Below are 57364 nucleotides of genomic sequence, written 5' to 3' on the forward strand. Positions count from 1 at the left end.
TCCCGAATATTCCGTCGCACGCGACATCACCGGCACCCGGCAGACGCGATCTGCCGGGTGCCGGTTCGTCTCTGCTGTTGGTGATCCGCCGCTCAGCCTGGGAACGCGCGCCTGCCACGGACGGCGACCACCAGTCCTGCCACGACGAATGCCGTGCCGACACACGCCAGGTACAGCGTCGCCGAACCGGTCGGAAGCATCACGCCGCCGAGCAATGCGCCCAGGGCGATACCGACATTCGATGTCGAGTTGATCCATGCACCGGCGACCTCGGGGGCATCGGACAGGGCCCGTACCGCCGCGGACTGATACATGGACGGCACCCCGCCGAACAGTCCGTTCCACAGTACGACGGCAATCACCAGCACGATGAGCCACTGCTGGGTCAGTCCCACCGCCAGGATCGCGCCGGCGAGAAGGGCGAGAACAGTGAGAACCGTTGCGCGGGGACGACGATCGATCGTCCGCCCGACGCAGGCCAGACCGATCAGGCCGCATACACCGCACAGCAGCAGCAGCGGCCCGATCCACGACTCCTGCGCACCCGACGCCAACAGCACGACGCTGATGTAGGTGTACACGGTGTACTGACCGACGAACGTCATTGTGTTGGACACAACGACAATGCCGAGATCGGTACGTGCACCGGACTTCTCGATTCGGCGGCCCGCCCGGAACCCCGCTGACCGCCGGGAGGAACCGGAGGATCAGCACCAGGGCCACCACGGCGATACCGGCGAGCACGGCAAACGCGTTCCGCCATCCGAGCGCCGAACCGAGCGCCGTCGAGAGCGGAACCCCCAGCACGAAGCCCGCGGTCGTACCGCCCGCGACGACCGCGAGGCCGCGTCCGACCTGTCCGTGCTCGACGAGCCGCGGGACATAACCGATGCACACCGAGAAGAACAGCGCATGTGACAGCCCGCCGACCACGCGCCCGGCGGCGACGACCGCGAAGCTCGGGGCGACCGCGATCATGACATTGCTGATCAGATAGCCGACCACCGTCACGAGGATCAGTCGCTTGCGCGCGATCCGCTTGGTGGCGATGGTCAGCGGCACCGCGAACACCGCGACCATCACGGCGAAGACCGTGATGAGCAGCCCGGTGACCGAGTCCGCCACGCCGAACGCGCCCCCGATGGCCGGGAGCAGACCGACGGGGAGCATCTCGGTCGTCACCGCGAGAAAGCCGGCGATCGCCAAGGTGAGGAGCGCGGGTGCGTTCTGCCGAACCCCCTGTCGCGTGTCGGTGACATCGATGCTGGTCGTGGGCATTCCAAGAATATACTCGTGAACCGAGTTTATTGGAAATGCAACAATGCCGTGGTGTCCATCCCGTCCGCCGGCCCGAGCGCCGGGCGCTGGTTGACGGCTGCGCGACTGATCGAGATCGTGCGCGCGCAACCCGGCATCACCCGTGCCGCAGCCGCGCACGACCTGGGTATCCGCAGTGGCGCGGCGACGGAGTTGTTGGCCCGCATGCGGCGGGTCGAGCTGCTCGACGAGAGTCCCGCCCCGGCGCAGGGCCGTGGTCGCCCGACGACCGTCCTGCACGCCCACCCGGCCGGCCCACTGATCGTCGCCGTCGAGTTGAGTCTGACGGGATGGCGTGTGGCGACGGCGGCCGTCGACGCCGTTCCCCGGATCGAGTACGCCGGCGCATCGCTGAGTCCTCGCCCTGGTCCCGTCCTCGCCGAGATCTCCGGTGTCGTCGACGACATCTGTCGACGCGAGGGCGACCGCGTCCGGGCCGTGTCCGTCTCGGTCGCCGGTGCTGTCCGCGACGACCGCCTGGTCCAGTTCACCCCGCTCGACTGGCCGGATGTCGACCTCACGGGCCTGACCGCCGACGACTCGCCGACCGCCCCGCCGGTTCTGGTCGGCAACGACGCGACGCTGGCCGGCCTGGCCGAGGCACGCACCGGTTCGGCCCGCGGCGTCGGCACGGCGCTGCACCTGATCATCGCCGTCGGACTGGGTGGCGCACTCGTCGTCGACGGCGTGCCGGTGATCGGCGCCCACGGCGGCGCCGGCGAGTACGGCCATGTGCCGTTCGGCGATCCCACGCAGCTGTGTCCCTGTGGTGCACACGGTTGTTGGGATCTGACCGTCGACGGGCGAGCGCTCGCGAGACATCGCGGCGATCCGGCGCCCGAGAATCCCCTGCGCTACACATACGAGCTACTCGAGACGCAGCGCGCGAGTGCTGATCCCGCGATCCAGGAGGCCTTCGACCGGGTCAGCGGCTCGCTGGGCCGTGGCATCGCGGGACTGGTCAACATCCACGACCCCGACATGGTCACCCTCGGCGGTCTCGCGGCTGCGCTGCGGGCAGCAGCACCCGAACCGTTCGACACCGCCTATCGCGGGGGCCTCATGTCGTTCCGGAAACACCTGCCGCCCGACGTCGTCGACGGCATCCACGGCGACGACGGCCCGCTGCGCGGCGCGGCGCTGCGCGGTGTCGACCACATCACCACCGTCGACGCCATCGCGGCGTGGGCTGACCGCCGATGATCGGTCACAGCACCTTCGTGATGGCCCCGGTCATCTTCGCCGGCTTCGTCGTCGGCGCGAAACGTTCGACGACCTGACCATCCCGACCGACGAGGAACTTGGTGAAGTTCCACTTGATCCGCCCGCCGAGCAAGCCACTCTTCTCCGAGCGCAACGACTCGAACAGCGGATGCGCATCCGGCCCGTTGACGTCGATCTTCGCGAACATCGGGAAGGTGACGTCGTAGGTGAGGGAGCAGAAGTTCTTGATCTCGTCGGCGTCACCCGGCTCCTGATGGGCGAACTGATCGCACGGGAACCCGAGAACACGCAGTCCCTGCTCCGAATAGTCCCGATACAGGGCCTCGAGGCCCTCGTACTGCGGGGTGAACCCGCACTTCGACGCAGTGTTGACGATGAGCAGTGGCAGGCCCGCGTACTCCGACAGCGGCACTGGCGTGCCGTCGATGTCGTCGGCGGTGAAGTCATAGGCGGTGATCATGGGTCGATGCCCCCTCGGTAAGTGCCGGTCAGGTGTAGGCCGGCCGTCCCAGTATCTGATTGCATGCGGCAACACCTTCGACGATGCCACGTTCGAAGGCCCGACCGCGCTCCTGGCCAGTTCCGTGCGTCGGGCGATCCGGCAGGGAGTACATGAACGTGATCGCTTCGGATCGATCCGCGACGGACAGATGGCCTTGCCCGATGAACCACGTCCACGCGGCACCCGACCAGCAGTCGCTCGCGAGCTCCATCGTCCTGATCTCGGCGGTACGCCCGAACGCCAGCGCAGTGATCGTCGCCGACACCGGCCTCAGACCGACGGACTCCTGTACGCCATGGCTCGACTCGTGGACCAACGTCGTCACCGCGCGGCTGCGCGTCCGGATCAGCTCGGCGTCCGAGGTCGGGTTGTAGAAGGTCACCTTGTTGCAGTGATGCAGGCCGAGAGCGATGACCGCGCCGAGTTCGGCATAGACGCACACATCACGGTTCTCTGGACTCCACGACACCCCGGCGGCCGGATTCGTCACCCGCACCGTCTCCTGCACCACCGAGGACCGGCCCGTGTGCGAGAGCCATCTTTGAGTCAGCGCGACGGCGCACGAGACGTTCTCGAGGGCCCCATACTCGCCTCGGCACCCAGCGACATCTGACTGGACCGGCACCGTACCCCACGGCGCAGCATCGGCGGAAGATACAGCGACACAGACGATCCCGATTGCCACGAGCACGACCGAGATCAATCTCATGCGTGTGATCACGACTCCGCCTGACTCGCCGTGGTCGCGACGATTCATGACAGGTGCGGCTCCAACATGGGTACGAGGTACTGACGGGCGATCGCGGCGAGCTGATCGTCGTCGTGCACGTCGATCAGCTGACTGGGAACGGTGAGGAACGAGTTCGAGATCCGGACCATCACCTCGGCGGTCAACTCCGTGTCGAGTTCGGTGGCGATGTTGCCTGCCCGCTGCTCAGTGCGGAGCTGTTCGGCGACGAACTGCCGTACCGCGACGAGCATCCGGCCGTCGTCGGCACCGATCGAACCGGCGAGCAGGGACGGTTCGGTCTCGATCAGACCACCGATGAGCGGGTTGTCGAGGATGGACCGCAGCGAGCTGACGAATCCGAACACCACCCGCTCAGCGGCGGTCTCGGCGCTGCTGATGTCGGCGAGGAACTGGAGGAAGTAGCGGCGGAACTCCCGCAGGATCACCTGCTCGACGAGATCGTCCTTGGTGGTGAACTTGCGGTAGATCGTGATCCGCGACAGCCCTGCCCGGCGCGCAACCTCTTCCATCGAGGACCGCTGGATGCCCATTCGACAGAACTGGTCGAACGCGGCGTCGAGCAACTTGGTCCTGGTGGGGTCGTCGTCGGGTTCGGTCACATCACCTCCGACGACGGCGACGTACGCCCGCTCCAGCAGCGATCGCGATCTCACGGACGATGAGTCCATGTCGGCCGCCGGGCCCGATCGACCCGCGGCGGCATGTCCAGATTCCACACGATCCCCTCGCCGTTCGATCCCCGGCCGTGGCCGAAGCATACCGCGCCGCCAATCAATCATCAGAAAACGCGTGTGTTCAGAATCACTACGTGCTACACCTATGTAACAGAGATACAGCTTTTGTGTCATCGCGTCATCGAGTCGGGTGGCGATAGACGGGAGAAGTGAGATGGAGAATCTGAGCAGGCGAAACCTGTTGAAGGTCGGGGGCACGGTAGGGGCGGCCGGAGCGATCGCAGCGGTCGCGCCGTCCACACCGTGGACGTGGTCACCAGCGGGTTCAGTGCCTGGGACCGGCAGCGGCGCAGACCCGAGGGGTGTCTGGGACGTGGATGCCGATCCGGTCGTGGCGGCCCTTCTGGAGCGGGGTGACGTCCCGAAGGTCAACAGCATCCTGCGTTCCTGGACGAAGAACGGGCAGCCGCTGCCCGCCGGTCTGCCCAACGATCTGCGTGACTTCATGGAACATGCTCGGCAACTGCCGGCGTGGACGGATCGCGGCAAACTCGAGACGGCGGTGCGCTTCAACCAGAAGCGCGGCACCTACCTCGGCGTGCTCTACGGGTTCGCGAGCGGCATGATGAGCACGGTCATCCCCAAGGAGGCCCGCGCGGTCTATTACTCCAAGGGCGGTGCGGACATGAAGGACCGCATCACCAAGACCGCGAAACTCGGATATGACATCGGCTCGCTGAACGCCTACCGCCCCGACGGCGAGATGATCGTCACCTGCGTGAAGACCCGTCTGGCTCATGCGGCCGTGCGACACCTCCTCCCGCAGTCACCGTGGTGGGTGCACGCCGCACCGGAGAAGAAGCCGATCAGCCAGGCCGACATCATGGTCACCTGGCACAGCCTGCCGACCACCGTGATGCGGATGCTCGACAAGTGGAATGTGCCGATCGCGGCCGACGAATCAGCGGGCTTTCTGCATTCGTGGCAGGTCAGCGCTGCCATGCTCGGAGTAGACGACCAGTACATCCCGGCCTCCTGGAATCAGGCCGACTCCCAGGCCAAACAGGTACTCGATCCGATTCTCGCGCCGACACCCGAGGGCAAGAAGCTCGCCGACATCCTGCTCGACCTGGGCATGAACCTCGATCTGAGTCTGTTGTCCCGTGGCGTCCTCGGCGCCCTCACCCGGTTCATGCTGGGCGACAAGGTCGCCGACTGGTACGCGATCCCGCGCGAGCCCGTGTGGAGCCCCCTCCTCGAGACTGCTTGGGGCCCTTTCGTCCTCGTGCGGGAGGGACTGCTCAACGTCGGGATGCCCAAGGAGGCGTACTGGCTGTTCGACGAGTTCCTCCGCCAGTTCGTCCTCTTCTACATGTCCGAACTGCGGATGCCGATCAACATCGAGATCCCGGTGTTGAACAACCCGCACTACAACTGATCCCGCGCCACTCGCGCGAACGAGCGATCCATGTCCCTGCGCACGTGGCTCGTGACGCTCGCCGTTGTGGTGGCGGGACTCGTCATCCCGTCCACCGCGACGGCAGCGCCCCTGCCGACACTTCGTCCCCTCTGCCCTGACCTCTATGTGCTGGCGATCCCTGGTACGTGGGCCGACATCGCCGAACCCGGCATCCTCCGGGCGGTCACCGACGGTCTGGGACCTCGCACCCGGTCAACCTATGTGGGTTACGACGCCACCGCATTCCCCTGGGAGAAGGCCATCTACGGTCGATCCAAGGCCCAGGCGGTGGCCAACACCACCGGCCTCGCGACGATGATGCTGCGCAGATGTCCCCGCACCAAGGTCGCACTCACCGGATACAGCCAGGGCGCTGACGCCGCCGGAGACGTCGCCGCCGAGATCGGCAACGGGCGCGGGGCGATCCGGCCCGATCAGGTCGCCGGCGTCGTATTGCTCTCCGACCCTCGACGTTCCAGTCGGGACACCATCGTCGGTCCGGCGCTGGCCGGTCAGGGCAGCGGCGGTCCCCGGCTGTCCGGAATGGGCCGCCTGCGCAGCCGCACCTTCACCATCTGCGCTCCGAAAGATCTCTACTGCAACACACCTCGCGAGTACTACGTGACTCGCATCGTCGGGTATCTCGCCGAGACCAGTGACCCGACCCCGAGCCAGATGAGTCAGTACCAGGCCGAGGCCGGAGCCATCCTCGACGAGATGCTCTCGACGGGCGGCATCGGCGCAGTCGGGCGGGAGGTCAGCAATCAGCGTGCCCGACAACAGATCATCGTCTTCAACCAGTTCATCCAGTCCGGTGTCCACACCGACTACGGGGAATTCGAGGTGCAGCCCGGCATCTCCGCGGTGAGGTGGGCCCACCAGTTCCTCGCACAGCTGACATCCACACCACCCTCGTCCGTACCACAGCCCCTTCACAAGGAGTGACACCATGGGAGCCCTCCAACCCTGGCACATCGTCGTCGTCGCGCTGGTCTTCGTGATCCTGTTCGGCTCACAACGACTACCGGACGCGGCGCGCGGCATCGGCCGCTCACTGCGGGTCTTCAAGTCCGAAGTCGCGGAACTGCACGACGCCGACCGAGGCGACTCCGAGAAGACCTCATCCGCCCCGTCCATCGAGCGTGAATCGACCGAGCGCCGGTGAACAGGCAGCTCCTCGAGGAGAGTCTCGCGATCGTCGATCTCCCCGACGACGGTCTGACGCTCCGGTTCTACGAGATACTGTTCGCCCGATATCCCGCCGTACAGCCGATGTTCCGGCGCGACATCACGACTCAGGCCGACATGTTGCGGACGGCGATCATCTCGGTTCTCGACCACCTCGACAACGCCGAGTGGTTGTCGTCGAACCTGGGCTGGCTGGGTCGTCGTCACGCCGGGATGGGCGTGACACCACCGATGTACGACGCGGTCGGCGAATGCATGATCGCCGCGATGGCCGAGATCGGCGGCGACGCGTGGACCTCCGAGATGAGCGATGCCTGGACCGATGCACTCACCGCGGTCTCGTCGATGATGGTGGACGGGTATCCGTCAGAGTGAGGGCGGCGACTGTGTCGTCGGCGACAGAACACATGCGCGCCGATCGATACGAGGGTAGGACGGAGGTCAGGGGGCGAGCGTATCGAGAGGTGTGAGGCATGAAGGCCATCCAGATCGTCAAACCCGGAAACGAACCCGAACTGCGTGAGGTGCAACGACCGACTCCCGGCCCGGGGCAGGTCCTGCTGAAGGTCACCGCCGCGGGCGCCTGTCATTCCGACGATTTCGTGCTGAACATGCCCGAGGACGGTTTTCCCTATCCGCTTCCCATGACGCTCGGCCACGAGGGCGTCGGTGTCGTCGCCGAGACGGGCAGCGGTGTGGACAGCGTGGCCGAGGGCACCGCGGTCGCGGTGTACGGACCTTGGGGATGCGGCGTCTGCCACTTCTGTTCGCGCGGGCTCGAGAACTACTGCAGCAGAGCGGCAGAGCTCCAGATCGCGCCACCCGGGCTCGGCGTCGACGGCGCCATGGCCGAGTACATGATCGTCGACGACCCGCGCCACCTGGTGCCGATCGGCGACCTCGATCCCGTCCGGACGGTGCCGCTGACCGACGCCGGCCTCACCCCGTATCACGCGATCAAACCGTCGTTGGGCAAACTCGTCGGCGGCACCACGGCCGTCGTCATCGGCTCCGGCGGACTCGGACACGTCGCGATCCAGATGCTCCGTCACCTGACACCGTCCCGCGTCATCGCGCTCGACGTCACCGAGGAGAAGTTGGCGTTCGCCCGCGAGGTCGGAGCGCATGAGACCGTTCTCAGCGATGCGGACGCGGTGGCCAACGTCCGGAGTATCACCGGAAAGGATGGCGCTACAGCAGTTTTCGACTTCGTCGGATATCAGCCCACGATCGACACCGCCCTCGGCGTCGTCGGGACGATGGGTGACGTGACCATCGTCGGCATCGGAGACGGTGTGGCTGCGGCAAAGGTCGGCTTCTGGACCCAGCCATACGAGGTGTCGGTGCGCGCGCCGTACTGGGGTTCGCGCAGCGAGCTGATCGAGGTCCTCGACCTCGCCCGGGACGGCGTCCTCGACGTGGCGGTCCAGGAGTTCTCACTCGACGACGGCGTCGAGGCCTACCGGAAGCTGGCCGCCAACGAACTCCGCGGACGAGCCGTCGTCGTGCCCGCGTGAGCCGGCGGGCCGATTCACCGACTGTTCACCTGCCGGGAGACTCGCGGCCCACCGTCGTCAGTAGTGTCGCGGACGCCGAGCGGATCGCCCTGCCCTCCCCCGCGATCGGTGAGGACACACCACCTTCGTGACAGGTCCGGTATCCCGGGTATTCCGGGGGTGGTGTCGACGCTGAATCATCCCGGTCACGACCGTGGCAGGGACGACTCGCCGGTGTCGAGGTCACGTCTCGGCCCCGTGAACGTTCGATGAACGAATCCGCCGCAACCGGCCCGACGACCCGGGCGTGACTAGCGTTATGGCATGGACGCGAATGACGAGCTGCGTCAGATCAGCCAGGTGCAGGACCGTTTGATCGGACTGTACTCCCACAAACGCCCCGACGATGCCGCGCTGGCGGTGAAGGACGCCCATCAGCATTTCGAGGGGATCCGCGTCCGTGATTTCGTCCCGCTCCTCGTCGAGCGCCGCGCCAACAAAGCACTCGGCGGGGACGACGTGATGGACGATCCGGCCGAGGTACCGCCCGCCCACGGCGAGTAGCCGCACCATCACGCCTGTGGGCGCGGCCGTGCGGCCGGTACCGTCCAATCATGCGCTTCGGAATCTGCATCCTGCCTGATCGATCCTGGTCACAGACTCGGCCTCTCTGGCAGCGCGCCGAGGAGATGGGCTTCGATCATGCGTGGACGTACGACCATCTCGTCTGGGGCGGACTGCCCGACTCGCAATGGTTCTCCTGCGTCCCCACCCTGACGGCGGCCGCCGGAGTGACCGAGCGGATCGCGTTGGGCGCATTCGTGGTGTCCCCCAACTTCCGCCACCCGGTCTCGTTCTCCCGGGAGGTGCAGACACTTGTCGACATCTCCGACGGACGATTTCTCCTGGGGCTCGGAGTCGGGGGAACGCCCGACGACACGCTCCTCGTCAACCCGGCCTGACGGTCCGCCAACGCGTGGACCGGTTCCAGGAGTTCGCCGGCATCCTCGATCGGACGTTGCGCGACGACCACGTGTCGATCGACGGCGAATACTACCGTGCACGCGACATGCGACTGGTCGGCGGCAGTGTGCGTGATCGCGTCCCGATGCTCCTGGCAGGCAACGGACCCCGGTCGGTCCGCTTCGCGGCAAGCGCCGGCGACGGCTGGATCACCACCGGGACCGGCGCGGACTCGCTCGACGATTGGTTCGACGGCATCGCCGGCAGCGTCGCGACCTTCGACCAGGCAGTGGCCGACGGCGCGACCAGCGTCCCGCGGTATCTCAGCCTCGATGCCTCGCCCCGCAACGCACTGGAGAGTGTCGACCTGTTCGACGAGATGGTGGGCCGCGCCGACGAACTCTCGTTCACCGACGTGATCGTGCATTGGCCCCGGGACTCCGAGCCGTATCGCGCGCCCCTCGACGTGCTCGAGTCCGTGGTGTCCCGCGGTCTGAGATGAGCGGGTCACGCATCGCCAGCGCATCGGTTCGTCGTCGAGTGCACGCGGAATCGTCGTGTCGCTGGACTCCTGATCGTCGGACTGTTCGTGATGATGACCGCCGTCGGACTCGGCAGTTGGGTCGTCGGTGTCGTCGCGCCGCCCGCGGAACTGGCCGAGCTGACAGGGATCTTCCAGATGACGGCGCCACGCTGAGGGCGCTGCATCGGTTGACAGCAACCCGCTACACGCTCATCCTGTTGCGTAACACGCATTCGTTGCCTATCACGCAACAGGGGTTTTCATGGTCCAGCCCACCATCATCATCATCGGCGCCGGCATCGTCGGCTCATCACTCGCCGACGAACTGACCGCCCGCGGGTGCACCGACGTCACGGTGCTCGACCGCGGTCCTCTGTTCTCCACAGGCGGATCGACCTCACACGCGCCCGGACTCGTCTTCCAGACCAATCCGTCGAAGACGATGACGGAATTCGCGCGCTACACCGTCGAGAAGTTCGTCGGCCTCGACGCGTTCGACCAGGTGGGCGGGCTCGAGGTCGCGTCGACACCACAGCGCTGGACCGATCTGCACCGCAAGCACGGGTGGGCGCAGTCCTGGGGCGTACGTGGAACCCTGCTCGATCCGCAGCAGTGCGCCGCACTCAATCCGTTGCTCGACGTCGACCGGATCGAGGGTGGGTTCCACACCCCCGACGACGGGCTCGCACGCGCGGTCCGCGCGGTGACCGTGCAGGCCGAACGCGCGATGGAGCGCGGCGCCCGGTTCGTCGGCGGGCAGGAGGTCGTCGAGATCGTCGAACGCGGTGGCCGCGTCGCCGGTGTGCGCACAGCATCGGGCGAGGTCGTCGACGCCGACATCGTCGTCTCCGCCGCCGGATTCTGGGGGGCACGGCTCGGTGAGCAGGTCGGGCTCACCGTTCCCCTCGTGCCGATGGCACATCAGTACGCCAAGACCGGACAGGTCAGCGAACTCCGTCGCGCCGGGCTCACCGGCACCGAGGCGCACATGCCGATCCTGCGCCATCAGGACCACGACCTGTATTACCGCGAGCACGGTGACCGACTCGGCATCGGCTACTACGGGCATCGTCCCATGCCCGTCGACATGGACACCCTGCTCACCGACACCGCCGGCGAGGCGATGCCGTCGATGTTGCCCTTCACCGAGTCCGACTTCGACGAGGCCTGGACGCAGAGCGTGGCCCTGCTCCCGCCCCTCGGCGACACCAAGGTCGACGAGGGATTCAACGGCATCTTCTCCTTCACCCCCGACGGGTTCTCGATCATGGGCGAACACCGTGAGCTGCCGGGCTTCTGGGTGGCCGAGGCGGTCTGGGTGACCCATTCGGCCGGGGTGGCGAAGGCGATGGCCGAGTGGATCGTCGACGGCGCACCGTCCACCGATGTCCACGAATGCGATCTCTACCGGTTCGAGGACGCGGCGAAGAGCCCCGACTTCATCCTGGCGACGAGCTCGCAGGCGTTCGTCGAAGTCTACGACATCGTCCACCCTCACCAGTACCGTTCGGCGCCACGGGATCTACGGGTCAGCCCCTTCCACCATCGGCAGCGGGAACTGGGCGCGCACTTCTACGAGGGCGCCTGCTGGGAACGGCCGGCCTGGTATGCCGAGAACGCGGTCCTGATCGACGAACTCTCCACCGACGGAGTCGCCTTCCCCGACCGCGACGACTGGTCAGGACGCTACTGGTCGCCGATCTCCATCGCGGAGGCACGATGGACCCGCGAGCACGTCGCCCTCTACGACATGACACCGCTCACGCGCTACGAGGTCGCCGGCGACGAGGCCTGCGCCTTCCTGCAGCGACTCACGACCAACAACGTCGACAGGCGAGTCGGCTCGGTGAGCTACACGTTGATGCTCGACGACAACGGCGGCGTCCTCAGCGATCTCACCGTGGCGCGGCTGGCCACCGATCGATTCCAGGTGGGTGCCAACGGTCCGCTCGATCTCGACCGGATGCTCCGCCACGCCGCCCACGCCGACGTCACCATCCGCGACATCACCGGCGGCACCTGCTGTGTCGGCGTCTGGGGCCCGCGTGCACGGGATCTCGTCGCGCCCCTGGCCGTCGCCGACATCTCACACGAGGCGTTCGGATACTTCCGCGCACTCGAGACGTACGTGGGCAGCATCCCGGTCACCATGCTCCGGGTCTCCTACGTGGGCGAGCTCGGCTGGGAGATCTACACCACCGCCGAATACGGTGCGGCTCTCTGGGATCTGCTGTTCGACGCCGGACGTCCGTACCGTGCCATCGCCGCGGGACGGATCGCGTTCAACAGCCTGCGCATGGAGAAGGGGTACCGGGCGTGGGGCACCGACATGACCTCCGAACACCTCCCGGATGCGGCCGGCGTCGGGTTCGCGGTGAGCCGACGCAAAGGCGGCTTCGTCGGGAAGGCAGCACTCGATGTCGCGCCAGAGACCGAACGAACGCTGCGCAGCATCGTGTTCGACGATCCCATCGCCGTCGTCCTCGGTAAGGAGCCGGTTGCCATCGACGGCACCGTCGTCGGATATGTCACCAGCGCAGGATATTCCGCGACCATCGGCCGTTCCATCGCCTACGCCTGGTTGCCGACGGCGACCCCCGTCGGCGCGAGCGTCACCGTCGCCTACCTCGATCGGACGTACTCGGCCACGGTCCACGCGGAACCCGTCGTCGATCCCGACATGACCCTGATCCGGAGATGAGCATGAACGACATCGGCTTCGACGTCATCGTCGTCGGCCTCGGCGGGATGGGCAGTGCCGCCGCCTATCACCTCGCCCGGCGGGGTCAGCGCGTCCTCGGGCTCGAGAAGTACACTCCCGCACACGATCGCGGGTCGAGTCACGGCGGCTCCCGGATCATCCGCCAGTCCTACTTCGAGGATCCCGCCTATGTGCCACTGCTACTACGGGCCTACGAACTGTGGCAGGAACTCGCCGACGCCACCGGACTCGAGGTCTATCGGATGACCGGCGGACTCTTCCTCGGGTCACCGGACTGCCTCACTGTCGCGGGCAGTCGGCGTGCCGCCGAGGAATGGGATCTGCCGCACGAGATGCTCAGTGCCGCCGACGTCCGTCGCCGGTTCCCGACCTTCGCCCTCGCCGACGACGACGTCGCGCTGTACGAGGCGAAGGCCGGGTTCGCGCGGCCCGAGATGACCGTCGCGGCCCACCTCGACCTCGCAGCGCGTGCGGGTGCGACTCTGCATTTCGGCGAGCAGGTCGTCGAATGGTCCGACGGCCCTTCGGAAGTCACGGTGACGACCGCCGAGGGAACGTACACGGCAGGACAGCTCGTCATCTGCCCCGGCGCGTGGGCACCGCAGCTGCTGACCGATCTCGGCATCCCGATCACGGTCGAACGCCAGGTCCTGTACTGGCTCGACCCCGACTGCGGCACCGAACCGTTCGAGCAGCAACCGATCTTCATCAGCGAGCACGCCGGGGGACCACAGTTCTACGGCTTCCCGGCGATCGACGGGCCGTCCGGTGGGGTGAAGGTGGCGTTCTTCCGGAAGGGCAGGGAGTGCACCCCCGACACCATCGACCGCGAGGTGTCCGAGCAGGAGATCGACGAGATGCGTGAGCGTGCCGGCGATCTGCTGCCCGCGCTGACCGGACCTGCCGTGCACACCGCCACCTGTATGTACTCGAACACGCCCGACGAGCACTTTGTCATCGCCCGACCGAGCGCACTGACGAATGTGACCGTCGCATGCGGCTTCTCGGGTCATGGATTCAAGTTCGTGCCCGTCGTCGGCGAGGTGCTCGCCGACCTGGCGACCACCGGTTCCACCTCCCACCCCATCGGACTCTTCGACCCACAGCGATTGGTGACCGCATGACGATCTTCGACGACTCGCCCGCTGCCGACGTCGGGCGTCCCGACCCGACCCTCTCCTCGCTGCTCCCCACTCTCGGTGGCGAATACTATTGCGACCCAGGAATCTTCCGCGCCGAGCAGGAACACATCTTCGAAGAGATGTGGATGTGTGCCGTGCGCACCGCGGATCTCCCGACGCCGGGCGCCTTCCGCAAGGTGCAGGTGGGGCGTGAGAGCGTACTGATCGTCCGCGGTCGCGACGGCGAACTACGCGCCTTCCTCAACATCTGTCGGCACCGCGGCGCCATGCTCTGCACCGAGGACTCCGGCACGGCGCCCCGGGGACTCCGCTGCCATTACCACGCCTGGACCTACCGGCTCGACGGAAAGCTCTTCGCCGCACCGAATCTCGGCAGTCTCACCGATGAGGACGGCGAAGCCATCGACCGCAGGCGCTATGGGCTGATCGAGGTCGCGATCCGCGAATGGCTCGGATACGCGTGGGTGTGTCTCGCCGACGACCCGCCCTCGTTCGAGCACGACGTGATGGATGTGGTCACCGGCCGCCTCGGTGACAGCACCGCGATCGACAACTACCGGATCGATGAACTCGCCGTCGGCAAGAGCGTCACCTACGACGTCGCGGCCAACTGGAAGCTGATCGTCGAGAACTTCATGGAGTGCTATCACTGCGCCACCATCCATCCCGAACTGACCGAGGTCCTACCGGAATTCGCGGGCGGATTCGCCGCGCAGTACTATGTCGGCCACGGTGCGGAGTTCGGCGAGGGTGTCGAGGGTTTCACGGTCGACGGCAGCTCCGGCCTCACCCCGATCCCCGGGGTCACCCCGGAGCAGGATCGCCGGTACTACGCGATCACCGTGCGGCCGACGGTGTTCATCAATCTCGTGCCCGACCACGTGATCGTCCACCGCATGTATCCGATGGCCGCCGATCGCACCATCGTCAGATGCGACTGGCTCTACATGCCCGACGTGGTCGCGCAGGGGCGTGACGTCGAGCGGTCCGCAGAGCTGTTCCACCGCGTGAACGAACAGGACTTCGACGCGTGCGAGCGCACCCAGCCGGCGATGGCCTCGCGGGCCTATCGTCGCGGCGGTGTCCTGGTCCCCTCGGAGCACCACATCGCCGAGTTCCACGGCTGGACGGTCGAGAGACTCGCCCGGACGAGCGAGAAGTGACTGGTCATCGGCCCCGCGGTGACCGGCCTGACCGGATCGGAGGTCGTAGATGACTATGCTTGACCAGGTCATGCCACCCCAGGAGAATGCGACACGGGAGAAGTCGGTCGCCGCGGTCCAATCCGTCGACCGGGCGCTGACCGTTCTGGAGATCATCGGGAAGGCGGGCACCGCGGGGGTCAGCGAGATCGCCGTCGAGCTCGGTGTCCACAAGTCGACGGTGTCGCGCCTGATCGCAGTGCTGGAGGCCCGCGGTTTCGTCGAGCAGCTCTCCGACCGCGGCAAGTACCAGTTGGGGTTCTCCATCGTCCGTCTCGCCGGTTCGACAACCGCGCGACTCGACCTCGCCAAGCTCAGTCAGGGCGTATGCGACGGCCTCGCCCAGATGAGCGGTGAGACGACGAACGTGGCGATCCTCGACGGCCCCCGCGTCATCAACGTCGTCGAGGCGATCGGGCCGGCCGAGGTCGCACTGCGTACGTGGGTGGGCCAGACGTGCCCGGCGCATGCGACGTCGAGCGGCAAGGCGCTGCTGTCGGGCCTGAGCCCGGACGCGGTACACGACCTGATCGGGCCCGACCTCGAGGGATTCACCGCCCACACCATCGCCGACCTCGACAACCTCGACGCCGAGCTCGAACGGGTACGTGCGACCGGATGGGCCAGCGTGCGCGAGGAGCTCGAGATCGGGCTCAACGCCGTCGCGGCGCCTGTCCGCGATGCGGACGGCAGTGTCGTTGCCGCGCTGAGTGTTTCCGGTCCGGCATACCGCCTCGATCCCGTCGCGTTCATCGACATCGCCGATGCGACGACGGCGGCTGCCGAGGAGATCAGCGCGCGACTCGGCTATCGCGGCTGACGACGTCATGGTCGGCCCAACCGGCCGGGTCGGCCGACGTCGATACACTCGGCCGGGTGAACGTACGCGCTGGGATCGTGGTCACCGGAACCGAGGTGTTGTCCGGGAGGGTGGCCGATCAGAACGGGCCATGGGTGGCGCGAGCCCTGCTCGAATCCGGCGTCGACGTCGCCCACATCACCATCTGCGGTGACCGTCCGGCCGACCTGACCGCCCAGCTGCGCTTCCTCGCCGGCCAACAGGTCGACCTGATCGTCACGACCGGCGGTCTCGGCCCCACCGCCGACGACCTCACCGTCGCCACCGTCGCCGAGTTCTGTGGTCGCGCTCTGCATCTCGATCCGGATCTCGAATCCGACATCGCCGCGATCATCGCCCGGTGGCAGCGGCGGCGCGGCGACACCCGGACCGACACCCCGGCCCTCCGGGCGGGCATCCGCAAACAGGCGCAGGTGCCCGAAGGGGCGCAACCGATTCCACCCACCGGGACCGCGCCGGGTATGGCCGTGCCCGCGCGGCCGGCGGTGGATGGTCCTGTCGGCGTACCCGCCGTGCTCGTGCTGCCCGGACCCCCGCGCGAACTGCAGGCGATGTGGCCGGCAGGGATGTCGAGCCGGCCGGTGCTCGACGCGTTGTCGGCGCGGACGGAGCACCGCCAGGAGATCATCCGCGCCTACGGGCTCTCGGAGGCCGACCTGGCGGAGACGCTGCGGACCGCGGAGTCCGCCGTCGCCGGGTTCGACTCGCTCGAGATCACCACCTGTCTGCGTGGCGGCGAGCTCGAGATGGTCACCCGTTTCCCCGCCGATACCGCACCGGCGTATGCCGAGGTGACCGACCTGATCGTCGAACACCATGGGCAGCAGATCTTCTCGACCGAGGGATCGACCATCGACGACCTGGTCGTCAACCGTCTGGGAGGGCGGACCATCGCGACCGCCGAGTCGTGCACGGGCGGTCTGATAGGTGCCCGACTCACCGACCGGCCCGGTTCGTCGGCCTATGTCGTCGGCGGCGTCATCTCGTATGCGAACGAGGTGAAGACCGGCGTCCTCGGCGTACCGGCCGAGATGATCGCCGAGCACGGCGCGGTGAGCGAGCAGGTCGCGGCCGCGATGGCCGAGGGCGCCGCCGCCCGCCTGGCCGCCGACGTCGCCGTCTCCACCACGGGCATCGCCGGACCCGGCGGCGGCAGCGAACTCAAACCGGTGGGGACCGTCTGCTTCGGGGTCGCGATCGCCGGACAGCCGACGGTGACCGTCACCCGTCGCTTCCCCGGCGACCGGACAACGGTTCGCGCGCTGTCGACGACGGCTGCGATGCACCTCGTAGCCGATCTCCTCGGCGACGACCCGTCCTGACCCCCGCCGCCCCCGGAACCTGCGTTGACACCCGCCGGAGGTCAGTTACAGTGTGACTGAAACTGACGTTCGACGAAAAGCCCGGCCGATGCCGGCAGAGAGGTCCGGCACTCATGGGAATCCGGCACTACCTCCGCCACGCCCCGGCGGTCACGGCCACCGAGTCCCTCGAACTCCAGCGGCAGGGCGCCGTGATCCTCGACGTCCGGCGTGACTTCGAATGGCGCCGCAATCACATCCCGGGGTCGATCCACATCCCCCTCGAACAACTGCCCTCCCGATGCGACGAGCTGCCCGACGACGCGTTGGTCATCACCTTCTGCACCGGCGGGCCGTTGGAGGGCACTCAGAACGCGGTGTCCTGACCGCGCATCATCGACAGCAGGTTCATGCGCAGTTCGCCGGCGAACCGGTCGTCGAGGGCGGCATCGATCTCGCCGTCGGCGGCGGTGATCACAGCCGTACCGACGTCGAGCAGCCGACGCCCCTCGGCGGTGATCGTGAGCGTGGCCGTGCGACCGCGACCGCCCACGCCTTCCCGCTCGATGGCACCGCGGTCCTCGAGCGTGCGTAGGGTCGCCTGCATGCTCTGCGGCGTGACCGATGCCCGCCGCGCGAGCTCGCTGTAGGACAGTCCGGGTGTCCGCGACAGGTGCCCCAGAGCCGAGACATGGCGCAGCGCAATGCCTTCAGACGAGAGCGCTCGTTCGATGCGATCGCGGACGCGACGGCCGACCGCCATCAGCAGGAAAGCGGTGCTCACCGGCGGACCCGCTCCCTCACTCACGCCTGCAGCCTAGCTGAGACCTTCTGGTCGTCGAGGATCTCTCAGTTGTTGGCGATGATGGTCCGAGCGATCCGCAGGGCGCGGTCGATCGGCACGGCGAAACCGATGCCGATGTTGCCGGATTCGGCGCCGCCGACCGTCGCGATCGCGGTGTTGACGCCGACGACCCGCCCCTCGAGGTCGGCGAGCGGGCCTCCCGAGTTGCCGGGGTTGATCGACGCGTCGGTCTGCACCATCGGCTGTTCTCCTCGCCCCGGCCCGGACAGACGCGCCGGTCGGTCGACGGCGCTCACGATGCCCGCGGTCACCGTGCTCGACAACCCGAGCGGCGATCCGACCGCGATCACCGCCTGACCGATACGGAGGCCGGTGCTCTCGCCCAGATCCGCCGGCGGCACGGTGGCACCGGTGACCTCGACGACCGCGATGTCGGTCGCCGGGTCGCTGCCGACGACCCGTCCGCCGACAACGCGTCCGTCCGCGAGTTGCACCTCGACCGTCGTCGCGCCGGCGATGACGTGGTGATTGGTCAGGACGCGCCCGGCCGGGTCGATTGCGAAACCCGATCCGCGTGCGGCGCCGGCGCGGATCTGCACGACACTCGGCAGCAGTGTCGAGGCAGCGGCCCGCGCGTCGGTCCCACCCGGTGGTCCGGGCGCGACGGCCGACGAGGAGAACGGGTTGTCGGGGGCGAACACGCTCCCCGCGATCAGGCCGGCACCACCTCCCGCGACGGCACCGGCGAGCAGGCATCCGACCACCAGCAGCGACGTCCGGCCCGCCGAGCGCCGAGGGGCGGCAGCAGGTTCGGTCCGGTCATCGTCGGCACCGTGACGCAGGCTCGGCGCGGCCGCGGTGTCCCGGGGGATCTCCCCGATCCTGATGGGCACCGTGGACTGGGGTGTCGGCGGTGTCGGTGGCGCCGTCGTCGCAGGCATCTCACGATCGGGGACGACGAAATCCGGACCGGACGGGCGGCCGAGGTCGAACGGTGAGCGGGTCATGTGATGGGTGTCCTCAGATCATCCGGGAGAACCAGCGAAGGGAGAATGCGGCAGCGATGACACCGAACAACAGGGCCAGCCCGGCGACGAACGGAGTCACCTCGCGCTGCTCGGTGCGCCAGCCGATCGACGAGCCGATCTCGCGGTAGACGTCCTGCAGTTCGTTGCTGCTCTCTGCCTCGTACGGTCGTCCGCCGGTGGCCTCGGACAGGTCGGCCAGCGCGGCGGCGTCGACCGGCACGGGAATCGAATAGCCCGCCGAGTAGAGCGTGCCCGAATCGCTGCCGTAGGCGATCGTCGAGACCGGCACGCCGGCGTCGGCGGCCATCTCCGCGGCCAGCGTCGGCGACCGCCCGGTGGTGTTGCTGCCGTCGGACAGCAGCACGATGTGTGCGGGCAGTTGCTCCTGCCCGGGTCCGACGATGCCGCGGATCTGGTCGAGCGACGTGATCACGCCTTCCCCGATGGCGGTGCGCGCCTCGGTCGACACCATCGAGAGACTGCGCCGGGCGGCCGGGTGATCGGTGTCGGGCGGGTGGATCACCGTCGTCGACCCGGCGAACGTGACGACGCCGACGTTGAACGTGTCGGGCAGGTGCTCGATGAAGTCGCCGGCGGCGTCGAGCGCCGCGGTCATCCGGTCCGGGTCCACATCCCGCGCGCGCATCGATTCCGACGTGTCGATGGCGACGACGATGGTGGCACGTTCGTAGGGCACCCGCACGGGCAGCTCCGGTCGCGCGACGGCGAGTCCGGTCAGCGCGAGAGCTACGAGCAACAGAGCCGCCGGCAGGTGCCGACGCCACTGTGGCCGTTCGGGCATCACCTTGTCCAGCAACGGCAGTGACGCGAACCGCACGACGTATCGCTGTCGTCGGCGGAGCATCACGAGGTACATCACCGCGAGTGCGGCGACCGGGACGAGGACGAGCAGTCCCCACGGGAACAGGAACGTCATGACGCAGGGTCTTTCACGATCGGTCCTTCACGGGTCGGGTGGTCCGGGCCGGATGTCGTCACGTGCGATGGGGCCGACGCCCCGGACGGGCGGCGGTGCGCAGGGTGCGGCGCCGGGTGCGCAGGAACGACGCGAGGTCACGAATCCAGTCGCGGCCGGTGTCGACAGTGAGGTGCTCGGCACCCGTCCCGACGATGGCGTGCCGGACGTTGTCTCGCCGTCCGGCGGCGGCCGCACGGTAGCGGAGTCGGAGATCGCGATCGGAGGTCCACACGTGGCGTTGTCGTCCCGACTCCGGATCGACGAGGACGACCGGTCCGACATCGGGAAGATCGCCCTCCCGCGGGTCGGTGACCTCGACGGCGATCACGTCGTGGCGGGCCGCCATGTGCCGCAGCGGACGCTGCCACTCGAACGGTTCCTCCGACCGGCCGTCGGGATCGAGGAAGTCGGAGACGACGATCCGCAGCCCCGCGCGACGATATCGTCGGCCGAACGCGTCGAGGGCCTCGCCGAGCGGCGGTGTCGACGAGCCCTCCCGGTGGTGGATCTTGTCGACCAGCCGCGCGCAGCGTCGGGCTGCGAAGCGCGCACGGTCGGGCCGCGACCACGTGATGCCGTCGGGCGAGAGGACGGCGAACCCCATCCGGTTACCCGGTGCGTCGGTGAGTTCGCCCATGGCCCAGACCACCTGCGCGGCGAGATCTCGTTTCTCCCCGGTCACCGTGCCGAACGCCATGCTCGGCGACAGATCCAGCAGCACCCAGGTGTCGAGCCGGTTGTCGGCGCGCGGTCGCCACACGTGCAGCTCGGTCGAGCGTGCGGTGATGTTCCAGTCGATGCGCCGGACGTCGTCGCCCGGTTGATACCGCACGACCTCCTCACGTTCGGACCCGACACCCAGACGTGTGCCCTCGTGGTCGCCCGGGACGAGGCCGTCGAGCCGCCGACGCAGCCCGATGTCGAGAGAGCGGAACGGATTGGCGGTCACCGGGTCCGCCCCGGCATGTCGTGAGGCGTCATCACGAGGCGACCTCGGTGTCGTCGCGGGACGCGATCCGCGGTGCGGCCACCCCGGCCAGCACCTGCTCGACGATCCATCGCGGCGGCACACCGTCGGCGACCGCGTCGAACGTGAGGACCAGACGATGTGCGAGGACGTCACCGGCCATCTCGCGGACGTCGTCGGGCAGCACGTAGTCGCGGCCGCGGATGAGCGCGAGTGCGCGGGACGCCGCGAGCAGCCCGAGAGAGCCGCGCGGACTCACCCCGTACTCGAGGTACGGCTCGAGGCCGGGCACGCCATAACCCGTCGGCCTCCGCGTCGCCATCACCAGCCGCACGATGTAGTGCGCGACCGCGTGATGGACGAACACGTCGTCGGCCGCGTCCTGCAGGTCGACGACGTCGTCGATCGACAGGATCTGAGCGGGTCGCGGCGGCCGTGTCCCCATCCGGGCGAGGATCTCCATCTCGTCGAGTTCGGTCGGATGCTCGAGGTCGACCTTGATCAGGAATCGGTCCCGCTGCGCCTCCGGCAGGTGATAGACGCCGTCGGTCTCGATGGGGTTCTGCGTGGCCAGGACGAGGAACGGGTTCGGCAGCCCGAAGGTGGTGCCGCCGATGCTCACCTGGCGTTCGGCCATCGCCTCGAGCAACGCCGACTGCACCTTCGCGGGCGCACGGTTGATCTCGTCGGCGAGGACCAGGTTCCCGAAGACCGGCCCGAGTTCGATGTCGAAGGACTCGGTCGACGGTCGCCACACCCGGGTGCCGACGATGTCCGCAGGCATCAGGTCGGGGGTGAACTGCAGTCGCCGGAACGTCCCGCCGACCACTGTCGCGACGGTCCGCACCGCGAGTGTCTTGGCGATGCCCGGCACACCCTCGAGCAGGATGTGCCCGCGCGACAGCAGCCCGACGAGCAGACGTTCGAGCATCTCGTCCTGTCCGACGACGACCCGCTTCATCTCGAACAGCGCACGCTCGATAGTCGCCGCCGACGATGTCCTGCGATCTGCCGTTGCGTCGGTGGGATCGTGTGCCGATCCGGCTGTCGCACCACCGATCTCCCGCGGTCCGGCGCTCGCGGCGTCGTCTGACGTGTTCATGTCCCCACCTCACCAGTCGACCCCGAAAACCAGTGGAAGACAGAGCGAAAGACGACCGAAAGCGGTGTGGCCGTCGTGCGTCCGTGTCGCTACTGTGGGGTGGTATGCGCGTGCTGATCGTCGAAGACGAGGAGGGACTCGTCAGCGCTCTGCGCATCGCGCTCCAGCGTGAGGGCTACGCGGTCGACGCCGCCCTCACCGATTTCGGTGCGCGAGAACGTCTGTCGGTCAACGAATACGATGTCGCCCTCGTCGACGTCACCCTGCCCGACGGCGACGGACTCCAGCTCGCCCGCCAGGTCCGCGACGGCGCGATCGAGTGCCGGTCGGGACGGGACATGCGCATCGTGATGCTCACCGCGCTCGGCACCCTGCCCGATCGTGTCCGTGGCCTCGACGCCGGCGCCGACGACTACATCGTCAAACCCTTCGCCCTCGCCGAACTGACCGCACGCCTGCGGGCCGTGCTCCGCCGCGAGGTGCGCGGCGACTCGTCGTCGATCCGCGTCGGCGACATCACCATGGACACCGCCCGGCAGATCGTGCACCGGGGTGGTCGCGAGGTCGACCTGACCCTCAAGGAGTTCGCCGTCCTGCGGTTCCTCATGTCCCGTCCGGATCATGTGGTGTCCGCCGAGCAACTCCTCGAGCACGTGTGGGACGAGCACACCGATCCGTTCACCCAGACGGTGCGTGTCACCGTCGGGACCCTGCGCCGCAAACTGACCGTCGACGACGAGGAGCAGGTCCTGCACACCTCCGTCGGCCGCGGGTATCGGCTGCGGTCGGGGATCGTTCCCGACCGCAGGTCGGCCAGGACCTCCTGATCGGTGGCACACCTGTCGTCGGCGTGGCGCGCGCTCCGGACACTCCGGGTGCGCATGGCGCTGACGACGTCGGCGTGGCTGTTCGCGATCTCGGGTCTGATCCTGCTCGGCGTGTACCTGGCGCTGCAGCACAGCATCGACGCCAAACCGCTCGATCCGGTGACGGTACGCAAGTTCGTGCGCAAGCCGGACGGCACGCTGATGTACAAGACGGGCGAGTCGTTCCAGGCCGCCGACCTCGAGAGCGTGCAACAGGCCGTGAACCAGTCCACGCTGGAGAGCCTGCGCAATTACTCCCTCATCGCGCTGGCCGTGATCTCACTGATCAGCCTGTTCGTCGGCTGGTTCGTCGCCGGCCGGATGCTGCGACCGATCGGTGCGATCACCTCCACCGCGAACCGGCTGCGTGCCACCGATCTGTCGCAGCGCATCCACGCGTCTGGCCCCGACGACGAACTGCGCACCCTTGCCGACACACTCGACAACCTGTTGGATCGCCTGGACACGGCGTTCCGCGCCGAGCGTGCGCTCGTGGCCGATGTGTCCCACGAGTTGCGTAATCCCGTCGCGGTGATCCAGGCCAACGTCGAGGCGGTGCTCGCCGACGACCGCGCGACCGCTGAGGAGCGCGCCGACGCGCTCGCGATCGTGTCACGGCAGACGGCCCGGATGAGCCGCCTGCTCGACGACCTGCTCGCGACCGCACGTCGTCGATCGGGCTCGTTCGCCGACGAACGGATCGATGTCCGCGACTTCGTCGTCGACGTGACGCGGGATCACGCCCTGCTCGCTCGGGAACGCTCCCTGCGGCTCGATACCCGGGTCTCGCCGGGTCCGCTCGTCTACGCGGACCGGGAGTCGTTGTCGCGGGCGCTGGCGAACCTGCTGAGCAATGCGCTGCGCCTCGCGCCGGACGCCTCCACGCTCACCGTCGCCGCCGGCAGCGTCGACGGTTGGGCGTGGATCGCGGTGCGCGATGAGGGGCCGGGCATCGCCGACGCCGATCAGCAGCGCGTGTTCGAGCGGTTCCGCCGCGTCGACGACGCCACCTCCGGCACCCGTTACCGCGGGTCGGGCCTCGGCCTGACGATCGCGCGGCAGATCGTGGAGTCGCACGAGGGCAGGCTGGTGGTGCACAGTCGGCTCGGCGTCGGGAGCACCTTCGTCATCTGGCTGCCCGACCGGGCCGACGCCAGCCGGCCGGTCCGCACGGGCGCGCCGCCCGTGCCCGATCCGCTCGGCGAGCGCTGAGGTCGGGGTCGCCCATCCGTTTCTCCGTCGGTGACGAACAATGGATGTTCGCGGACAGTTGCCCTGATGCGGGGTGGAGGGAGCCAGAGTCATGAACGACGATCTCGTCGTGCTGCTCGACGCCGAGAGCAATCCGCACGGCACGGCGCCCCGGCGCACGGTCCACGGCCCGGACACCCCTCTTCACCTAGCCTTCTCCTGCCATCTCGTGGTCGCCGACCGCATCCTCATGACCCGCCGGGCACTGTCGAAGACGACGTGGCCCGGGGTCTGGACGAACTCGTTCTGCGGGCATCCGCGGCCCGGCGAGGACGTCGACGCGGCCGTCGCGCGTTATGCACCCCGGGAGTTGGGTCTCGACGTCGCCGACATCACGCCGATCCTGCCCGACTTCCGCTACCGTGCGGTCGACGCCGGTGGGGTCGTCGAGAACGAGGTCTGTCCGGTCTTCCGCGCCCGACCGGTCGGTACCGCCGTCCCGAATCCGGACGAGGTGATGGACATGGTGTGGGCACCGATCGACGACGTGTGGGAGTCCGCCCGCCGCACCCCGTGGCTGTTCAGTCCGTGGTTCGTCGACCAGGTCCACGCGCTCGACGACAGCACAGACCTCCAAGAGATCCGGTGATCCCGGTGACACGCGCGGCACGGCCTACGACGACGAACACCGCCTACCGACACTACGACGAGGTCGCCGCGCAGAGCGCCGCGCTCGTCATCCGCTCGTACTCGTCGTCGTTCGGACTCGCCTCGCGACTCCTCGCCGAACCAGTCCGTCGCGACGTCCACAACATCTATGCCCTCGTCCGGCTCGCCGACGAGATCGTCGACGCACCCCGGCCGCACCAGTCCGCCGATCAGCGCCGCCGCGCACTCGACGCCCTGCACACCGACGTCGCCGACGCGATCTCGACGGGGTGGAGCACCAACCTCGTCGTGCACGCGTTCGCGCGCACAACGCATCATGCAGGCATCGACGCCGGGCTCATCGACCCGTTCTTCGCCTCCATGCGTGCCGACCTCGATCCCACCGTCCATGACGAGGCCAGCCTCGCCGCCTACATCTACGGCTCCGCAGAGGTCGTCGGGCTGATGTGCGTGCACGCCTTCCTCGCCGATCAGCCGCACCGCAAGGCGCGGTACGACCAGTTGGCCCCTGGCGCGCGCAGCCTCGGCGCCGCATTCCAGAAGATCAACTTCCTGCGGGACCTCGCCGCCGACGACCGCGATCTCGGCCGCCGGTACCTGATCGGACTCGATGCCGACCACCCGTCGGATGAGGCGTGGAACAGGTGGCTCGACGACATCGACGGCGACCTCACCGCCGCCGCGCAGGCGATCCCCCTCCTGCCGAGCGGGACCCGCGTGGCGGTCTGCACAGCCCACGACCTCTTCGCCGAGCTCGCCGTCCGACTGCGGTCGACACCGCCGGAGGTGGCCTGCCGCACGAGGATTCGGGTGTCGACACCGGCGAAGGCCCGGATCGCGGCAGCGGCGACGCTCCGTCGGGGCAGGCCCGCATCAGCGGCAGGATCGACGTCGGGAGCACACGCATGACCGGTACTGCGCCGCAACGGATCGTGGTGATCGGCGGCGGTGTCGCCGGCCTGGCCACGGCCGCACTTCTCGCCGACGACGGCCATGACGTGACTCTCGTGGAGAAGAACGATCGCGTCGGCGGGCGCGCCGGGTCGTGGGAGAAGGACGGATTCCGCTTCGACACCGGGCCGTCGTGGTGGCTCATGCCCGAGGTGTTCGATCACTTCTTCCGGCTGCTCGGTACATCGACCGAGGAGCAGATCGACCTCGTCCGACTCGATCCCGGCTACCGCGTATACTTCGAGGGCATCGACGACAGCGTCGACGTCGCCGGCGACGAGAGCCGCAACCGGGCTCTGTTCGAGTCGATCGAACCGGGTGCCGGTGACGCCCTCCGGGACTACCTGTCGTCGGCGCGCGAGGTGTACGACCTTGCCGTGCAGCGATTCCTGTACACGAACTTCGACTCGGCGAACGCCTACGCCGGACTGCCGGTACTCCGTCGCGCATCGACACTGCTGCGGATGCTGACCACGACACTTGATGCGCATGTCACGCAACGATTTTCCGACCGTCGGCTCCGGCAGATCCTTGGCTATCCCGCGGTGTTCCTCGGGTCGTCGCCCGACCGCACCCCCGCGATGTACCACCTGATGAGCTGGCTCGATCTCGCCGACGGGGTCCGCTATCCCCGCGGCGGATTCGTCCGGCTGCCCGAGGCGTTGGCGGCATTGGCCGCCGAGCGCGGGGTGAAGGTACACACCGGAAGTGCCGCCACGGCGATCCTCACCAGATCGCACCGTCGTCGGAACCCGTTGGGGCAGCGCGCGACGGTCACCGGCGTCCGCATCAGCGACGGTGACGGGGTCGAGCAGGAACTCCCTGCCGACGTCGTCGTCGGCGCCGCGGACCTGCATCACGTCGAGACGAACCTCCTGCCGCGCCCCCTGCAGACCTTCGATCAGCGATGGTGGGACCGTGCGGTGTCCGGACCCGGCGCCGTCCTCGTGTGCCTGGGGGTGCGGGGCGACCTGCCCGAACTGGGTCATCATTCGCTGTTCTTCACCGAGGACTGGATGAGCAACTTCGACGCCATCTTCGAGACACCCACCCGCATACCCGATCCCGCATCGCTCTACGTGTGCCGACCGTCGGCGAGTGACGAGACGGTCGCCCCACCCGGCCACGAGAACCTCTTCATCCTGGTGCCCGTACCCGCCGATCCCACGATGGGTTCCGGTGGGGAGGACGGCGCCGGTGACCGACTCGTCGAACAAACCGCCGACCGCGCCATCGATCTCGTCGCCCAGTGGGCCGGCGTCCCCGATCTGACGGATCGGATCGTGGTGCGGCGGACCATCGGACCGGCGGACTTCGTCGACGACCTCAACTCGTGGTCGGGTGGTGCGCTCGGTCCCGCCCACACCCTGGGGCAGAGCGCGTTCTTCCGCGCATCCAATCGGTCACGCAAGGTCGGCGGGCTGTTCTACGCCGGGTCGAGCACCACCCCGGGCATCGGGCTGCCGATGTGTCTCATCAGTGCCGAGTTGGTGCGCAAGCGGATTCGCGGCGACACCTCCGTCGGCCCGTCGCGCAGCTGATCGCCCTCGCCCCCGCCGACCGTGCCCAGATTCCCGCCGACCGGGTCCTGGATCTCGCCGATCGTGCCCTCGAATTCGCTGACTGTGCCCAGGATCTCGCCGATCGGGATCGGATACGCCGGAGGGAGAGATCAGGCGGGGCCGATGAGGCCGGCGACGATCTTCGCCGACAACATGACCAGCGGGAGTCCGCCACCCGGATGCGCTGATCCGCCGACGAGATAGAGACCCGGGACCGGCGACGCGTTCGCCGGACGCAGAAACGCCGCGCAGGCCCCGTTCGACGACGACCCGTAGATCGATCCGCCGGGAGTCATGGTGCGGCACTCGAGGTCTGCCGGGGTGAGCACCGTCCGGTGCCGGATGTGATCACGGATGTCGAGCCCGCGGTCGGCCATCACCGACAGCACCTGATCGGCATACGACGAGGCCAACCCGGGGGTATCCCAGTCGACACCGGTGCGCGGGTCGTGTCGCGCGGCGTTCACGAGCACGAACCACGATCCGGTGCTCGGACCCGGCACGATCTGCGGGTCGTCGGGCGCGGAGATGTAGACCGTCGGACGTGGGACCGGGCGGGTGCGACCCCGGCGACCGAAGACGCCGTCGAACTCGGCGTCGTAGTCCTCGGCGAACAGGATGTGATGGTGCGATTGGTCCTTCGGTGGATCGTCGAGCCCCAGCAGCAGGACGAACCCCGACAGCGACGGCGTCGATCGGCGGATCCGCGAAGCCATGCGCCGCGCAGTCCAGGTCTGCAGGAGGCGGCCGTACACCTCGGCGGCATCCGCATTCGCGACGATGACATCCGCATTCCGCGTGACACCGTCGGCATCACGGACGCCGACGACACGATCGTTGCTGTCGACGACGAGTTCGGTGACCTCGCACTCGGTGTGCACCTCGCCGCCGAGGACGACGAGCCGATCATGGATCGCGGTCGCGATCCGACCGAGCCCACCCGGCACATACCATGAACCCCAGGCCTGTTCGGCCCACGGCACCGAGGCGAGGGCCGCCGGGGCGCGCCGCGGATCGGAGCCGGTGTAGGTCGCGTACCGGTCGAGCAGCATCTGCAGTCTCGGATCCGTCAGGTAGGTGCGACCGAGACCGCGCAGCGACCGCCACGGTGCGATCGTCGCGATATCTGCCGGGCGTGTCCGGCGCAGCATGTCTCGCACACCCAGCGGCGACTCGAGGAACACCTCGTTGGTGAGATCCCAGATCGATTGCGCCCGTTGAGTAAACCCCGCCCACTGTGCACCCGCCCCGGTGCCGAGCGTGGCGTCGAGCGCATCCGGGATCGCCGACAACTCGCCCGGCAGATCCAGCCGGGTACCGTCCGGGAAGCGATACCGCGCGGCGATGTCGAGCCGGCTGAGCGGGAGAACGTCGTCGAGATCGGCACCGGCGGCGGAGAACAGGTCCGCGAGCACGTGCGGCATGGTCACCAACGACGGTCCGGTGTCGAAGCGGAATCCGTCGCGCTCGACGACACCGAGTTTGCCGCCGAGATCGGCGGATTGTTCGAGCACGGTCACCCGATGACCCAGCGCCTGCAACCGAAGCGCCGCGGACAGGCCGCCGACTCCGGCGCCGACGACGATGATGCGGCTCAACGGTTGTCCCCGAGCGCCCGCCCTCGCCACGTCAGGGTCCCGGAACGTCGCGCGACAACGGAATCGGCGGTCAGAGCGGTGAAGGCGAGGATCGACAGGGGATGCACGACCGGGTCGGGCCACGGCCGACCACCGGTGGTGCGCGCAGTGATCATCCTCGACGACACCGCGGCCAGGTAGCCGACGAGTCCGACGCGCGATCCCATGACCATCGCGATCGGTGGGAGCACGTAGGCGAGATGAAGGAGCGTGGTGACCGCGACGGTTCCGGGCAGAGAGCCGAACGCCGACCAGAGCGACTTCCGGTAACCGTCCCGGACCTCACGCCATCCGACGTACATCGTGCAGGTCGCGATCGCACTCCCCTCGACGACGACTCCCCGCGCCCCGGAACGCTTGAACGCCCGCAGGATCGCGATGTCCTCCAGGATCTCCGAGCGGACCGCCTCATGACCGCCGGCACGCCGGTAGGCGGAGGTGTCGACGACGAGGAACTGACCGTTGGCCGCCGACATCGACGGCCGCGCAGATCGTTCGGCCACGCGCAGCGGGAGGGTGCTCATCCACGACCACTGCAGCAGCGGCTGAACGAGGCGTTCGACCAGGCCACGCGTGACCTGCCGCGGATACGGACTCACGAGATCGAGTCCGGTCTCGCGGAGCAGCGCGACCGACGCGGTGAACGCATCCGGCTCGACGCGGACGTCCGCGTCGAGGAAGATCATCACGCCGTCGTCGGCGGCCACCCGCGACATCTGGTGACAGGCCCACGGTTTGCCGTGCCATCCGCTCGGCGGTGGATCGCCGGCGAGGATCTCGATCCGGCCCTCCGCGCTTCCGATCTGGCGGAGCAGTTTCGACGTCCCGTCCGACGACTCGTCGTCGAGGACGACGATGCGGGCCGGCCCCGGCCACCGATCCAGAGCGGCCAGCGCCGAGTTCAGGCAATCGGTGACGTTGTCGATCTCGTCACGCATCGGGATCAGCACGGTCAGCGGTTCCGGCCTCGGTGACGGTCCCCGCGTCGGACGCCGCAGGACGTACGCATTGTGCAGGGTCTGCACCAGCGACCCGACGGCGACCGCCGTCCCCGAACGCACGGCCCAGGACCACGCCGTGGCGAGTCTTTGTGCGCCCCCGAACGACTCAGGGGAACCACAGGATTCACTGATCCGCATGCTGCCTGTCCCCCTTCCGACCCCGTGCCAGGACGACGATCAACGGGATCGCCACGAGCCCCATGATCATCCCACCGACCAGGGCGACCGGCGGACGCCCGAAGAACAGCGCGTGCGCGATCACCGACGACACATACGTCCACAGGTAGATCGCGATCGGCAGGGCATCGAGTGCGCGCTTGTCGATCAACCGATCGAGAGTGGCGATCATCAGGAACGAGACAAGCAGCCACCCGGCGACATTGGTCAACGGTATGCCGTCGACACCCGGCAGTGCGGGTTCGGGATCATGCCATCGCCAGTAGCCCTGATCGACCATCTGGGGATCGAGGAACACATCCCACGCGGTCAGCGCATACGCGCCGACGACCGCTGTCACCCACCGGCGTCCCGGCCCGGTCAGCCGCCTCGCCGCCGCGAGCGCCGGCCAGGCCATCGTGATCCAGGCGAACGGGACGACGACCGGCACATCGAGGACCTCGGCGCCCAGGGTTCCGGTGTAGTCGTAGCTCCCGAACGGGAAACCGGTGTGGACGCCGACGGATTCGGCGACGAGGCCTCCGCCACCGGCGACGATCAGCACTGCGGCGACAGCGCGGGCGCCGCGCATGCTCGCCAGGTCCAGGGTCACGGCCGCCGCGAAGAAGGCCACGCTCGCCACAGTCAGGACGAGGTTGCCGCCGTCGGTGTAGGGGAACGCGATCTGCGCGACGACGCCGGCGGCGACGAGGATCCAGGCCGCCGTTAACAGGGACCGATTCACCGGGTGAGCCCTCGACGTGGCGCGGGCCGGCACGGGCGTCCGGGCTCGAATGGCGAAGGGACTCATGGGGTTCCGCCCGTCGTAGGTCCCGCTGATGTCGAGGACGGCGAGCCGGGTGAACAGCTCCTCCGCATACCATCTCGCGGGCTCGGTGCGCCGGGCTGCGTCGAGGTGTTCTGGTGAACGATAGGCGAATCCGGCGAGGTCGCTGCTCGAACCCCACACGGAGAACGTGCCCTGCAGTCCGATCGGGGCCTCACCGATGCCGAGCGCCAGACGTAGGCCGTCCGCCCGGGACAGCTCGCCGACGACGGGCGGTACCGCACGCCAGAACGACATCGCCCGCGTGGGCCGCAACCGGGCGCGCGTGACGGCGGCGACCGGACCCGACCATGTGCCGTCGTCGCGCGCAGGCAACGCCCCGAAGGGCTCACGACGCGACCACCGACCGCGGGACGCGATCGGGCGCATCGTAACTCGAAGTTGCTCGGTGGCCATGAGATCCCAGGACCGCATGGCGGCGGCCGCCGCAGCGTCCTCAGCGGACACCGCGGTGTCCCAGACCGTGAGCAACGCCCAGTGGTGCAGGTCGGCGTCACGTGGCGTGAACGTGCGGGCCGATCCCGTGCCCATCGTCTTGGCGAAGGTGAGCCCGGGCGAGTTCCGTAGCCGACGGCGGGTGAGCGGCACGCGGGCGAGGGCCGCCGGAACATGATCGACACCCCAGATCCGAAGCTCGACGAACGGTCCCTCGTTCACCGGCGCCGCCATGCGCAGCGCTCGACCAGATCGCGGAGACCCGCTGTGGTTTCGTGGTCGGCGCCGAGGCCGTCGACGACATCGAGCGCCTCGGCCGTCAGGTGCGCGATCCGCTGCTCGACGTCGTCGGCGGCACCGGTGTCGCGCAGGACGGCGCAGACGGCGAGCAGTCCGTCGTCGGTCAGGTCCGGATCGCCGAACACGCCCAGGACGTCGTCGCGTAGCTGAAACGCCTCGCCCGCGGAGAGTCCGATGCGGTCGTATCCCCGTAGGAGCTCCTCGGAGGCGCCACCGAGCACTCCGCCGAGGCGGAGCGGATGCCCGATCGTGTATCTGGCGCTCTTGAAACGCATGACCTGACCTGCCCGCCGGGACGACAGCGTCCGTTGCGCCTGCCCGAGGATGTCGAGGTACTGGCCGGCGATCGTCTCGTCCCGCATCTGGCTCCACATGGCACGACCCGCGCGTCGAGTGGGGAGATCGCGATCGGCGACAGCGAGGTCGATCAGGTCGTCCGACCAGGTCAGGCACAGGTCACCGGCGAGGACCGCGACCGCTTCCCCGTACGCATCGGCGTCGCCCGCCCATCGTCGACCCCGATGATGCCCGGCGAAATGGCGATGTGCGGTGGGACGGCCACGCCGACGGTCGCTGTGATCCATCACGTCGTCGTGGATGAGGGCCGCGAGATGGAACAGCTCGATGGCGGCAGCTGCCTCGCCCGATCCCGGTGGCAACTCACCGCCCGACGCGCCGCGCGCCCCGATCATGCAGAAGGCCGCGCGAATGCGTTTCCCTCCCCGGGCCATCTCGCCCAGCAGTTCGGTGACCGGGGTCAGATCAGGATCTACCGCCCGAAGGACCCGGCTGTGTCCGGCGACATGCTCACGCACCGCGTCCTCGACGATCGCGACATCGTTGGCGATGTGGTCACGGTGCGGGCGGGCGTGACTCGTGTGCGTGGCTTCCGAAGGTGGCACGCGAAGTATTTCGGAGCCGCCGGCGGCCCGGATGGGTCACCCAGGACCACCCACATCAGTAATAGTGCGCGCGGCCTCCGACGGCACGACCCGTCGCGCCAAGAACCGCCAGGATCGCGCCGACGACGACCAGGATGATGCCGATGGTCCACAAGATCGGGACACTGAAGATGAATCCCAACACGAGCAAGACGATGCCAAGAATGATCACGATGAGCCTCCATTGATCGGGCTATCAGACTCGCGCTGCTGCAAGTATTTTCACCGTACGCCGACCGCGGCTGCACATGTGGCGTTCGAACGATACCGATCCGGTATCGAGAGTGGGACGGACCGATGCCACTGTCCCTTCGCGCTGGCCAGAGCCGGGCACGCGACGTCGCCGGCGCCGCCCGAAGAACCGCCCTGAGGGCACATTTCCGGGGCGCGCATCGCGAACACAACCGCGTACACAACAAGCCCCCCGCTCCCCTTTCAGGATATCCCGAGGTGGGGGCCTTGCCGCAAGGCCCCGGTCCGACTGCACAATGGTGTCCTCATCGCACCGATGCGACCCGCAGACGCACTCCCGCGATGAGTCCACCCACTACATCGGAGTACTGAGATCTCAACGCGCACAATCTCTTACCCATCCATGTCGTCCACCACCCACGGAGCCGCCTGCATGGACAAGAGCACCCGGAGTGCTTTTCACCTCACCGAGAGCCGCTCGGCAAAGGTCGACCCACGTCTCATCGCCGCCGACGACGACCGCTTCGCCGCCATCACGACGTCCCTGCAGACGTCGATCGCTGATCTGACCGACCGTCTCGACGCGCTACAGAAGGCGCGGGGTGGCCACGGGAAGGAGGCCGTCGAGCGAGATCTCGAGATCCACCAGACCAACGCCCGGTTGCGGACCCTGCGACGGTTCAGCGTCGATCTGTGCCTGGGACGATTCGTCCCCGCCGACGGAACCGAACCCGTCTACATCGGTCGGGTCGGCCTGACCGACCGGAACGGACGGCAACTGCTCATCGACTGGCGCACCCCGGCCGCGGAACCGTTCTTCGCCGCGACCCACGCCGACCCGATGGGAGTGGCGAGTCGTCGGCGCTACCGGTGGTCGTACGGGCGGATCACCGACTATTGGGACGAGGCGCTCACCCCGGGCGTCGACACCGACGATCTCGCCCTCGACGACGACTCGGCGTTCATCGCCGGCCTGCCCGCCGGCCGATCGCCGCGGATGCGTGATGTCCTGGGCACCATCGCCGCCGATCAGGACGCGATCATCCGTGCCGGCTCGCGGGGCGCCCTCGTCGTCGACGGCGGCCCGGGCACCGGCAAGACCGTCGTCGCCCTGCACCGCGCGGCATACCTGCTCTACGCCGATCCGCGTCTGGCGGGCAATCGTGGCGGAGTGCTCGTCGTCGGGCCGCACGAGCCCTACCTCGGCTATGTCGCCGACGTGCTGCCCAGTCTGGGCGAGGAGGGCGTCCGAACGTGCACGCTGCGCGATCTACTACCCGAAGGCGATACGGCGACAACCGAATCCGACGACGCGGTCGCACGCGTGAAGTCGTCGGCGACGATGGTCGGGGCAATCGAACCCGCCGTCCGGTTCTACGAGGAGCCGCCGACAGAGTCATTCGTCGTGGAGACCCCGTGGGCCGATGTGACGCTGCGCCCCGCCGACTGGGCCGAGGCCTTCGACGCACCCGAGGCCGGGACGTCGCACAACGACGGGCGCGACGTGGTGTGGGCGGCACTCGTCGCGAGAGTGGCGGACAAGCTGGACGCCGAGGTCCCACTGACCGAGGTAGGCCGCGCGCTGTCGGAGAACAACGACCTGGCGCGCGCCTTCACCCTGGCCTGGCCGCTGCTGGAACCCACCGACATCGTCGCGGATCTGTGGTCGGTGCCCGCCTTCCTGCGAATGTGTGTTCCGGGCATGAGCGCCGACGACGTGCGCACGCTGCAGCGTCCGGAGCCGTATGCCTGGACCGAGTCCGATCTGCCGCTGCTCGACGCGGCGCGGCAGCGTATCGGCGATCCCGACGCGTCGAGTCGCCGGCGACGGCGGGCCGCGACGCTGTCCGCGGAGCGGGCACGGATGGATGATGTCGTCGGCGATCTGCTGGACTCGAACGTCCACGACGACGGCGAAGGCGTGATGTCGATGTTGCGTGGGCAGGATCTGCGCAACAGCCTCGTCGACCAGACGGCGGCACCGGGCGAGGAGCCGGATGCCCTCGCGGGTCCGTTCGCCCACATCATCGTCGATGAGGCGCAGGAACTGACCGATGCCGACTGGCAGATGTTGCTGTCGCGGTGTCCGTCGCGCAGTTTCACGATCGTCGGCGATCGAGCCCAGGCGCGCCGCGGCTTCACCGAGACGTGGGCGTCGCGGCTGTCGCGGGTGGGCATCACCCGGGTCAGCATGGCATCACTGTCGGTGAACTACCGGACCCCCGAGGAGGTGATGGCCGTGGCGGCGCCCGTGATCCGGGCGGCGCTGCCCGACGCGAATGTCCCCACCTCGATCCGGACCAGCGGCCTGCCCGTGCGCCGTGGACGTTCCGCGGAACGCGACGCGATCGTCGGTCGCTGGCTCGCCGACAACGACGAGGGCACGGCCTGCGTGATCGGTGACCCGTCCTTTGTCGAGCGTCCGCGGGTCCGCTCGCTGTCCCCGACCCATGCAAAGGGACTCGAGTTCGACCTGGTCGTCCTGGTCGAACCCGACGACTTCGGTGCCGGGATCGACGGCGCCGTCGACCGCTATGTCGCGATGACGAGAACGACACGAGAGCTGGTCGTGTTGTCCGACACGGTGTGAGATTCGTCCCTGGCCGGATGAGGAACTGGCAGGCGGGAAGGTGCGGGTGCACCATGGATAGGTGCGTGGTGCAACCAATCCGGACCGGGTGACGAGGTCATCCGTGCTGAGTCCACGGCGTTGGCCGATCACCAAGCTGATCAGCCGCAATCCTGTCATCCGCCCCAGCGATCGCGTGGAGGCCCTGGCGATCTGCATGGCCGCTGTGATCGCGGTCCTGGCGATCCCGCTCGCGGTCTGGGTCGAGGGCGGGGTCCACACGGCGCGGACCGCGGCGATCGCCGAGCAGGCCCGCACCGTCCACGCCGTCGAGGCGACGGCCGTCGACGACGCGAGCGTCATCCTCTCCGAGGGCCAGAACGGCGCGCTCGTCACTGCACGGTGGTCCTACAACGCGGTACCCCGCCGCGGGACGGTCAACGTCGACGACACGGCGCTCAACGCCGGGGATCAGTTCACCATGTGGGTCGATCAGCGCGGTCAGGCCACGCGCAAGCCGCTCACCCCCGCCGATGCCGCCTCGGGCGCGATCATGACCGCCGCCGCCTTCTATCTGGCGGTCCTGGCGCTCAGCGCTGTCGCGGTCATGGGCGTGCGCGCCCTGCTCGACCGTCGTCGGCGCCGCGGATGGGACAGTGCACTCGCCGATCTGACGGGCAGCGACGACGGACATTCGCACCGGCACTGGTGACCCGCCCCTTCTATACGGGTGGCGCCGATCAGTACGCCGAACTCACGTTGTCCATCGAGCCGTAGGTGTGCGCCGCGTAGTTGCAGGCGGCGACGATGTTCGCGACGGGATCCCAGACGTCGAACTTGGTGCCCTCGACGTGGTACGCGGCGAAGGTCGGGTCGATGACCTGCAGCAGTCCCTTCGACGGAATGCCGGCGGCGGCGTTCGAGTCGTAGAGGTTGATGGCCTGCGGGTTGCCAGTCGACTCGCGCATGATGTTGCGGTAGATGCCGTCGTAGCTCGCCGGAATGTTCTTGTCCTTCAGGATGTCGAGCGACTCACGAATCCACCCGTCGAGGTTGTCCGGGTACACCGGCGCGGGCGGCGGGACGGGGATGACCGGCTTGGCGACCGGCTGCACCTTCACGGGTGCGGGCGCAGGCGTCGGCTTGGGGCTCGCCGAGGCGAAGGCTGCCGGGTTGGCGCTGTCGGCCGCGGGGTTGTCCGCCTTCTCCGTGTGAGCGGTGGCAACGGGCCGCTCCGCGTGCGCCGGCTCGGTCACACCGGCCGATGCGGCGGTGACCGCCGCGGCGATCGACAGCGTCGCTGCGCCGGCGGCGTAGAAGCTGCGCGATCTGGACCGGATGCGGGCACGGCGGAGCGGTTTCGAAACAACAGACATGACGAGATTCCTGATACGTGTGTGCGGCCGGAGGCGGCCGACAGCAGACACCCGTCGAGGCGCGTAGCGCTCCCGGTACCGTGGTGTCATCGCTGTGGATGGACGTGCTGGCAGATGAACTTGTGAGGAGGACGCTCTCGTCCCCGCGCAAGGCGAACCCGGATCGTCATCGGTCTGCGCGAACCGCAACTGCACTCGGTGCCAGATAACAGATTGATATACGTTCCTGAGAAATGTCCAATACGGACATCGCGCACAGCGCGCTCACAGCACCGATTCACCGCGACGTAACGTCCGCCAAATTGCTCTGAACTGCAGCTTTTCGAAGTCACCCGCCCGTGACGTGTCTCACACGATTGGACCATCCGGTCACTTGACTGGCGCCCCAACAATCACAAAATGATCACCGGCCGCGCCGGCCGCACAGTTTTGACATCGCGGTTTCATCGCTTCAGTCGATGAGTTGCACGGAGATCCGCACGCCGAGCGCTACCTCGAGACGGATGGCGAGGAGGGCTACCACTGGAATGGGTCCGAGAACCGAATGCCGAGGTGCAGATCAAGGGTGATCGATTCCCGGTTCGCGCCCGCGTCGCCACCGACGACGAGACGCCGGCGATGTGGTCAACGATGACCGAGGTGTGGCCGGACTACGACGAGCATCAGAAGAAGACGACGCGCAGCATTCCCGTGGTGGTCCTCGAGCGAAGCTGACCGGCGCCATAGCGCCCGTATCTCGACATCTCTTGATGCTGAGGGTAATTCACGCAACGAACGTCTGGTCGGGGCGACGACCGTCTGAGGTACGTGTCCGCGATGGGCGGCATCTGACCAGCCGGATTCCGGTCAGCGTGTCGCATTCGTTGCCTTTTCTAGGCCGATCCGATGCATCGCGTGGCAGCGCTCCCACCATCGCCGCGCCTATCCTGCAGTCAAGCCGACAGCCGGGGGGCCGTCGAAGGGACCACCGTTGGGACAGAGGCGTCGCCACGGACTCGCCGCGATCGCCGCGGCGGCCCTCAGCGCGCTCGCCCTCAGCGCATGTCAGACCACCACGGACACTTCGCCGGCTCCGTCGTCACCCGCACCGACCGACCATGTTCCCGCAGCCTTCGACGTGACGTTCCGGTGGATACCGAGCCCGGTCTTCGACGTCTCGGGCAATGAGGGCACGTTCATCCGCGCCTTCGTCGAGTCCTTCGAACTCGCCAACGCGGGACGCTCGGTCGACTGGGGCTACCGCGGGTTCGTCGATGCCTCACCGTCGAACATCGGCCAGATGATCGAGGCCTACGCCCCGGAGGAGTCCGCGGCGCACCCCGGTGTCGGAACCGCATTCTTCACCGGTCTCCGTCGGGTCGACAACGCCGACTTGACTCGAGTCGTACTGTGCCGCTTCGGATATCGCTCCATCAAGGTCGACGGCCGATGGCAGTCACGGGTTGATGCGCCACGGCCCGTCGAGATCGATTTCCGCCGTGGCGGAATCGTGCCGCCGACCAACACCCAGGGCACGGCCCGCACGCCCGGTGGCGACGTGTTCGGCGACTGGTTCGCCACCCGCTACGACTTCGCCGCCGTCTATCCGCAGACGACCGCCGACGAGCGCGCCTGCGCGTCCGCGATCCCGGCCGAGGTGCCTCGTCGAGCACCGTCGGCAGGGCTCCAGCCCTGGCCGGCCATGGAGCCGATTCCGGGTTGGCGCAGCGCATCTCCACTCTGACCCGGGACCCTCTGACGGCGATTCTCAGAAGAGCAGAGCACCGATTGTCGCGCGGTTCGGCTTGCCCTGCTCGGTCATGGGCATCGAGTCGACGACGACCATCGGTGTCTCGGCGACGGACGGCGCGGTCTCGGTCAGGAACTCGACGAGTTGTGCGACGGTGAGATCCGATCCGGGCATCGCGATCACCGCTGCCCCGAACGCAGCCGGCGCGTCGTCGGGGGCGGGCACGGCGACGGCGTACCGCACCGAACCATGTGCGCACAACGCCTGCTGCACGTCGACGGGGAAGAATGCCTCGCCGTCGATCTCGCGCCGGTCGGCGGTGCGGCCGCGGATGGTGAGATAGCCACTCTCGTCGAGGAATCCGGCGTCGCCGGTGGTGAACCAGCCGTCGGCGCCGAAGCCCGATGTGGATGGCGCGACGCTGTAGCCATGGGCCTGCGCGCGCGTGCGGACCCGGATCCGCCCGACCACGCCTGCCGCGCAGGGTGAGTCGTCGTTGGCCACGATGACGACCTCGGCGACCGGCAGGGGACGTCCGGACGACGCGAGGTGCGGCGAGGTCGCCGTGTAGTCGGTACCGGCAAGTGCGCTGACGACACCGAATTCGCTTGCTCCGTAAGGATTGACGAGGATCGACCGGCCGATCCGATCGACCATCCGCGCCCGCAGTGCGGGAGCGGCGTCGGCACCGACGTGGCTGATCGCCTGGACCGAGGACAGATCGGCGGTCGGCAACCGATCGCTGTCGACGAGCTCGACGACGAGCGGTTCGACCAGTGCGACGTGCGTGATCGCGGCGTGTTCCATCGCATCGATCACGACGTCCGGGGTGAAGACGGCGCGCAGGACGGCGGTTCCGCCGCCGAGCAGCACGGTGTCGACCATGGTCTGGGCGATGTAGGCCAACGGCGTGCACACCAGCTGGCGACGCCCTGGCGTCGGACCGAGATCGACGAGCCGTCGGTACTCGTCGAACGTGCGGACACTGGCCTTTGAGATCCCGGTCGTCCCGCCCGTGGCGACCAGGGCACAGACGTCGTCAGCGGCGACCGTCACACCGTCGTCCCGGTCGTCGGCGTCGTCGTCCACCGGGCCGTCGGCGTCGAACAGGTCCGGAATCCCGTCCACCTCCCCGACGGCGAGCACGCGCAGGTCTCCGCAGACAGCTGCGGCCCGCGCGGTGTCCGGGAAGACGATGAGCGTCGTCGCCGCTATGCGGGAGAGGAAGATCGCCAACCGTTCCGGCGACCCCGCGTCCGGGCAGAACACGGTCGACGCACCGAGCCGCGCGGCGGCGTAGCGGGCCGCGACGGCGGTGGCGGTGATCGGGGCGACGAGGGCGACGCACTGACCGTGGTGTGTGACGCCGTGCTCGCTCAGTGCCGCGGTGAGCTGCCGGATCAGCGCGGCGAAGTCGCCACCGGTGTAGGTGCGGAGGTCGTCCTCCATCACGACGCGATCGGTGTCTCGGTCGAGGAGGCCGACGATGTCGTCGACGTAGGAACGGAAGGTCACGGGCGAGACTCTACGGAGGCATCGGCCCCAGGGGCGCCGATCAGGCCCTGTCGGCGGCGTGGGCGGCCCGTCGGATGGTGTCCAGTCGGCGTCCGATGGCGGTGGCGCGGGCCGTCACGTCCTCCCCGACGTCGGCGGAGACGGCGAGCGCAGTGATCGCGTCCGTCGTCTCCTCGAGCTCGACGGCGGTCGGGAGCACCCGCCGCGCGACCGCGGGTACCGGTGGCGGCTCCGCGAGCGCCGCCAGGCAGGCGTCCTTGGCCTGATGGGCCAGCAGGTAGGCGTCGTCACGGCGCCGGGTCCACTGCTCGCGTCGCACGCGCGGCAACACCGCCTGTTCCAGGTAGCCCTGCGCCGCCGCACACGCCGCGGTCAGACGGGCGGGCTGCGGGAGCCGGCGCGCACCCGGCCAGAGGAGGTAGCCGACGACGACCGCCACGGCGGCCCCGGCCAGGGTGTCGATCACCCTGATCACCGGAAGCACCGCGTCGCCGTGTCCGATCGAGACGGCCAGCAACGCCGACGACGTCACGCCGATCACACTGAGCGCGTACAGTTTCGGTGCCGTCAGCACGGCGAATCCAAGCGACACGGCAGCGGCCGCGGCGACCGGCACACCGGACGGCCACAGAGCCAGGACACCAGCCGCGACGAGCGCACCGACCACCGATCCGGCCACCCGATTGATCGTCCGGACGACGACCGAGCCGTACTCCGGGCGCACGATGACCGCGACGGTCAGCGGCAACCAGAAGGAGTGCGCCGGCTCGTGGGCGGCGGCCGTGATCGCCGTCGCGACGCCCAGGCAGGCGGCCAGGCGGGTCGCGTTGAGCCACGAGGTCGGCGTGCGAAGAGTCCGGAGCGCGCCCTGTAGGCGTCCGTGGGGGTCGGTGGGGTCCAGCTCTCCGCGCAGCGCTCGCACCAAGGCGCGCTGCGCGGCGGTCTGCACATCCCAGCTGGTGTCGACAGCGATCGGCATGCCGGCGCAGGTCTGCCGCGCGGCGGCCCGAAGTGCGTCGACGGCCCCGGGTGGGACCCGCGGCCCCGTCGCCCGTGCGGCGTCCGCGTGGATCGCCGAGACGGCGAACGAGACCTGCTGGACCTGTGCGGGCATGCGGGCGAGTCGGGCGGTGGCACTGGCGGTGGTCAGCCGTGCGCGGGCCGCGCGCTCGGTGCCCGTTCCCACGGCGGCGCAGAGATCAGCGGCCGAGTCGAGCACATCCGCGGCCGCCGCACGTTCGATGGCGCCACGCCGAAAGATCCACGGGGACACCGTGGCCGCCGCGACGACGAACGTCCCGACGCCATACCAGACCGCCTGGCGCCACGGGGTCAGGTCGGACCCACCGAACTGCCCGAAGGCGATCCCGATGCTGAGCATCATCCCGAATGCCGGCGCATTCGGACCGATGCCGCCGACGAGACCGGAGACGAGTCCACCGATCGCGGCGACGGCGATCATCGTGGTCGGGCCGGAGTCCAGCGTCGCGCCGACGAGGATCCCGCCGGCCGCACCCACCCCCTGCGCGCACAGGGCGATGCTCCGGTTGCGGTACGTGCCGCCGATGACGAAGGCGACCGAACATGCCGCGGCCAGGTAGGCGATCCCGACGACCGCGAGGTCGCCCACCACGGCACCCACGACGGCGATCACGCCGGCGGCGACGAGCGCTCGCAGGGCGGCGGCCACCGCATAGGGACGCGGCCCCGGCCGGAGGGCAGTGATCACCACTCTGCCCACGTCACGCATGTCGCCCACGGTCTCATGATGCGGAGCCGGGCACATCCCGACGCACCAGTGTTTCGGTAGGCTCGACCCGACATCTGCCGACGAAAGACGCCACCATGAACGCAACCGTCACTCCCGACGCCGAGAGCGCCATCACCGACATCGCCCAACGGCACGGACTCTCCCGCGATGCGGTGCTCGCCATGTTGCTCGCGGTCAACAACGGTGGCGGCACGATGGCACAGTTCTCCATCCCGGAACTCGGCGGCTCCGGCCAGTGGATGCGCGGCGGCATGACCATGGTGGGCAACATGTTCGACAACGCGCTCAAGGCGCGTGTCGACGCGCTGTGCGGGGAGCTGTCGAATCTGCTGGCGACCACCACCGTGTTCCCACCCGCGCCCACGGGATCGTCGGGAGGGTTCACCTCGAACAACTGGTGGCCCGGCGATCTCGGCGTCCCCAGCTCGTCGGGCGGCCAGAACGACACCCGGTACGCCGTCTTCCCCGGCACTCGACGGCTGGCGATCCAGGTCAACGGTGTCACAAGGGTTTTCGACACGGGTGAGCACAACATCGGCGGCGTGCAACAGCAACAGGGCGGCGCCGCCGGGACCGTAACCTTCACCAGTCAGTTCGGCACGTTCGACGTGTCGACCCTGTCCGAGCTCGGCGCCCGGCAAGTCGCCGAGACCCCCGTCGCTGCTCCCGCGCCGCAGGAGATCCACCACCAGGCGCCGGCGTCGGCACCGGACGCACCTGTGTCGTCCTCGCCGGGCACACCGGCACCGTCGGACGACGCAGCGTCGATCGTCGCGGCGATCGAATCCCTGGCCGGTCTGCATCAGCGGGGGATCCTGTCCGACGACGAGTTCGCATCGAAGAAGGCGGAGCTGCTCGGGCGGTTGTGACGGCGCAGCAGCGCCGGGTCGGTCTTCTCGCCCCAGAAGCGCTGGAGAGGCACCGGATCTCGGACTCCGCCTGGAGCGTCTCGATCTGTGCGGTGAGCGAGGCGATCGCGTCATCCTTGTCGTCGAGCCCGTCACGCGTCTGTGCACCGTTCATGACTCGAGCGCCGTGACGACGGTCCGCGCCTGATCGATCCATTCCCGCACTTGTCGGCCGTCCGTCGAGGTGGGGGCTGGGCCAGACAAAGCGTCATCGAGTAGCCGCCGCGTGAATCGCGGATCGGAACTCCTGATGGACTCGCAGATGCTGCGTTGCTGGGACGGCTCATCCGTGCACTCTCGTAGCGTCGCATCGCGTATCGCGGTGTAGGCAGCTGGGCCCTCCGGCGGGAGGAAGGAGACGAGATGGCCATGGGCGCGCACGGAACTCGAGTCGCTGACGATGCATCTCCCGGATGTCGGCGTCGTCGTCGACGGTGCGATCGAATCGGGCATCACGACCGCACGGAAGGTGCTGGCAGCACTACGGTGAGGCGGACCGGCGCCGACCGACGTACCGTGGTGGGTCAGCCATGGAAGCACTCGACCGCACGACGAATCTGGTGATGCTGATCGTCATCATCGCGCTCGGTGTGGCTGCGTCCGCCTGCGCCATCACTGCGGCCTACGTCTACCTGCGGTCGCATTCCGACCGCGATGCGGCCGCACGCGACCGTCTGGCACGGCGGTGGCTGATCGCCACCGCCGTCCTGGGTTTCACGGTCATCGGACTACGGTTCGTGTGGTTCCTGATCGCGTGACGGCCGGAGCCGATACGGCGGTCGAGCCATGCGGAACTCGATCAGACGATCGTCTTGAGCTTCGCGGCGAACTCGACGAACTCGGGGTGGCGCGGAGCCCCGGGGCGCACAGCGTCGCGATCCGGCGCACCGACCTGATCGAACGCGTGGGAGACGAGCAGGTCGGCTTCCCGACTGCCGACGCGTGCATGTCCCGCCAGCGCGATCAGCAGCGTCGTGAGACAGATACCGGCGACAAGTGCGACGAGCATGGCGATCACCTCCTGGCATGTACGTCGCATCAGCCCGCGCATTCATTACCGATTCGGGCGGATCGTCGACCGTTCGACCGACACGTAGACCCCGAGATCGATCAGACAGAGGCGTTGGCCAGATTCTCCAGGGTGGTCGTCGCGTCGATGTACTCCTGCACCCACCGCTCGATGACCGCGGAGGATTTCTCGACCTTCTCGAACTGCCCGACCACCTGGCCGACAGGGTTGAACGCGACGTCGATGCTCTCGTCCGGATGCTTGTGGGTGGCCGCGACGGCCATCCCGGACACCATGTACTGCAACGGCATTCCGAGCGGTTCCGGATTGTCCGGGTTCTCCCACGCCTCGGTCCAGTCGTTGCGGAGCATCCGGCACGGTTTGCCGGTGAACGATCGGCTCCGGACCGTGTCGCGGCTGCCCGCGTTGATGTAGGCGGCCTGCTGGATCGGCGTGTTCTCCGATTCCTCGACCATCAGCCACTGCGAGCCGGTCCAGGCACCCTGGGTGCCGAGCGCCAGCGCGGCGGCGATCTGCTCACCGCTGCCGATGCCGCCGGCGGCAAGCACCGGTCGCGGCGCCACCGCCTTGACGACCTGCGGCCACAACACGATCGAGCCGACCTCGCCGCAGTGGCCGCCGCCTTCTCCGCCCTGCGCGACGATGATATCGACGTCGGCCTCGGCGTGCTTGAGCGCCTGCTTCGGCGACCCGCACAGCGCCGCCACCTTGCGACCGGACGCATGGATCTTCTCGATCATGTCGACGGGCGGGGTGCCCAGAGCGTTGGCGATCAGCTTGACCTTCGGGTGCTGCAGCGCGATCTCGACCTGCGGGGTCGCCGTCGCCTCGGTCCATCCGAGCAGCTGCAGCGAGTTGTCGTCGTTCTCGTTGAGCGGGACGCCGTGGTCGAGCAGGAGTTTGCGCCCGAAGTCGAGTGTCTCGGCCGGCACCATCGACTGGAGCATCGCGGTGAGCTCCTCGCCGGAGGAGTTGCTGTCCATCCCCTCGTACTTGTTGGGGATCACGATGTCGACACCGTAGGGGTGATCGCCGATGTGCTCGTCGATCCAGTTGAGCTCGATCTCCAGCTGCTCGGGAGTGAACCCGACCGCCCCGAGCACACCGAATCCACCCGCCTTGCTGACGGCGACCACGACGTCGCGGCAGTGTGTGAAGGCGAAGATCGGGAACTCGATGCCGAGATCGTCGCAGATCGGGGTGTGCATGGGAACTCCTTAGGCACCGGCAGGCAAAGTAGAACGTGTTCTCATTTTGATACTAGATCGTCGCCCCGGGAGCAACCCGCACCGGCGGACACCTCCGTCGCGATGAGCAACGGCGGTAGCACCGCGATGCGCTTGGCGATGCGCCATCCCGATCTCGTGCGCCGCCAGATCATCGCGTCGACGATGCACCGGCGCGACGGGATGCCCGACGGCTTCTGGGACGGTTTCGACGATGCCGACATCTCACAGATGCCGGAGCCCTATCTGGCCGCCGACCGCGAGATCAACCCGGACGACCCCCACCACCAGCAACTGCTCTTCGACCTCGATGTCACCCAGATGCGCGACTTCACCGACTGGCCTGCCGGTGACCTCGCCGCCATGCACACCCCGACCCTGTTCGTCAGTGCCGACCGTGACGTCGTCCTTCCGGCCCATACCGTCGAGATGGCGAACCTCGCACCGGACGCGCGGGTGCTCATCGTGCCCGGGAACCACGGTGACTACCTCGGCGAGCGGTTGGCATGCGCCGGCGATCCGGCGACTCTGCGGCGGACGCTGCCGTGGTTGGTGGACTTCCTCGACCAACCGTAGCGCCGCCTCACCTCCCCGCCCCCTGCCGGCGCAGACGTAGCGAAGATCGTCGCCTGGAGACGGTTTCCGCTACGTCTGCGGCCGGGGTGGGGTGGGGAGGGAAGGGTTCAGCCGATCAGGTCCTCGTACCGGTACTCGGAGTCGATCGGCTGACTTGCCTTGTGCGCCTCGGTCTCCCGCTGCTGGAGCTCGACCCGGCGGATCTTGCCCGAGATCGTCTTCGGCAGTTCGAAGAACTCGACGCGTCGGACCTTCAGGTACGGGGCCAGGTGATCGCGCGAGTACTCGAGGATCGCGCGGGCCGTCTCCTCGGTGGGCTCCCAGCCATTGGCCAGTGCCACATACGCTTTCGGGACGGCCAGTCGGGTGTCGTCGGGCTGTGGCACCACCGCGGCCTCGACGACGGCGGGATGCTCGATGAGCACGCTCTCGAGTTCGAACGGCGACACCTTGTAGTCCGACGACTTGAACACGTCGTCGGTGCGCCCGATGTAGGTGATGTAACCGTCGGAATCCCGTTGTGCGACATCGCCGGTGTGGTAGTAGCCACCCTCCATCACCCGATCGTTGCGTTCCGGATCGCCCAGGTAGCCGGTCATCAGGTTCACCGGCTGCCGGGCCAGATCCAGACAGATCTCGCCGTCGTCGGACTCCTCGCCGGTGATCGGGTCGACCAGCGCCACGGGCACTCCCGGCATCGGCCGTCCCATCGACCCCGCCTTCAGCGGCGCTCCCGGCGTGTTGCCGATCTGCAGCGTGGTCTCGGTCTGACCGAATCCATCGCGGATCGTGAGACCCCAGGCCTTCTCGACCTGACGGATCACGTCCGGGTTCAGCGGCTCGCCGGCCCCGAGGAGCTCACGCATCCCCTCCGGACGCGTTCCCAGATCGGCCTGAATCAGCATGCGCCACACGGTCGGCGGAGCGCAGAAGGTGTTCACCCGCGCCCGACGCAGCTGATCCATCAACGCCGCGGCGTCGAATCGGCTGTAGTTGTAGACGAAGATCGTCGCCTCGGCGATCCACGGCGCGAAGAAGCAACTCCACGCATGCTTGGCCCACCCGGGCGAACTGATCGCCAGGTGCACGTCGCCCGGCGTCACCCCGATCCACGCCATGGTCGTGAAATGTCCCATCGCGTAACTGGTCTGCGAATGCTCGACGAGCTTGGGCCGGCTGGTGGTGCCGGACGTGAAGTAGATGAGCATCGGGTCGTCGACGTCGGTGTCGGCGGTGAACGGACCAGCCGATTCGCTGTCCGCCGACTCGGCGTACCGGCGCCATCCGTCCACGGATGCGCCGACCGCGATCCTCAGGTAGTCGCCGTCGACCGCGTCGAACTTGGTGCTGTCCGCGGCGTTGGCGATCACACAGCGCGCCGCGCCGCGCGCGACACGGTCCGACAGGTCGGCCGTGCCGAGGGCCGCTGTCGTCGGCATCACGATGGCACCGAGCTTCAGCACCCCGAGCATCGCCTCCCACAACTCGACCTGATTGCCGAGCATGAGGATGACCCGGTCCCCTTTGCCGATGCCGAGCGAACGCAGCCAGGTCGCCACCCGATCCGACCGCTCGGCCATCTCGGCGAAGGAGACTTTCACCTCCGAACCGTCCTGCTCGGTGATCCACAACGCCGGACGATGGTTGTCGCGTGCGATCACGTCGAACCAGTCGATGGCCCAGTTGAACCGTCCGGACAGCTCGGGCCAGCGGAACTCGGCGACGGCGCGGTCGTAGTCGCCGACCAGCTCGATCATCTGATCCCGGACGGCGCGGTAGAGGTCGGTGTTGCTCGTCATGGGCACTATGATCCACGTCACGCCACGCGGTCGGCACCCCCCGAAGAGGGGGACGCGCGAGGTTGCTGCCCAGCCCGCCCCTTACGACGTCGTGGCGTGCGCGCTGCGGGGACCCCAGGCCGGCGACGACTCGATCGCGCCGATGATCCGCGGCCGCAGCTCGTCGGCCTGGATCACGGCGTCGACCGAACCGACCTCGACGGCCCGTCGGATGCTGTGCACAGCGTCGAACTCGGCCGCGATCTCGCTGATCTTCTCCGCCCGCACCGACTGCCGGGTGTCGGCGAGTTCCGCGTTGAGACTCGACCGGTCGGTGCCGGAGGCCTGCGCAACACTCGCCTCGAGCTCACGGACCCGCGGATCCGCGCCGACACGCTTGGCGACCTCTCCGGCGAACACCACGGCCGCCGCGGGGGCGCCACCGAGGACCGAGGCGAACGAGCCGTCGATCGCCAGCACCGTCATGTTCGGGTTCAGCGCCTTGGAGAACACCACGAACGCACCCCCGTGATATCGCGAGATCACGCAGAACACGATGGGGCCCTGGAAGTTCACGATCGCGCGCCCGATCTCGGCACCGTATTCCAGCTGCAGCTTGCGCATCGATTCCGGTGAGCCGTCGAATCCGGACAGGTTGGCCAGCACCACCAGCGGACGGTTGCCGCTCGCGACGTTGATCGCCCGTGCAGCCTTCTTCGACGACTGCGGGAACAGCGTGCCCGCGGTGTAGGTGTCCGGACCGTCGGTCGGGGTGTATCCGCGACGCTGAACCTCCCGCGACTCGATACCCAATAGGCACACCGGGATTCCGCCCATGTGGACGTCGCACACGACCGCGGTCTCCGCGTCGGCCATACCCGCCCACCGCTCGAGGACGGCGTGATCCTGATCGGCGACGGCACGGATGACGGTGCGGATGTCGAAGGGCTTCTTGCGATCCGGGTTGCTGGCCGACGAGAAGATCTGCCCGACGGTGGTGAAGTCGCTGCCCGCGAGGACGTGTGGGTAGTCGGAGATGTCGCGGTCCGACGGATCACTGGTCTCCGCACGGCGCGGCGTCCGCTCACCCGGCACCACATAGGTGTGGTCGTAGTGCGACATCAGGAGATCCCGTGCCGCACCGAGGTTCGGCGCCCAGTACTGCGCCTGACCGTTCGGGCCCATCACACGGTCGTAGCCACCGATACCGAAGTTGTCCTCGGCGGACACACCACCCGAGAAGTCCAGCGACTGCTTGCCGGTCAGCACCATCGCGGAGTCCGGCGTCATCACCAGGACACCCTTGGTGTGCATCAGCATCGTCGACTCGGCGTTCCAGTAGGGCTGCGCACCGACGTTGATCCCGGCGACGACGATGTTGATCTCGCCGCCCGCCTGGGTGAACTCGACGACCCGCTTCAGCGCCCGGGCGACCCAGTCCATGTTCTCGGTGCCCGAGTCCATCGAGATGCGGGCGCCCGACGACAGCGCGTACCACTCGAGCGGAACCTGCATCTGCTCGGCGAGGTCGAGCGCCGCGATGACCCTGCTGCACTCCGGTTCCGACAGCGCACCAAGCGATTTGGTCGGATCACCGAGAAGCACGACGCGCGTCACGCCCTGCGGGTACTTCTCGGTGGGCGTCGTGACGACACCCGCGACCATCGCCGCACTGTTGTGACCCTTGGGACGGTCCACCCGGATCAGACGCTGCTCGGCGTCCAGATCGTATTCGGTGAACTCGCCCAGGAGATCGGCCAATTCGTACGGGTAGACGGTGTTGCGCTTCGCCGCGCGGAGCACCTTCTGGCGGTACTCGTCGACCGGCTCGATCGGATCGTCCGACGGCTCACCGACCTTCACGTCGAATCCGCCGGTGGCGTTGACCGAGAACTGCACGGTCACCTTGGCCAGCTCGCCGGTCTCCCGATCGCGACTGCGGGCGATCAGCTGGACCTCTTCCAATCCGACTCCCCGTGTGGTGCCACGGATGTGGTCGGCGATGGTGTCCAGGACGTCGGCATCGGCGTCGATCGGCGGCCACACATAGATGATGATGCGGTTGGTGCTCGACGGCCGGCGCGATCCGCGCTGCGCCCGACGGATCGAGTCGACGCACGACGCCAGGACCGCTTCGGCGGTCGGCAGTGTGAGCAGTCGTCCGTCCTGTTCACGCATCGCGGTGAGGTCACGCACCTGGGCGAACGCGATGAGACGTTCGTCGGAGGCGTTCTCCCTTGCGACACAACGGAACAGGTAGACCTCTTCGTCGTCGGCCGACGACAGTCGGGTGAGGTCGAACTTGCGGAGACGTTCCATCTGCATCCGCTGCGCGATGTACGGGTGCAGTCCGCGGATGAGCCGCTCCTCGGCCATACCGGTGGCCGACGGGCGGAACGTGACGTGATGATGCATCCGCGCGTCGCCGCTGCCGGCGACCGTGACGGTCACGCGATGCACCTGCGGGGGCAGCGCGCTGTTGGCGACGATCTCGTGCAGCGTGCCGGCGAGCACGTCGAACTCGTCCGGCTGCTGCTCCCAACTCAGGTAGATGTCAGCGTCGACGACGGATGCGGTGTCGCGTGCCAGTTCGGCCAGTCCACCCATCGCGGCGGGCAGCGCCTCGAAGCCGACGGCGGCGGACACGAGGTTCAGGCCGTCGCGCTCGGCGGAGACGAATGTCGCGCCACCGGCCTGGTGCGTGCGCACCTCGGAGAGTCCCTTGTTGCCGTAGTAGCGACGGGTCAACACCTCGAGCATGACGGTGTTGTCCAGGTTGCCGCGGTCGATCCGCTGCCCGAGCAGACGCACGAGCGGCTCGGTGCTGCGGACCATGTCGTCGACGCGGTCGGTGCGGTCGGCGGCGTGCGGGTTCTCGTCGAGGTACCGCAGCTGCTTGCGCACGTTGTTGTAGACGCGTGCGCGGTCACGGCGTTGCAGCGGCTGGCCGTACCAGGCATAGACCACGCCGCGGGCGAGGTCGGCGATCGCCGGGAAGCGGACCTGTGTTGCTGCGACCAGACGGTCGAGGGCAGTGCCGACCGCCTCGCGCAGTTCGTCGCGCGGTGTGGGCTCGCGTAGCCACTCCCGCAGCAGGGTGCTGATCACGGCGACCGAGTCGGTCGGGTTCTGCAGCGCGAGGAAGATGCGGAACACCCCGGCCTCGAGCTCGGGGGTGCGTTCGAGGTCGGCGACGTCGTAGTGGCCCAGCGCGCGACCGAGCTGATCGTGGAACGCCTGCGGCAGACCGTCGCGCTCCACGTCGAGGCTCTGCAGATAGGTGTGGAAGTTCTCACGTGCGCTGTGCACGTGCTCGACGCCGAGTTCGTCGCTCGACGGCCGGTTCTGACTCAGCTCGGCGAGGTCGGCGAAGACGGTGATCAGTTCGAGCTCGTCGGCCAGCGGACGGCGACCGCTCTCGATGGCGGCGCGACGGACCGCGAAGTACTCGTCGAGCAGCCGCATGCGATCGTGCGGGTCGACGTCGTAGCCGAGGAGCTGGCTGCGCAGATCTTCCTGGCTGCGGGTGGTGCGCTCGTGCGGCTCGAGGTTCGGCTCGGCCGGCAGTTCGAGGTCGACGGTGCCGGTGGCCTCCTCGACGGCCTCGTCCTCGTCGTCGTCGGCGAGCGGCTCGAGACGCAGCAGGGTGGCGCCGGTTTCGACCTGGCTGCCGACGGACACCGTGCATTCCTTGAGGCGCGAGCGCACCGGCGCGCGCAGCACGGTCTCCATCTTCATGCTCTCGAGGACGAGCACCGGTGCACCGGCCTCGACCTCTGCGCCCACCTCGAGCGGGGTGGCGACGACCAGCGCGGGCGCGGGCGACCGCACGACACCGCCTTCGTCGCGGCTGACGCGGTGGGTCACTCCGTCGACGTCGACGAGGTGGATGGGCCCGTGGGTGTCGGTGACGAGTCGGTAGCGCACCCGATTGACCACGAGCTGAGCGCTGTGCTCGTCGAACCGTTCGAGGTCGACGTCGGCGGTCTGGGTCTCGGTGCCCGCCTCGATGGACACGCGGAAACGATGCGCGCCGATGCGCGCGACCCGCACCCGGTATCCGGCGCCGCGCAGCTTGAGGTCGAGGGGACGGCCGCTCTCGTGCTGGACCTGCGGGCGACCGCCGGACGCCGTCGACATCAGGCGCTGTCGCTCGACGAGTTCCTCTTCCTCGTAGGCGTCGATGGCGGCGGCGGCCAGTGCGATCGCGGAGTGCCGGTTCGCGACGAGACCGCTCTCCGCGCGGACCCGGTCGATCCAGCCGGTGTCGGCGATTCCGTCGATGACCTTCGGCTGATCGAGGAGTTCGAGGACGAAGCTCTTGTTGGTAGCGCCACCCGCGATGATCACCTTGGTCTCACGGACCGCGCGACGCAGACGTCCCAGCGCCTCGTCGCGGTCGCGGCCGTAGGCGATGATCTTGGCGATCATGGAGTCGAAGTCGGCGGGGATTGTGTCACCCTCGCTGACGCCGGTGTCGACGCGGATGCCCGGACCGGCCGGCAGCTGGAGGAGGTCGATGCGCCCGGGCGCCGGTGCGAAATCGCGGTCCGGGTCCTCGGCGTTGAGCCGTGCCTCGATCGCGTGACCGCGCTCGCGCGGCGGTTCACCCTCGAGACGTCCGCCCGAGGCGACGTGCAGCTGCGCCCGCACCAGGTCGAAACCCGTGGTGATCTCGGTGATCGGGTGCTCGACCTGCAGGCGGGTGTTGACCTCCAGGAACGCGAACAGCTTCTCGCCCGGGTGATACAGGAACTCGACGGTCGCCGCGCCCCGATAGCCGACGGCGACGGCGAGCCGCTCGGCCGACGACTTCAGCTCGGCCACCTGCTCCTCGGCGAGCACCGGCGACGCCGACTCCTCGATGATCTTCTGATTGCGACGCTGCACCGAGCAGTCGCGGACGCCGAGCGCCCAGGCGGTTCCCTGGCCGTCGGCGATCACCTGCACCTCGACGTGCCGGGCCCCGGTGACCAGACGTTCCAGGAACACGATGCCGCTGCCGAAGGCACGGGCGGCCTCCTCGCTGGTGCGGGTGTAGGCGTCGCGGAGATCGTCGTCGTTGGTGACGACGCGGATGCCGCGGCCGCCACCACCGGCGGTCGCCTTCAGCATGAGCGGGTAGCCGATGTCGGCTGCGGCGGCGACGGCCTGATCGATGGACTCGACGGCACCGCGGCTCCACGGCGCGACCGGCACACCGACCTCCTCGGCGATCAGCTTCGCGCCGATCTTGTCGCCGAGCTTGCGCATCGCCTCGGGCGACGGCCCGACGAAGGTGACGCCGATGCGCTCACAGAGTTCGGCGAACAACGGATCCTCGGCGACGAAGCCCCAGCCGACCCACGCGGCGTCGGCGTTGGTCTCGAGCAGCGCGTGCTCGAGCAACTTCATGTTCAGGTAGGGCCGTGCCGCGGCGGGCCCGAGGTCGTAGGCGACGTCGGCCTCGCGAACGAAGGTCGCGGTGCTGTCCACGTCGGTGTGCAGCGCGATCACCTCGATCGGCCGGCCCGTCTCATCCGAGAGGCCTCGAACGGCATGGATGAGGCGCATGGCGGCCTCGCCTCGGTTCACGATGGCAATGCGAGTGAACATCACCGACTCCCTTCACTTCGTCGTGCTGCGATCCACGGGGGTTGGCGGTGCAGCTCGGCGGTCCAGGTCAACGGTGTTTCCGGACACGCGCGGTGGTCAGACGTGCTGATTCTTGCGAATGAAATCGCTACGCGCGAGTACGGAAGAAACGGCACTGAGTGTCATACCGGCCGAAACGCGCGTGCCGCGGCGACTGCCGCGGTCGGATCGATGTCGGGCGTCAGGCCCGCGAAGACGCGCCCGGCGTCGTCGCCGTGGACGAGGTCAGCCCAGTTGCCGCCGCCGTCGTCGTGATGCCAGAACGCGCCGCGGGCGAATGCGCTCGTGGCCCAGCGTGGTCCACGGGTGGCGAGGGTCGCCGCGATCGCCGACCATGCCGGTGCGAGATCGGCGGGCGGCGGGAGGTGATCGATGCGGGTCGGCACGTGTGGCGATCCGCATCAGGCGAAGCGCGCTGCCAGCGCCCGCAGGGTGCCCTCGATTCCCTGTCCGTTCTTCTTGTCGTAGCCGAGAATTTCGATGATCTTCGGGATCTTGATCGTCGAATAGTCGAAGGTCTCGGTGACCTCAGTGGCCGTCGGCGAGGTCGGCGACAACTCCCATCGCCACCGGTGGCCCATCGGGTGCTGCCATTCGACGACCTTGTCGTCCTCGTAGTCGCTCACCGTCGAGGTGATCTTGTACGGGACGCCGTACTGCTTCATGCCGACACTGAACCGGGCGCCGCGGCTCAACTTCTCCGGCCCCGTGACCGGGGTGTCGCGGACGGTTCCCGAGCCGTCCAGCTCGGGATGCCGGTGCGGGTTGGCGACGAGGGCGAAGATGTCGGCGGCCGGTGCGTTCACGGTGACCCGCCGCGCGACCTTGTGCGGACCGGATTCGACGGGTGTGACGGGTGCGTCTGCCATGGACCCAACCTACCGCCCGGTGTGGAAGATGGAACGGTGAGACACCTCCGTGGCGGACTTGCCGTGGCCACCGCGGCCGTCGCCACGGCCGCCGTCGGTGCAGGCTGTTCCCAGGGGCCGGACTCCGATGTCGCGGGCAAGTCGTCGGCAGTGGCGTCCCGACCCGCACCCAGCACGCCCGTCACGAGCACCCCGTCGGCGGTGCGTGACCTGCTCGCACGGGGCGCCGGCATCGAATCCCGCGACGGCCTCGGCCGCCCCCCTCGTCGACGCGACCAAGAACGGCGCCACCGACTCCGCTTACCTGTACGCCGGGGCCGAGGGCCTCGACGAGATCCTCGTGATGACGTTGCGACACGGCGCGGATGTTCGCAGTCTCAACCGATTCGGAGGCACCGCCCTGATCCCGGCGAGCGAGCACGGCCACGTCAGCACGGTCCGGCTCCTCATCGATGCGGGCGTCGACGTGAATCACGTCGACGCCGTCGCGGTGGACCGCTCTGCTCGAGCGGGCGCCGATCCGATGATCCGCGACGGCTCCGGGCGCACCGTCCTCGGCAACGCGGAACGCCTGGGCCAGAACGAGATAGCCCATATCCTGCAACAGCATCGGAACTGAGGATCATGACGACCGAAGTGTTCGCCGGAGTTCCCGTGAGCGATCTCGCCCGGGCAGTGGACTGGTTCGAGCGGCTGCTGGGCGACGTCGAGTCGTTCGATCCCGACGACGTCGAGCGGGTGTGGACGGTGACCGATCACGGTCACATCTATGACAACGGGGTTCGCAAGGCGGTGTTCCGCGATCCCGACGGCAACGAGATCGGCATCGGCGGGATGGTCCATCAGGACTGAGTCGATCAGGACTGATCGGACTCTGCAGCGTCGATGAACTCCAGTGAGTCGGTGAACACGATCCCGCCACCATCGAGGCCGACGGCCCACCGTCGGAGCCGCGCGATGTGATCGTGATCGATGGTGACCTCGGTCGGGTGGCTCTTCAGCAGATCGCTGAAGTCGTCGACGACGACACCTTCCGCGGATCCGCTTCCGTCGGGTAAATCGAGGCGGACCCGCCGGGTGTCCGCCGGTGCTGTGGGGTTGGTCATCGGGGGTCTCCTCGCGCACGGTCCAGTGACATCCCCCCAGACGACGATATCCATCGCGCCGGTGGAGCAACAGGATTGTGATCAGACCGAGGCTGACCCAGAGACTGATCCGTTATGACCTACGGTCGAGAGTGGAGGTCTGTCGAGCAGCAGGCGGTCCTCGGACGAATCAGCGATCCGATGGAGGAACCATGAGCGACAACATCTACCGCGTCACCGAGATCGTCGGCTCGTCGACGACGGGTGTCGACGACGCGATCAAGGGCGCGATCTCGCGCGCGAGCCAGACAGTGGAGAATCTCGAGTGGTTCGAGGTGGTCGAGACGCGTGGTCACATCGAGAACGGTCAGGTCGCCCACTTCCAGGTGACGTTGAAAGTCGGTTTCCGACTGCTGGAATCCTGATGACGGTGTCACCGCATCGGCAGCGGTGACAGCTACACCGATCCGGTTGTGGTGGCGAGGTTTTCGATCCAATCCGAACCTACGTCCCGGGCACCGGCCGTCCCGATTGCCGCGACCACAGGTCCGGGTCGTCGCGGAGGAGTCGATTGCGTCCTTTTCGGCGGTACCGCCAGATCTGCAGGGCGCCGAGACCCCACAGGAGGAACTGCGCCGACATCGCCCAGGTGAACGCTTCGGCGGGATAGCCCGTGACACCGTCGGGGGTACGCCAGTCGAGCAGGAGTCCGATCAGCGCGACCGTGGTGAGGCTGGCGAAGAACCCGCCCTGGTTGATGATCCCCGTCGCGGTGCTCACCCGGACCACCGGATTCGAGGTCCGCCCGAGGTCGAAACCGACCATCGATGCCGGTCCTCCCATGCCGCACACGACGACGAGGAGCACGAGCAGCCAGAACGGCGCTGTTCCCGGCCAAGACAGCACGAGGGCCCACATCCCGGCGATCGCCGCGATGACCAGGAGGACCAATGTCGACCGATGCCAGGGCCAGCGGGTGATCAGCCACGCGAAGGCGGGGCCGAATCCCATGATCGACAGCACCATGATCGTCAGGAGCAAGCCGGCCGACGCCGAGCCGAGGCCTTGCCCCTGTACGAAGAAGGGATATCCCCAGAGCAGGCCGAGCACGGTCGCACTGAACTGGGTCGAGAAGTGCATCCAGAATCCGAGGCGGGTTCCCGGATGCTCCCACGACGCCCACAGACTGTCCTTGATGCCGGCCAACCCCAGCAGGGGGCCCGCGGTGGTGCGCGCCTGCGGCGAATCGCGCACGACGATCAGGGTCGCCACGAGGAGGACGGCGCCGATCGCGGCCGTCGCGAGGTAGGCGCGGGTCCAGCCCAGTGACGACAGGGCCCACGTCATCGGCACGGCCGCGGCGACCGCACCGAGCTGCCCGAGCACGCCGGTGAGCTGTGTCATCAGTGGAATCCGCCGGGCCGGGAACCACGAGTTGACCAGGCGCAGGACGCACACGAAGGTCATCGCGTCGCCGACTCCGACGAAGAACCGCGACGACAGCGCCCACGCGTAGTTGTCGGCGAAGGCGAAGCTCAGCTGGGCGCACGTCAGGACGAGCGTGCCGGTGAGCAACACCCGACGTGGACCGAATCGGTCGACCATCAGTCCGACCGGCACCTGCATCAGCGCATAGATCAGCAGCTGCAGGACGACGAACGTCGACAGTTGGGATGCGGTGATCTCGAACCGCTCGGCCGCGAGAAGACCGGCGACGGCGAGCGAGGAGCGGTGGAAGACGGCGACGAAGTAGACGGCGAGACCGACGATCCAGATGACCATCGCCTGGGAGGTGCGAGGTGCTGTCGTCATCGGGGAGGACTCAGGCGGTCTCGACTGCGCGCGGAGCTCTGGATCACTCGACCATTGTCCGCCGCCTCCGAGAATGCGCCCGACCCACCTCGTCGGTCTCAGAGCTGGCGATCACGTGCAGCAGCGCGTTCTCGACACCACTGGATTTCGCCTCGGCACACCCATCCACCTACGAGGCGATGTTCTCGATGCAGTTGGACGTGCGCTTCGCGGACGAGTCCACTCCCGCAGAACCCCGCGATGCCTTCGACGTCGTGGTGGCCGCGATCGATGACACCGCGTCCACCGACTCGGCTACCCGGGCGGAACTGTCGTGGAGTGCCCTCCACGGGATCTCGGTACTCACCAGAGGTCACGACTTCGCCCGGAAGATGCACGGAATCGGATCGAGGTGCTCGAGAAACTGTTCGGTGGGACCGCGTAGTCCAGATCAGATCCGCCCAGATCCGTGGCACCGCGACGTCCACGGCCGGCAGGCCGCCGGCCGCTACTGATCGAAGGCGACGAAGGTGGGGCGGCCTCCTCGACCGATTC

54 protein-coding genes and 4 pseudogenes (1 of these 58 cut by a window edge) are annotated in these 57364 nt (G+C 68.2%); 30 read left to right on the plus strand and 28 right to left on the minus strand.

From position 1 onward, the window contains the following. Nucleotides 1-92: 92 nt before the first annotated feature. Both QSJ19_RS22620 and QSJ19_RS22625 read right to left on the minus strand, forming a co-directional pair. The gene (locus QSJ19_RS22620; RefSeq protein ID WP_286323322.1) at nt 93-605 is read right to left on the minus strand and encodes an MFS transporter; all 513 of its coding nucleotides are present in this window, start codon (nt 603-605) and stop codon (nt 93-95) included. A gap of 106 nt (nt 606-711) precedes the next feature. Continuing rightward, nucleotides 712-1278 (minus strand): annotated as a pseudogene (locus QSJ19_RS22625) (MFS transporter); the annotation flags it as partial. A gap of 51 nt (nt 1279-1329) precedes the next feature. On the opposite strand from QSJ19_RS22625, the gene QSJ19_RS22630 reads away from it, so the two are divergent. After that, complete coding sequence (locus tag QSJ19_RS22630; protein WP_353507171.1) at nt 1330-2520, plus strand: ROK family protein; 1191 nt, start codon at nt 1330-1332, stop codon at nt 2518-2520. A gap of 4 nt (nt 2521-2524) precedes the next feature. Here the strand turns inward: QSJ19_RS22630 and QSJ19_RS22635 are convergent, their stop codons facing one another. From QSJ19_RS22635 to QSJ19_RS22645, 3 genes are all read right to left on the minus strand, one after another. After that, nucleotides 2525-3001: a glutathione peroxidase gene (locus QSJ19_RS22635; protein WP_286323255.1), complete on the minus strand. Its 477-nt coding sequence runs from the start codon at nt 2999-3001 to the stop codon at nt 2525-2527. Nucleotides 3002-3029: 28 nt separating this feature from the next. Then, nucleotides 3030-3533, minus strand: coding sequence for a neutral zinc metallopeptidase (locus tag QSJ19_RS22640; RefSeq protein ID WP_286323256.1), 504 nt, complete (start codon nt 3531-3533; stop codon nt 3030-3032). Between the two features lie 263 nt (nt 3534-3796). Continuing rightward, entirely contained in the window at nt 3797-4462 is a 666-nt protein-coding gene (locus tag QSJ19_RS22645; RefSeq protein ID WP_286323257.1) for a TetR/AcrR family transcriptional regulator, read from the minus strand. Nucleotides 4463-4682: 220 nt separating this feature from the next. Here QSJ19_RS22645 and QSJ19_RS22650 point away from each other — a divergent pair, with 220 nt between their 5' ends. From QSJ19_RS22650 to QSJ19_RS22710, 13 genes and pseudogenes are all read left to right on the plus strand, one after another. Then, nucleotides 4683-5906 carry an oxygenase MpaB family protein gene (locus tag QSJ19_RS22650; RefSeq protein ID WP_286323258.1) on the plus strand — a complete coding sequence of 408 codons (1224 nt, stop codon included), beginning with the start codon at nt 4683-4685 and terminating at the stop codon, nt 5904-5906. A gap of 30 nt (nt 5907-5936) precedes the next feature. Continuing rightward, nucleotides 5937-6872, plus strand: coding sequence for a cutinase family protein (locus QSJ19_RS22655; RefSeq protein ID WP_286323259.1), 936 nt, complete (start codon nt 5937-5939; stop codon nt 6870-6872). A gap of 4 nt (nt 6873-6876) precedes the next feature. Then, nucleotides 6877-7092 (plus strand): Sec-independent protein translocase subunit TatA, encoded by a 216-nt coding sequence (gene tatA, locus QSJ19_RS22660; protein WP_286323260.1) that lies wholly within the window; start codon nt 6877-6879, stop codon nt 7090-7092. Beyond that, complete coding sequence (locus QSJ19_RS22665) at nt 7089-7490, plus strand: globin domain-containing protein (RefSeq protein WP_286323261.1); 402 nt, start codon at nt 7089-7091, stop codon at nt 7488-7490. Before tatA ends, QSJ19_RS22665 begins: the two co-directional genes overlap by 4 nt. Before the next feature lie 98 nt (nt 7491-7588). Further along, a complete protein-coding gene (locus tag QSJ19_RS22670) occupies nt 7589-8632 on the plus strand; it encodes an NAD(P)-dependent alcohol dehydrogenase (RefSeq protein WP_286323262.1) in 1044 nt (347 codons plus the stop codon). 303 nt (nt 8633-8935) lie between these two features. Beyond that, on the plus strand, nt 8936-9175 hold the full coding sequence (locus QSJ19_RS22675; RefSeq protein WP_286323263.1) for a three-helix bundle dimerization domain-containing protein: 240 nt from the start codon (nt 8936-8938) through the stop codon (nt 9173-9175). A gap of 50 nt (nt 9176-9225) precedes the next feature. Continuing rightward, nucleotides 9226-10076, plus strand: a pseudogene (locus QSJ19_RS22680) (LLM class flavin-dependent oxidoreductase). Nucleotides 10077-10359: 283 nt separating this feature from the next. Beyond that, complete coding sequence (locus tag QSJ19_RS22685; protein ID WP_286323264.1) at nt 10360-12798, plus strand: GcvT family protein; 2439 nt, start codon at nt 10360-10362, stop codon at nt 12796-12798. 2 nt (nt 12799-12800) lie between these two features. Next, complete coding sequence (gene solA / locus QSJ19_RS22690) at nt 12801-13943, plus strand: N-methyl-L-tryptophan oxidase (protein ID WP_286323319.1); 1143 nt, start codon at nt 12801-12803, stop codon at nt 13941-13943. Next, nucleotides 13940-15124 (plus strand): aromatic ring-hydroxylating oxygenase subunit alpha, encoded by a 1185-nt coding sequence (locus QSJ19_RS22695; RefSeq protein ID WP_286323265.1) that lies wholly within the window; start codon nt 13940-13942, stop codon nt 15122-15124. The genes solA and QSJ19_RS22695 overlap by 4 nt, the downstream gene beginning before the upstream one ends. A gap of 49 nt (nt 15125-15173) precedes the next feature. Then, nucleotides 15174-15983, plus strand: a complete 810-nt coding sequence (locus QSJ19_RS22700; RefSeq protein ID WP_502876324.1) for an IclR family transcriptional regulator — start codon at nt 15174-15176, stop codon at nt 15981-15983. 56 nt (nt 15984-16039) lie between these two features. Then, nucleotides 16040-17344 (plus strand): competence/damage-inducible protein A, encoded by a 1305-nt coding sequence (locus QSJ19_RS22705; protein ID WP_286323266.1) that lies wholly within the window; start codon nt 16040-16042, stop codon nt 17342-17344. Between the two features lie 113 nt (nt 17345-17457). Then, complete coding sequence (locus QSJ19_RS22710; RefSeq protein ID WP_286323267.1) at nt 17458-17709, plus strand: rhodanese-like domain-containing protein; 252 nt, start codon at nt 17458-17460, stop codon at nt 17707-17709. Here QSJ19_RS22710 and QSJ19_RS22715 read toward each other — a convergent pair. The 5 genes from QSJ19_RS22715 to QSJ19_RS22735 are packed head-to-tail and all read right to left on the minus strand — an operon-like array spanning nt 17691 to nt 22204. Continuing rightward, nucleotides 17691-18131 (minus strand): MarR family winged helix-turn-helix transcriptional regulator, encoded by a 441-nt coding sequence (locus QSJ19_RS22715; protein WP_286323268.1) that lies wholly within the window; start codon nt 18129-18131, stop codon nt 17691-17693. The genes QSJ19_RS22710 and QSJ19_RS22715 overlap by 19 nt on opposite strands. Before the next feature lie 41 nt (nt 18132-18172). Continuing rightward, complete coding sequence (locus QSJ19_RS22720) at nt 18173-19135, minus strand: S1C family serine protease (protein ID WP_286323269.1); 963 nt, start codon at nt 19133-19135, stop codon at nt 18173-18175. A gap of 13 nt (nt 19136-19148) precedes the next feature. After that, a complete protein-coding gene (locus QSJ19_RS22725) occupies nt 19149-20093 on the minus strand; it encodes a VWA domain-containing protein (protein WP_286323270.1) in 945 nt (314 codons plus the stop codon). Between the two features lie 58 nt (nt 20094-20151). Beyond that, nucleotides 20152-21084 carry a DUF58 domain-containing protein gene (locus QSJ19_RS22730; protein WP_286323271.1) on the minus strand — a complete coding sequence of 311 codons (933 nt, stop codon included), beginning with the start codon at nt 21082-21084 and terminating at the stop codon, nt 20152-20154. Nucleotides 21085-21115: 31 nt separating this feature from the next. Beyond that, nucleotides 21116-22204 carry an AAA family ATPase gene (locus tag QSJ19_RS22735; protein WP_286323272.1) on the minus strand — a complete coding sequence of 363 codons (1089 nt, stop codon included), beginning with the start codon at nt 22202-22204 and terminating at the stop codon, nt 21116-21118. A 104-nt stretch (nt 22205-22308) separates the two neighbouring features. Between QSJ19_RS22735 and QSJ19_RS22740 the strand changes: the two genes are divergently transcribed. From QSJ19_RS22740 to crtI, 5 genes are all read left to right on the plus strand, one after another. Then, complete coding sequence (locus tag QSJ19_RS22740; RefSeq protein ID WP_286323273.1) at nt 22309-23031, plus strand: response regulator transcription factor; 723 nt, start codon at nt 22309-22311, stop codon at nt 23029-23031. A gap of 3 nt (nt 23032-23034) precedes the next feature. Continuing rightward, the gene (locus QSJ19_RS22745; RefSeq protein WP_286323274.1) at nt 23035-24282 is read left to right on the plus strand and encodes a sensor histidine kinase; all 1248 of its coding nucleotides are present in this window, start codon (nt 23035-23037) and stop codon (nt 24280-24282) included. A gap of 91 nt (nt 24283-24373) precedes the next feature. Further along, nucleotides 24374-24910: an isopentenyl-diphosphate Delta-isomerase gene (idi, locus tag QSJ19_RS22750; protein WP_286323275.1), complete on the plus strand. Its 537-nt coding sequence runs from the start codon at nt 24374-24376 to the stop codon at nt 24908-24910. Nucleotides 24911-24915: 5 nt separating this feature from the next. Continuing rightward, nucleotides 24916-25839, plus strand: a complete 924-nt coding sequence (locus tag QSJ19_RS22755) for a phytoene/squalene synthase family protein (RefSeq protein WP_286323276.1) — start codon at nt 24916-24918, stop codon at nt 25837-25839. Then, nucleotides 25836-27422 (plus strand): phytoene desaturase family protein, encoded by a 1587-nt coding sequence (gene crtI, locus QSJ19_RS22760; RefSeq protein WP_286323277.1) that lies wholly within the window; start codon nt 25836-25838, stop codon nt 27420-27422. Before QSJ19_RS22755 ends, crtI begins: the two co-directional genes overlap by 4 nt. Before the next feature lie 131 nt (nt 27423-27553). On the opposite strand, the gene QSJ19_RS22765 is transcribed toward crtI, so the two are convergent. The 6 genes and pseudogenes from QSJ19_RS22765 to QSJ19_RS22790 all read right to left on the minus strand — a co-directional run bounded on the left by QSJ19_RS22765 (nt 27554) and on the right by QSJ19_RS22790 (nt 32932). After that, a complete protein-coding gene (locus QSJ19_RS22765) occupies nt 27554-29041 on the minus strand; it encodes a phytoene desaturase family protein (RefSeq protein WP_286323278.1) in 1488 nt (495 codons plus the stop codon). Then, on the minus strand, nt 29038-30219 hold the full coding sequence (locus tag QSJ19_RS22770; protein WP_502876325.1) for a glycosyltransferase family 2 protein: 1182 nt from the start codon (nt 30217-30219) through the stop codon (nt 29038-29040). The genes QSJ19_RS22765 and QSJ19_RS22770 overlap by 4 nt, the downstream gene beginning before the upstream one ends. Further along, nucleotides 30206-31048, minus strand: coding sequence for a carotenoid biosynthesis protein (locus tag QSJ19_RS22775; RefSeq protein WP_286323321.1), 843 nt, complete (start codon nt 31046-31048; stop codon nt 30206-30208). The genes QSJ19_RS22770 and QSJ19_RS22775 overlap by 14 nt, the downstream gene beginning before the upstream one ends. Further along, nucleotides 31049-31753 (minus strand): annotated as a pseudogene (locus QSJ19_RS22780) (monooxygenase); the annotation flags it as partial. After that, nucleotides 31738-32721, minus strand: coding sequence for a polyprenyl synthetase family protein (locus QSJ19_RS22785; RefSeq protein ID WP_286323280.1), 984 nt, complete (start codon nt 32719-32721; stop codon nt 31738-31740). The gene QSJ19_RS22785 and the pseudogene QSJ19_RS22780, both read right to left, overlap by 16 nt. Before the next feature lie 55 nt (nt 32722-32776). Then, a complete protein-coding gene (locus tag QSJ19_RS22790; protein ID WP_286323281.1) occupies nt 32777-32932 on the minus strand; it encodes a DUF6131 family protein in 156 nt (51 codons plus the stop codon). A gap of 453 nt (nt 32933-33385) precedes the next feature. Here QSJ19_RS22790 and helR point away from each other — a divergent pair, with 453 nt between their 5' ends. Both helR and QSJ19_RS22800 read left to right on the plus strand, forming a co-directional pair. Then, nucleotides 33386-35542, plus strand: a complete 2157-nt coding sequence (helR, locus tag QSJ19_RS22795; RefSeq protein ID WP_286323282.1) for an RNA polymerase recycling motor ATPase HelR — start codon at nt 33386-33388, stop codon at nt 35540-35542. 61 nt (nt 35543-35603) lie between these two features. After that, on the plus strand, nt 35604-36233 hold the full coding sequence (locus tag QSJ19_RS22800; RefSeq protein WP_286323283.1) for an Rv1733c family protein: 630 nt from the start codon (nt 35604-35606) through the stop codon (nt 36231-36233). 28 nt (nt 36234-36261) lie between these two features. Here QSJ19_RS22800 and QSJ19_RS22805 read toward each other — a convergent pair whose 3' ends face one another. Further along, nucleotides 36262-36897, minus strand: coding sequence for a transglycosylase SLT domain-containing protein (locus QSJ19_RS22805; protein ID WP_286323284.1), 636 nt, complete (start codon nt 36895-36897; stop codon nt 36262-36264). A gap of 552 nt (nt 36898-37449) precedes the next feature. Here QSJ19_RS22805 and QSJ19_RS22810 point away from each other — a divergent pair. Further along, nucleotides 37450-37611 (plus strand): nitroreductase/quinone reductase family protein, encoded by a 162-nt coding sequence (locus tag QSJ19_RS22810; RefSeq protein ID WP_286323285.1) that lies wholly within the window; start codon nt 37450-37452, stop codon nt 37609-37611. 256 nt (nt 37612-37867) lie between these two features. Continuing rightward, complete coding sequence (locus QSJ19_RS22815) at nt 37868-38620, plus strand: hypothetical protein (RefSeq protein ID WP_286323286.1); 753 nt, start codon at nt 37868-37870, stop codon at nt 38618-38620. Nucleotides 38621-38644: 24 nt separating this feature from the next. On the opposite strand, the gene QSJ19_RS22820 is transcribed toward QSJ19_RS22815, so the two are convergent. Together QSJ19_RS22820 and QSJ19_RS22825 are read right to left on the minus strand one after the other, a co-directional pair. Then, a complete protein-coding gene (locus QSJ19_RS22820; protein WP_286323287.1) occupies nt 38645-40141 on the minus strand; it encodes an ANL family adenylate-forming protein in 1497 nt (498 codons plus the stop codon). A 40-nt stretch (nt 40142-40181) separates the two neighbouring features. Further along, nucleotides 40182-41891: an FUSC family protein gene (locus tag QSJ19_RS22825; RefSeq protein WP_286323288.1), complete on the minus strand. Its 1710-nt coding sequence runs from the start codon at nt 41889-41891 to the stop codon at nt 40182-40184. Between the two features lie 95 nt (nt 41892-41986). Between QSJ19_RS22825 and QSJ19_RS22830 the strand changes: the two genes are divergently transcribed. Together QSJ19_RS22830 and QSJ19_RS22835 are read left to right on the plus strand one after the other, a co-directional pair. Further along, nucleotides 41987-42781 (plus strand): SHOCT domain-containing protein, encoded by a 795-nt coding sequence (locus tag QSJ19_RS22830; protein ID WP_286323289.1) that lies wholly within the window; start codon nt 41987-41989, stop codon nt 42779-42781. A gap of 569 nt (nt 42782-43350) precedes the next feature. After that, complete coding sequence (locus QSJ19_RS22835) at nt 43351-43578, plus strand: hypothetical protein (RefSeq protein ID WP_286323290.1); 228 nt, start codon at nt 43351-43353, stop codon at nt 43576-43578. A gap of 41 nt (nt 43579-43619) precedes the next feature. Here QSJ19_RS22835 and QSJ19_RS22840 read toward each other — a convergent pair whose 3' ends face one another. Next, nucleotides 43620-43829: a hypothetical protein gene (locus QSJ19_RS22840; protein ID WP_286323291.1), complete on the minus strand. Its 210-nt coding sequence runs from the start codon at nt 43827-43829 to the stop codon at nt 43620-43622. Nucleotides 43830-43930: 101 nt separating this feature from the next. Beyond that, the gene (locus QSJ19_RS22845; RefSeq protein WP_286323293.1) at nt 43931-45058 is read right to left on the minus strand and encodes a nitronate monooxygenase; all 1128 of its coding nucleotides are present in this window, start codon (nt 45056-45058) and stop codon (nt 43931-43933) included. Nucleotides 45059-45160: 102 nt separating this feature from the next. Between QSJ19_RS22845 and QSJ19_RS22850 the strand changes: the two genes are divergently transcribed. Further along, nucleotides 45161-45652: an alpha/beta fold hydrolase gene (locus QSJ19_RS22850; protein WP_286323294.1), complete on the plus strand. Its 492-nt coding sequence runs from the start codon at nt 45161-45163 to the stop codon at nt 45650-45652. 107 nt (nt 45653-45759) lie between these two features. Here QSJ19_RS22850 and QSJ19_RS22855 read toward each other — a convergent pair whose 3' ends face one another. From QSJ19_RS22855 to QSJ19_RS22870, 4 genes are all read right to left on the minus strand, one after another. Beyond that, nucleotides 45760-47451 (minus strand): AMP-binding protein, encoded by a 1692-nt coding sequence (locus QSJ19_RS22855; protein ID WP_286323296.1) that lies wholly within the window; start codon nt 47449-47451, stop codon nt 45760-45762. Nucleotides 47452-47532: 81 nt separating this feature from the next. Further along, nucleotides 47533-53025, minus strand: coding sequence for an ATP-binding protein (locus QSJ19_RS22860; protein ID WP_286323298.1), 5493 nt, complete (start codon nt 53023-53025; stop codon nt 47533-47535). A gap of 161 nt (nt 53026-53186) precedes the next feature. Continuing rightward, nucleotides 53187-53450: a hypothetical protein gene (locus QSJ19_RS22865; RefSeq protein ID WP_286323299.1), complete on the minus strand. Its 264-nt coding sequence runs from the start codon at nt 53448-53450 to the stop codon at nt 53187-53189. Between the two features lie 15 nt (nt 53451-53465). Beyond that, nucleotides 53466-53933 carry an SRPBCC family protein gene (locus tag QSJ19_RS22870; protein ID WP_286323300.1) on the minus strand — a complete coding sequence of 156 codons (468 nt, stop codon included), beginning with the start codon at nt 53931-53933 and terminating at the stop codon, nt 53466-53468. Nucleotides 53934-54138: 205 nt separating this feature from the next. On the opposite strand from QSJ19_RS22870, the gene QSJ19_RS22875 reads away from it, so the two are divergent. Together QSJ19_RS22875 and QSJ19_RS22880 are read left to right on the plus strand one after the other, a co-directional pair. Continuing rightward, the gene (locus tag QSJ19_RS22875) at nt 54139-54552 is read left to right on the plus strand and encodes an ankyrin repeat domain-containing protein (RefSeq protein WP_286323302.1); all 414 of its coding nucleotides are present in this window, start codon (nt 54139-54141) and stop codon (nt 54550-54552) included. 5 nt (nt 54553-54557) lie between these two features. After that, on the plus strand, nt 54558-54785 hold the full coding sequence (locus QSJ19_RS22880) for a hypothetical protein (protein WP_286323303.1): 228 nt from the start codon (nt 54558-54560) through the stop codon (nt 54783-54785). Between the two features lie 5 nt (nt 54786-54790). Here QSJ19_RS22880 and QSJ19_RS22885 read toward each other — a convergent pair whose 3' ends face one another. Next, a complete protein-coding gene (locus QSJ19_RS22885) occupies nt 54791-55039 on the minus strand; it encodes a hypothetical protein (protein ID WP_286323304.1) in 249 nt (82 codons plus the stop codon). Nucleotides 55040-55230: 191 nt separating this feature from the next. Between QSJ19_RS22885 and QSJ19_RS22890 the strand changes: the two genes are divergently transcribed. After that, nucleotides 55231-55443, plus strand: coding sequence for a dodecin (locus tag QSJ19_RS22890; RefSeq protein WP_187584495.1), 213 nt, complete (start codon nt 55231-55233; stop codon nt 55441-55443). 79 nt (nt 55444-55522) lie between these two features. Here the strand turns inward: QSJ19_RS22890 and QSJ19_RS22895 are convergent, their stop codons facing one another. Next, nucleotides 55523-56830 carry an MFS transporter gene (locus QSJ19_RS22895; protein WP_286323305.1) on the minus strand — a complete coding sequence of 436 codons (1308 nt, stop codon included), beginning with the start codon at nt 56828-56830 and terminating at the stop codon, nt 55523-55525. A gap of 188 nt (nt 56831-57018) precedes the next feature. Here QSJ19_RS22895 and QSJ19_RS22900 point away from each other — a divergent pair, with 188 nt between their 5' ends. Beyond that, the gene (locus tag QSJ19_RS22900; protein WP_286323307.1) at nt 57019-57324 is read left to right on the plus strand and encodes a hypothetical protein; all 306 of its coding nucleotides are present in this window, start codon (nt 57019-57021) and stop codon (nt 57322-57324) included. On the opposite strand, the pseudogene QSJ19_RS26870 reads toward QSJ19_RS22900, so the two are convergent. Further along, a pseudogene (locus tag QSJ19_RS26870) lies at nt 57318-57364 on the minus strand (nitroreductase family protein) (its annotated part continues 153 nt past the right edge of the window); the annotation flags it as partial. The gene QSJ19_RS22900 and the pseudogene QSJ19_RS26870 overlap by 7 nt on opposite strands.

Origin of the sequence: Gordonia sp. ABSL11-1, from assembly GCF_030315685.1 — a bacterium.
Taxonomy (GTDB): Bacteria; Actinomycetota; Actinomycetes; order Mycobacteriales; family Mycobacteriaceae; genus Gordonia.

What these genes read in the sequence shown, in the direction of transcription:
- QSJ19_RS22670 (WP_286323262.1), top strand. Translation starts at nt 7,589, where the DNA reads ATGAAGGCCATCCAGATCGTCAAACCCGGAAACGAACCCGAACTGCGT.
- QSJ19_RS22890 (WP_187584495.1), top strand. Translation starts at nt 55,231, where the DNA reads ATGAGCGACAACATCTACCGCGTCACCGAGATCGTCGGCTCGTCGACG.
- QSJ19_RS22710 (WP_286323267.1), top strand. Translation starts at nt 17,458, where the DNA reads ATGGGAATCCGGCACTACCTCCGCCACGCCCCGGCGGTCACGGCCACC.
- QSJ19_RS22675 (WP_286323263.1), top strand. Translation starts at nt 8,936, where the DNA reads ATGGACGCGAATGACGAGCTGCGTCAGATCAGCCAGGTGCAGGACCGT.
- QSJ19_RS22735 (WP_286323272.1), bottom strand. Translation starts at nt 22,204, where the DNA reads ATGAACACGTCAGACGACGCCGCGAGCGCCGGACCGCGGGAGATCGGT.
- QSJ19_RS22650 (WP_286323258.1), top strand. Translation starts at nt 4,683, where the DNA reads ATGGAGAATCTGAGCAGGCGAAACCTGTTGAAGGTCGGGGGCACGGTA.
- crtI (WP_286323277.1), top strand. Translation starts at nt 25,836, where the DNA reads ATGACCGGTACTGCGCCGCAACGGATCGTGGTGATCGGCGGCGGTGTC.
- QSJ19_RS22840 (WP_286323291.1), bottom strand. Translation starts at nt 43,829, where the DNA reads ATGCTCGTCGCACTTGTCGCCGGTATCTGTCTCACGACGCTGCTGATC.
- QSJ19_RS22825 (WP_286323288.1), bottom strand. Translation starts at nt 41,891, where the DNA reads ATGCGTGACGTGGGCAGAGTGGTGATCACTGCCCTCCGGCCGGGGCCG.
- QSJ19_RS22655 (WP_286323259.1), top strand. Translation starts at nt 5,937, where the DNA reads ATGTCCCTGCGCACGTGGCTCGTGACGCTCGCCGTTGTGGTGGCGGGA.
- QSJ19_RS22725 (WP_286323270.1), bottom strand. Translation starts at nt 20,093, where the DNA reads ATGACGTTCCTGTTCCCGTGGGGACTGCTCGTCCTCGTCCCGGTCGCC.
- QSJ19_RS22620 (WP_286323322.1), bottom strand. Translation starts at nt 605, where the DNA reads ATGACGTTCGTCGGTCAGTACACCGTGTACACCTACATCAGCGTCGTG.
- QSJ19_RS22885 (WP_286323304.1), bottom strand. Translation starts at nt 55,039, where the DNA reads ATGACCAACCCCACAGCACCGGCGGACACCCGGCGGGTCCGCCTCGAT.
- QSJ19_RS22870 (WP_286323300.1), bottom strand. Translation starts at nt 53,933, where the DNA reads ATGGCAGACGCACCCGTCACACCCGTCGAATCCGGTCCGCACAAGGTC.
- QSJ19_RS22685 (WP_286323264.1), top strand. Translation starts at nt 10,360, where the DNA reads ATGGTCCAGCCCACCATCATCATCATCGGCGCCGGCATCGTCGGCTCA.
- QSJ19_RS22880 (WP_286323303.1), top strand. Translation starts at nt 54,558, where the DNA reads ATGACGACCGAAGTGTTCGCCGGAGTTCCCGTGAGCGATCTCGCCCGG.
- QSJ19_RS22855 (WP_286323296.1), bottom strand. Translation starts at nt 47,451, where the DNA reads ATGACGAGCAACACCGACCTCTACCGCGCCGTCCGGGATCAGATGATC.
- QSJ19_RS22805 (WP_286323284.1), bottom strand. Translation starts at nt 36,897, where the DNA reads ATGTCTGTTGTTTCGAAACCGCTCCGCCGTGCCCGCATCCGGTCCAGA.
- QSJ19_RS22700 (WP_502876324.1), top strand. Translation starts at nt 15,174, where the DNA reads ATGACTATGCTTGACCAGGTCATGCCACCCCAGGAGAATGCGACACGG.
- QSJ19_RS22845 (WP_286323293.1), bottom strand. Translation starts at nt 45,058, where the DNA reads ATGCACACCCCGATCTGCGACGATCTCGGCATCGAGTTCCCGATCTTC.
- QSJ19_RS22645 (WP_286323257.1), bottom strand. Translation starts at nt 4,462, where the DNA reads ATGGACTCATCGTCCGTGAGATCGCGATCGCTGCTGGAGCGGGCGTAC.
- QSJ19_RS22775 (WP_286323321.1), bottom strand. Translation starts at nt 31,048, where the DNA reads ATGAGTCCCTTCGCCATTCGAGCCCGGACGCCCGTGCCGGCCCGCGCC.
- QSJ19_RS22830 (WP_286323289.1), top strand. Translation starts at nt 41,987, where the DNA reads ATGAACGCAACCGTCACTCCCGACGCCGAGAGCGCCATCACCGACATC.
- QSJ19_RS22895 (WP_286323305.1), bottom strand. Translation starts at nt 56,830, where the DNA reads ATGACGACAGCACCTCGCACCTCCCAGGCGATGGTCATCTGGATCGTC.
- tatA (WP_286323260.1), top strand. Translation starts at nt 6,877, where the DNA reads ATGGGAGCCCTCCAACCCTGGCACATCGTCGTCGTCGCGCTGGTCTTC.
- QSJ19_RS22770 (WP_502876325.1), bottom strand. Translation starts at nt 30,219, where the DNA reads ATGCGGATCAGTGAATCCTGTGGTTCCCCTGAGTCGTTCGGGGGCGCA.
- QSJ19_RS22720 (WP_286323269.1), bottom strand. Translation starts at nt 19,135, where the DNA reads ATGACCCGCTCACCGTTCGACCTCGGCCGCCCGTCCGGTCCGGATTTC.
- helR (WP_286323282.1), top strand. Translation starts at nt 33,386, where the DNA reads ATGGACAAGAGCACCCGGAGTGCTTTTCACCTCACCGAGAGCCGCTCG.
- idi (WP_286323275.1), top strand. Translation starts at nt 24,374, where the DNA reads ATGAACGACGATCTCGTCGTGCTGCTCGACGCCGAGAGCAATCCGCAC.
- QSJ19_RS22695 (WP_286323265.1), top strand. Translation starts at nt 13,940, where the DNA reads ATGACGATCTTCGACGACTCGCCCGCTGCCGACGTCGGGCGTCCCGAC.
- solA (WP_286323319.1), top strand. Translation starts at nt 12,801, where the DNA reads ATGAACGACATCGGCTTCGACGTCATCGTCGTCGGCCTCGGCGGGATG.
- QSJ19_RS22900 (WP_286323307.1), top strand. Translation starts at nt 57,019, where the DNA reads ATGCAGTTGGACGTGCGCTTCGCGGACGAGTCCACTCCCGCAGAACCC.
- QSJ19_RS22635 (WP_286323255.1), bottom strand. Translation starts at nt 3,001, where the DNA reads ATGATCACCGCCTATGACTTCACCGCCGACGACATCGACGGCACGCCA.
- QSJ19_RS22860 (WP_286323298.1), bottom strand. Translation starts at nt 53,025, where the DNA reads ATGTTCACTCGCATTGCCATCGTGAACCGAGGCGAGGCCGCCATGCGC.
- QSJ19_RS22835 (WP_286323290.1), top strand. Translation starts at nt 43,351, where the DNA reads ATGGAAGCACTCGACCGCACGACGAATCTGGTGATGCTGATCGTCATC.
- QSJ19_RS22850 (WP_286323294.1), top strand. Translation starts at nt 45,161, where the DNA reads ATGAGCAACGGCGGTAGCACCGCGATGCGCTTGGCGATGCGCCATCCC.
- QSJ19_RS22740 (WP_286323273.1), top strand. Translation starts at nt 22,309, where the DNA reads ATGCGCGTGCTGATCGTCGAAGACGAGGAGGGACTCGTCAGCGCTCTG.